Origin of the sequence: Puniceicoccus vermicola, from assembly GCF_014230055.1 — a bacterium.
Lineage (GTDB): Bacteria > Verrucomicrobiota > Verrucomicrobiia > Opitutales > Puniceicoccaceae > Puniceicoccus > Puniceicoccus vermicola.
In genome coordinates this window covers 288358-346028 of record NZ_JACHVA010000101.1, presented here as the reverse complement: position 1 = coordinate 346028, position 57671 = coordinate 288358, and the positions used below count along the sequence as shown (strand labels likewise).

Here is a 57671-nt window from a genome sequence, read left to right as displayed (position 1 = left end):
GATCCACAGTCCGCCGACCCCATTGCCAAGCAGATCGTGCTGGATCATATCGAGAACATTACCACAGCGACCGCAGATTACCTCGACGAGTGGGATGTCCTCAACGAACCCTATCACGATCACTATCTGATGGATGCATTCGGCGATCAAGTCATGGTCGGCTGGTTTAAAGAAGCGCGTCAACACCTCCCGACTCACGCGCTCTACATCAACGATGCCGGTATCCTCTCCGACAACGGCCGCGACATCATTCACCATGAAGACTATATTCAGAAGTTGGACTACCTCTTGGAGAACGGCGCCCCCGTCACAGGCCTCGGCCTACAAGGCCACTTCGGAACGAGCCCGACTTCCATTGAAAAAGTTTACAGAATTCTGGACCAATTTCACAATGCATTCCCAAAACTCAATATCCGTATCACAGAGTTTGATATCCAAACTGACGACGAATCATTACTGGGTGACTATACCCGAGACTTTCTCACGATTGTCTTCAGCCACCCGGCGACAGTCGGCGTCCAATGCTGGGGTTTTTGGGCAGGCGCGCATTGGCGTCCGGAGTCCGCCCTTTACACCAAAGACTGGCGGGAGAAATTGAACGGCCGGGAGTGGAAGCGCCTCACTCGTGAGGTTTGGTGGACGACACTCAGCGGACAGACTCAAAACGATGGCACTTTCTCGGGACGCGGCTTCTACGGAGACTACACCGTCCGAGTCTCCCATCAGGGGCAGACCCAAGAAGTCGAGTTCCAACTCAGCAAAAGCGAAACGAACGAGCCAACTGTCAGATTCTGAGGTGGGTCGTCCGTCGACGACCTTGAATGAGCACTGCTCATATTGGGTTCATACGTCGATTACAAGGAAAGGCATCGATGAACTTTATATTTTAAGCTTCGTAGCGCGGCTCCGCCCAGACCTTGCGCACAAAGTGGGCCACCATCTTGGGCTGTCGTTCCCGCGAAAAAGCACCCTTCTTATTTCCACCCACGCGAGCGAAATTTTGAGCCGTCCGGAAGTCTGCAAAGTTCCAGATGTGCTCGCCGACCACGTAGTCCAAGTCGCGCATCACTTCGATCAATCCAAGCGTCAGCTCAGTCTGATACTCCTAGCTCCACCGCTCCCCTGGCAGTGCATGTCGTCCGGGAATGGTATTCGCTCCAAACTCCGTGATAAAAATCGGCTTCTTGAACTTCGCATACATTTTCTCGAGGGTCTCGCGCAGATCATCCTGGGCCTTGGAAACTTGCCCCGGCAGATGATACCAACCGGGATAGAGATTCACCCTCACCACGTCGAAGAAGTCCATCACAAGGTCGTTCTCCGCCTTGCAGGTGACCATGATCACGGGACGTGTCGAATCCATCGAACGCACAAGCTCGGAAAGCGATTTAAAATACGGAATCGAGTCTTCGCGGTTCGTCGTCGCCTCATTCGCGACCGACCACATAATAACCGACGGATAGTTGCGGTCACGCTCGATCAGCTCCGTCAGCACCTTCTGGTGTGCCTTGAGCGTTTGCTCGGTTACATAGTCGAAGTTAATCGATACTTCGGGTGCTTCGGAAATAATCAGGAAGCCCTGCTCGGAATAGGCGTTCCCGATCACTCGTATTGGAACACACCTCGACCTGCAGTGCCGATAAAGACGCGTCCGTAGTTTTGGCGGTCACCAGTAATTGAGGTCACTCTCGCAATAGTCGGATCTGCCAACTTGGTCCACGTGCTTCCGTAGTCATCCGAACGGTAAACACCGGGCACAGAGTTCACGTATCCATAAACAAAGACGGTATATCCGGATCCTGACTGCGCCTTACCAAAGCTCACCGCTGTCACTCGACCCACACCACTGATCTTTGTCCAAGATCCGGCAGAGTCGGTCGAGCGCCAAAGTCCTCCACCTCCACCATTACCATTGTATGCGGAATCGTCGCAGACCCAGATATCGCCACCGGATGGATATTCAGGGGATGGCGGCGCAGCAATTAGCTGTGGCGTCAGCATATTATAGCTATTGTTATTATCAATAGTCGAAGCCAAAGACCAGGAAACACCATTGTTCGTGCTCTTGTAGATTTGGTGGCTCGATCCACCAAAATTGGCCATGTAGAAATTACCATTCCCCCCATCGGCAGCAAGCGGTTTGGCAGATTCTCTATTAGTGTATCCATTCGTGTAGACACCACTGATTTCCGAGGTAGGTCCTCCGGTGGATTGAGTCCAGGTCACACCACGGTCATTACTGTAATGCGCCTTTTTCGAGTTCAACCCAATTGGCAGCCAGACGAGCACGTCCGGATCCGTCGAAGAGACAGCAATACGTCCACCATCCATATTAGAGCCAGCCCCGGTCCGATAGCGTGGCTCGGCGAAAGGATTACGACTTAAGTTACTGCTGGCATAAGTCCGCGGTCGATTATTCCATGTAAGTCCAGACTCTGTCCAACTGGTGCTAGGGGCAGCAAAGACACCCACCTTGTATTCGATCCCTGAGCTTGCACTTTGGCGGTGTAGTTTGAGTGATGCAGATGTGATTGTCGGCAGACTACTCAAGTCCAGTTTCAAATAGATCTGGCGATCATCCCTCGTATTCGTGGTGTAAGTATGCGCCACACGTAGCACATCAAAACTACCGTAATTTTTATCCTCATAATTCGTATATCCGTTCACATAGGTATCCGCTGAGGGCGCATAAGGGGAACCTGTGTCATTATTAATAATCAACTGTGGCCGCACACTGGAGTCTGACGCCTCGTTCGAGTCGAATTCGATTGGGGTCTTGGTGAAATCTGTCGCCGAATCCGATGCGATCACGAGCGTAACCGTCGTGACGCCTTTCGCCTGTTGAGTAGCTAAATAAGTGCTAAGGTCCCAACTCTCCCACCCCGCTGCACCGCTATTAATCGTTTGTTGATCTATTTGGCCAAAAAGCAACCAGGTCTGCCCCCCATCTGTGGAATAGCCACCACTGCCATTTCCATAAACGCCACTCCAAGCACGGGCCCAGACATTGTAATGCCCTTCACTAAAATCTAAACTGGTTGTATTGTATTTTGATGGATTGGCGAGTTCGTCACCATTACTCCCAGTAGGACGAAGCGTGGTATCCTGATAATAGAAACCAGAGATGTCCCCCAGTCCTGTAACCAAAGCAGGGCCCGTTGGCGCGTTCTTAAGATCCAACACAACCGTTTCATCCTGACCGTGCTGCAACATATACCAAGTCGAGCCAGTTCCACCCAGATTCTGGGCATCGCGGGTGCGTGCCACACCAAAGAAGTCGGACACCCAGAGCTCATTGGAATCGGCTGGATTGATCAGCAAAGAGGATGTATTGCCAAACCAATAGCCATTCAAAGTCGGGGTTCCATCCGGCTCCTGCCTGACCTGACTATTCGATGTTTGCTCTGACCAGTTTGCCCCGCCATCGGTCGAACGCCAGATCTTGGGAGAGTCGCGATCAGCCACGTAAACCGTATTGCCTGTGCTATCGTTCGGGTCGGTCGCCACACCGTTGTAGTCCGGCCCCGATGTTGGGGAAACCTCACTGATCAAACCGCCACGCGGCAGCTTGAAGAGGCCTTCAGTGCCGGCTGCAATATAAAGGGTTCCGTTCGCAGCGAGTTGTGCACGACGTGGCATCACAAAACTGCTGGAGACTTTGGTCCAGTTCGTGCCGTCGGTTGTCTTGTAAATACCGCCTGTCGTTGGGCTTGAGCTGCCATCAAATACACCGGCATAGGTGATCGTGCTGCCACCATTCGGATCACAGACAACAAAGGAAACACCGCCCCGAGTTCCACCGGAAGACGGCTCACCGAATGGCACCGAACTGGCGGGCACGACCGTCCAGTTCCAGGTGCTGCCGGATTTAACACCCTTCTGTAAACCTGCAGCGACAGAACCATACCAGATCGTATCCGGATCATTCGGTTCCACCACCAAGCGCTCGCCGAAGAAGCGATTCGTCGGTAAATTGGGAGTCATCGACAAGCCGGACAAGATCTCCGTCCAAGTGCCGCCGTAGTCTTCGGATACAAGGATCTTATTGCCCGCCCCCACATAGACACGGCTCGGATTATTCGGATCGGTTGCTATCGATTCAACGCCCATCAAATCTTGAGCACCCGAAGTTCCCAGAGGAACCATGTAATCACTAATGGATACCCACGTGCCATTTCCCTGAGGATCGTTCTCGGTTGGCGACCAACGAAAGGCACCACCCACATCTGTCCGACAGTAAATCGCACTACCGTCGGCATTGCTCGCTAAACCAGTAACGTAACCACCACCGCCTAAAGGAACCGAGGTCCAAACAGGGTTCATATCAACTGCATCGAATGAGAGTGTCGGCACGACTGACAACTCATTACCCGAATCAGCACTGTAAACTCGATAGCCACTATAGTCATCCAACCCCGCAACATCCGGATTCAGACGAAAAAAGACATACTGCTCCCCAGCGGTATCAAAGTCGTAAGCCACATTCAAATAGTCGGCCAGAGCTTGATCACTAACAATTATCTGACCGCTGCTACTGGAAGGCACCAGCAAATCATCTTTTATAAGCGTCGCACCCGGATCACTGGAACCGGCATAAAAGTCATTCACCGAAACATCCGACGAACTGAATACGCCGAGCGCATACAAATCGGCATTAAACGAGGGGCTTCCATCAATCCCCTCCAAGTAAAATCGGAGACTGGCACCTGAAAACGTTTCCCCTTCCTCTAGTTCGGGCAATTTAAATACGACGACAAGATTTAGCCCAGTGCTACCAGAGTAGCCGGAATTCATGATCGAGTCATCACCAAGCGTTCCGTCACTACTGACCTCTCGGTCATCTTCAAGCCCATAGAGCGTGTAAGAAGAAAGCTTCTCCATATCCAGATACTGATACCGGAAAAATAAACGCTTAGCGTTCTCCCCCTGAAACACAGCCGTGTTTTCTATAAGACGGCTATCGATCAAGTAGCTATTAATGACCTCCGCCACACCCTCGATCGGATCCCAATTCACTAAATCAGAAGAGACTTGCATCGTCAATGCGCCCTCTGAGTCATCAGCTGCAGTTAAATAAGAAAACTGCACCTCATTCTCCCCATACGAGAACTCAACACTTTGCAAAAATTCATCCGGAGACATAGGCAATGCGCCTTGCAGGGACTGTGCATGGAGCAAAGCGATCACCGAAAACAGCAGGCATGCGATTTTGTATCTGAGAGTGAAAGGCTTAGTAAATAACATTGCGGGGGGGGGAGGAAAGGCAGGTGCAGCCCAATATCGTTCTTGAGCATAATTTAACCATCTGCTGACACCTCGTATTAACGATGACTCTCTGAATTTTGAAAAGACATTAGCTACTTTATCAGTTAGGACAACCTAACTGATAAAGCTTGCTCAATCTTGTGAACGCCCCCCAATCGCCACAAAATGACTCACTTTTAGGTCTTTATTCCCCCAACCCGTATAAAGGCCGTAGATGGTAAAATCCCCCCCCGACATTATGGAGCCTACGCGACGACAGCCCGGTATGAACAACACATCACTGATCTCGAAAGAAGCCGAGTTATTCGACTTCCACACCAACGATGGTGCGCTGCACATTCACACCGCCAATCCACCGGCCAGTTGGAAGAACTACTTGTTCAATCCGGATTACTACATTGAGCTGGACCAATGCGCACAAGGCCGCACTCGCATGCTGCAAGCACCCGCCCGCGACCTTCCATCCATCTATCGCTACTTTTACGTGAAGGACGAATCTACCGACGACTGCTGGAACCTTACCGTTCAACCGCTCAACAAGCAGATGGACCACTACGAAGCGATTCACTCCCCCAGCCACTGCACCTACGCGGGCCGACGCGCGGGGATCGAATCCAACGTCCGGGGATTTGTCCCCGTCTCCGGCAGCCGTGAACTCTGGACTGTCCGCCTCACGAACACTTCATCGGAAGCCCGCAAGCTCGCCCTCTTCACCGTATTTCCCTTCGAGGATGGGGGCCCCATGCGCTCCAATGCTTGGTATAGTCCAGAGGAGAGCACCTGCTATAGTCACTTTTTTCCGCACCACCTGCACTACCGTGATTACGAGCGCCTGAAGGATAAACATACACTGCGTTTTATGTTCAGCACAGAGCAAGCGACTTCCGGTGAGTCCAATGAGCGCATTTTCTTCGGTGGCCCCAGTTTCCACACCATTCCGGCCGCGGTCCGCAATGGACAGTGCTCGGGTAAGCCCTGCTTGTCGGAATTCCCGGTCGGCGCGCTTCACCACGACATCGAACTGGCCCCCAATGAATCGAAAGAAATTGGCTTCTTCGTCGGCATGGAGCGCAGCGAGGCCGATGTCGCCGCGCTTCGAAAAGAATTCTGCAGCGTGGCCGCTTTTGATGCGGCACTCGAACGCGTCCTGAGTGCGGAAGCGAATTACCGTGACCAGCTGAGCATCGAAACACCCGACAGCACACTCAACGCCTTCTTCAACCATTGGCTGCAAAAGCAAATCGTTTTCCAGAGCCGACTCAATCGCCTGGCAGGTGGCTTCCCGATTCGCAATCAGTTACAGGACTGCCTGGGCTTCGCTCTACTTGATCCCACCGCGGCACTCGATTACCTACGCACCCGCATCCCTTTGCAAAATGCTGATGGTTACCTACGCCAGTGGTGGTCCGCTGGAGACGGCAATCAGGGCGATGTCTGCGCCCTGAATTATCTGGACGGTGGTATCTGGCTAGTCATTTGCACCATCATTATCGCCAACCAAAACGGATCCTATGATTTCCTCAATGAATCGCTGGGCTTCCATGACAGCAACGAAAAAGCCACTGTATTGGATAATTTGATACGAGCAGTTGATCGCTTGGCCATCGATCGTGGCAGTCACGGGCTGTGTCTCTTCGGCGATGGCGATTGGACCGACCCGATCAACGGCCCCGGGCGTAAAGGACTCGGAGAATCGACATGGACGACCTGCGCATTGGGGGTAGCCGTGCAAATGCTGACTGAAGTGCTCGGCGAGCTCGGCCATCTCGAGCAAGTGAAGCGTTTTCAGGAGCTCGACCAAACGCTGCGCCAAGTGATCGATCAGCATTGCTGGAACGGATCGTGGTTAATAACTGGATACGATGACGACGGTGTTTCCCTGGGAACGCCGGGAGACACTGAAGGTAAAATCTTTCTCAACAGTCAAACCTGGGCAATCATGGCCGGTTACATTCGCGAAGAGCGTATGCCATCCGTGCTCAAAGCGATCCAGTCCATGGAAACCGAAGCCGGCGCCCTACTGCTGGCCCCTGCATTCACCGATTGGAATGAGCGCTGGGGACGGATCAGTATCAAACAGCCCGGCACCAGTGAGAATGGCTCGATTTACTGTCACGCTGGCATGTTCAAAGCCTACGCGGATTGCTTCCTCGGCGACGGCTCCTCCGCCCTGCGCGAACTGCTCCGCAATCTCCCGCTAAACGCCGATAATCCACCGAGCCGCAATAGTCAGGCTCCGATCTTCGTGCCCAACTATTACTACGGCCTGACTGACACCTGCGAATTTGGGGTTTCCAGCCGACACCACTCGACTGGCACCGCCCCCTGGATGCTCTGGGTGATGGTGGAGAGCATTCTCGGCATACGCGCAACTGCCTCTGGACTTCAGGTCGCGCCCTGCATGCCGGACGAATGGGATCATGCCAAACTGCACCGACAATTCCGCAGTTCAAGCTACGACATCGAACTCAAACGCGGAGCCACCGACCAACCCTTGCAAATCAACGTCAACGGCCAAGTGATCGAAGACACCTGCCTGCCCTTTGGTGAACCGCACTACGACGTAAGCATTACCTTTTAACATACATCAGGTCGGAATAATCGACGCCTGTTACTTTGGATTTTTTTATATGAATCAATCATACGGACACTTTGACGACGCACGACGTGAATACGTGATCACGAAACCGAATACGCCCCGCCCTTGGAGCAACTACATCGGCAACGCAAATTTTGGTGGCGTCATCACCAACAATGCCGGCGGCTACACCTTTTATCGATCGGCCGCCCAGGGTAAACTGACGCGCTACAAGTTCAACGCCATGCCGGGCGAGCTGAATGGCCGCTACCTCTATTTGCGCAATCAGGCCAATGGCGACTTTTGGAGTAACTCATGGGTGCCGGTGGGCAAACCACTGGATCAATTTAAAAGCACCTGCCGACACGGCACCGGCTACACCACCATCGAGTCCACCTACGACTCGATTTCCAGTGAAGTCACCTACTTCACGCCATCCGGCGCGCTTTATGAAGTCTGGAAGGTTTCCGTCACCAACCACAGCTCAGAACCTCGCACGCTTAAGCTATTTCCCTGCCTCGAACCGCAGTGCAACTGGAGCGCAGAGGACGACAACAAAAACCTCCAGTATAACCAGTATATCTGCGCGACTTCAGGCAACACACAGCTCATCGACATCGGTAGTAATATTAACATGCCCGAAGATCCGGAGCACTTTGAAAACAAGGATCAGGCGCGGCACACTTTCTTCGGTTTAACTGGAATTAAGGCCAATGCCTTTGACTCTGATTTGACCAGCTTTCTCGGCACCTATGGTAGCTACAGTGCTCCTGAAGCTGTGGTCAAGGGGCGTTGCTCCAACTCAACCGCAATCGGTGACATGCCCGCAGCCGCCTTTGAAATCGAGCTTCAGCTCGCTCCCGGCGAAAGCAAAACCTTTGCCTGTATCTTTGGTGTCGGAAAAGCCGATATCGAAGGGCTAGCGGCCTGTGATGCCATGGCCACGACAGAATCGATCGACGCGGCATTGCACGCCATCACAACGGAGACGCACCGGAAGTTTGAGTCCTTCTCAGTCGAAACTCCGGATGACGCCTTCAACAGCATGCTCAACACCTGGGCTCCGTATAATTGCCTAATGACCTTCTACTGGTCGCGCACGGCGAGTCTCGTCTACGCGGGTGAGCGCGACGGTCTCGGCTTCCGCGACACCATGCAGGACATGCTTGGCGCGATGGGCATGGAGCTCAACGAAGCCCACCGCCGAATCGAACTACTCCTCACCGGACAACTCTCCAACGGTGGTGCCCTCCCCGTGGTCAAACCTTTTGCCCACACCCCGGGCGCCATGAAAGAGCCGGAGCATTACCGCGCCGATGACTGCTTGTGGTTTTTCAACGCGGTTCCGGAATACGTCAAAGAATCGGGCGCCATTGAATTCTATAAAAAAGTGCTCCCTTATGCCGACAAAGGCGAAGCCACCGTGCTCGGTCACATGCGACGTGCGATGGAGTTCAACTTTGATCGCTGCGGCGCCCATGGGCTTCCCTGCGGCTTGCACGCCGATTGGAATGACTGCCTGCGACTCGGCGAAGCCGGTGAATCCATTTTCGTAGCCTTCCAACTTCGCCTCGCTCTGCGTGAATACATCGACATCTGTCAACGTCTCGGGGAGGAATCGGAGGTTGAATGGGCCACCGCAAAGCTCACCACTTACGACGCGGCGCTGGCGGAGCATGCTTGGGATGGCGAATGGTATCTCCGTGCCTACCGCTATGATGGCTTGAAGTTTGGCTCTAAGGAGAACGAAGAAGGCTCCATCTTTATGAACCCTCAAGCCTGGTCAGTGATCAGTGGTCACGCAGACAGCAGCCGGGCCGAGCGAACCATGAAGGCTTTGAAGGAGCAATTGTCCACCGAGTTTGGTGTCATGCTCTGCGCACCTGCCTATGTAAAGACTGACCCAAGTGTCATGCTCGGCGTGCTATTCAATCCCGGTATGAAGGAAAACGCCGGCATCTTCAATCACACTCAGGGCTGGGCCGTGATGGCCGAAGCCATGCTCGGCAACGGAGACCAAGCCTGGCAATACTTCAAAGCCTCCATGCCCGCGACCTACAACGACCGCGCCGATCTACGCGAAGTGGAGCCCTATGTGGTTTGCCAGAGCACCCATAGCAAATTCAGCCCGCGTTTCGGCACCGGGCGGGTCTCCTGGCTCTCCGGGAGCGCTACTTGGAATTACCACGCGGCAACACAATACATCCTTGGCATCCGCCCGGAATACGACGGCCTGCGCATCGCCCCCTGCCTGCCATCGCATTGGCCGGAGGTCAAAATCAAGCGCACCTTCCGGGGCAAGCGCTTCGAGATCACCATACAAAACGGCTCCGAAACGCCCGGCATTTATCTAAATGGTCAAAAGTTAGAGACAGACCTCATTCCCTTTGAGCGCGCGGAAGCGACCAACCAAGTGCTGGTTCAAGCATAATCCCATACGATCTGGCTAATGAGCGGCTAAGTTAACCGATCATTTCCTGCGGTCGCTGGAGTTGCAGAGGAAGCGGAGCATATCCTACCAACGTCTTATTTATTCTGGTCGCATTGAACAGCGACCCATTAAGTCCACAACTGGCCCACTTATGGTCAGGCGTTGGTAAAAATTGAGTTCACAGATCTACTGGCCTCATTCTTTTAGAAAAGTCGCGACGGCATCCGCCAAAGGCTGCTGGCCTGAAGGCATGAGATCCTGGCCGAGGTGCCAGATGATACACCCGCCCAAGCCCAAATCCTCCAAAAAATGCAAGCGGGCCGTGATCCCCACGGGATCGTTGTAGGAGACAAAAACATCCCGCGCCGAACCCTTCTGATCAATTGAAAGGTAAGGCGTCTGAGTCACAACATCGAAGTGACCGTGTTTTGGCAAATCGTAGCGACTCAAAATTTCAGAATAAGGCACATCATTTTTGAGCATCGGCGCGATATCCCAAGTTTGTTGCGGGGCGGTGACGCCTCCGGTTGAAGTGCCAGTCCCGCCCGTCCAGACATCGCCATGAAAAGCCAGCCCGATCCCCAGTTTTTGCGGCTTCACGCCTGCCTCTAGAAAATTCCGGGCATTGCTTTCGATGGACGGAAGTTCGCGCCCTCCTGTGAAGTGAAGGCCTCCACTATACAGCGGCGAACCGTGCCAGGTCATCCACCCTGGCCATGGCCCGGAGAGCACGTAAGTCATCAAATCAATTTGATCAAAATGCTCCTGTAAGCCCGCAAAGACTTGTCCAAGATGACGATTTTGAATCGGATCCGGCCCTGTAGCCGCCGTCAGAAGTGAATGGGGATTGTCTTGCTTCAAAGCCGAGCGCAAGGGCGCACGAGTTGTTGGAAAGCCGCATTGTACTGCTGCTCCAAAGGCTCCCAATCTAAATCCACACCGTCATAGCCGTATACATTCACTAAAGACACAATGTTGGCGATAAATCGCTCGCGGTTCAGATCGGAGGAGGCCCCCCGAAATCCCTCCGCAGTATAGGCGCCACCGAGAACCAGCAACACTCGCTTTTGTGAACGATGGGCGGCGGCTACCGTCGCTTTGATATGCGATGGCGTCAGCTTGAAATCCTCGAGCGTAATCGAACCATCAGCTTGCACAGTTCCCCCGAAATGAAGTAGGTGCGTGATCGAATCCCAAGGCAAGGCCGCTGGAGCCACCGTTTCCTGTATCCACCCCGGATAGTAACCACTGACCCAAATCTCACGATCCTGAACCGGCAAAGCAGCGAGCCACAAACTGGAACATAGATAGAACACGATGTGATGGAACCTGTGCGTCATCTTTTTCAAATTTGTACAAGAATCTAAGCATCTACGCGATGCTTCGCAGACTCAAAAAAAAGCGCGAGCTTTCGCTCGCGCCTGTTACCCCAAATAACCCTAAAAGTTATTTTCGACGGCGAACCATCACTGCGCTCAAGGCCAAACATCCAGCCAGTAAGGCAAAGGTGCCTGGCTCTGGAACTGCACTGATGGTCAGATTGTCGTAATCGACGTTCAGAGATCCGCCTGTGGCAGTCCGATGACGATAGCCGAAGTAATCCCCCATTGATGCCAAATCAGCTGCGGCCAAGGTTCCCGAAATATACTGAGAGGTAGTGCCGTTATCCAAGGTAAGCGTAAGATCTAGATCTGCTCCATCGTATACGCCTGCCAAGGTGAGTGTATAATCTGGTAAAACACCGATTGAGGATGAAAATGTGGCGCTGTTGATTAATCCCGCTCCACCGATAGAGAAAAGTCGAAACACACCGGTGGATGGGTTCAAGTCAGCGAGTAGATAATCATCTGCCAGAGTGGCGCTGTCGGCCAATGCCGCAAACCCCAGCGTGGTTCCTGATCCCAGAGGGGCTACTCCAAAGTTGAATGTGGAAGTCATGCTGAAATCAACGCCTGCTGCTGCCGCAACTTGAGTCGTGGCGTAGGTAATTACGTTAGCGCCGATGGTGTTATTGTAAACACCGCCGCCCGGAAGTGACCATCCGCTTCCCGTGTTGTCCAAGCCAGTGGATGTAAACTCGTTATCGTAGACTATCGTCTGAGCCGTAACAATCTGTGCAGAGAAGGCTAATACGCTTAATATAAGTAGGTTTTTCATAATTTGATGATTGTGGGGTAAGTTGTAAGCAACTTGAAGTATCAGGAAAGAGTTTCAGCGAAATTATGTAAAATGACAAATTCTTTAAAGCTTTACCAGTTAGGTTAGATTTCACCTATATGATCGACGGCGCATCATAACGAAGCCCAGCATGCAAAAGCCAGCCAGCAAGGCATAGGTGCCTGGCTCGGGAACAGCAGCAATCGATGCCGCAGCAATGAGAACATGACTGGAAGAGCTTTGAGTCCCTGCCGTTGCGATACTGAAGTTAAACACTTCGTTTGGATTATCGGCGATGACGTTAAATGTATACAAATAAGGTTCTCGAGGCGACGCGCTGTCTCCATACGCACCGCCAAATCCAGACCCACCTGTGTTGCCAGACGTATAACTCTCCGCCCCATTCATAGAACCCACAACCGTGGCGAATTGCGTGGCGAAGCCGCCCGTCCAGATATTAATCACATACTCCTGCCCGGCTTCCGCTAGAGTGATGTCCAACTGAACCCCTTCGCCGGCAGTAGCGAGCTCTTCAGAAAACAAACCGGTCACGCCTGCTTCAGTACCACTCTCGACACCACTTCCATTTGAAAATGAAAATTCTGTATTAATCGCAAAACCACTTGTGCCACGTAAATATGAGCCAATACCTGAAACTGAAATTGAACCGATACCGAAACCGCCATCCATTTCATTCGTCGCAGTGCCACTGACACCTGGGCTCGTGGTCACCGCGGAATCCCAATAGGCCCAGTCAGTTGTCCCGATTTCGGTCAGATCAAACGCAGCTGCAGAGGCGAGATCCGTTCGACCGATAAAATTGATACTCGCGGCGGAGGCGAACTGAGTCGTTAACGCAAGAAGACCAAGGGGCAGAAGTAATTTCATGGGGCACGGGGTAGTTCAAGAAATTTCTTAAATGTATTCTGGTAGATTTTTCCGACGAATGCAAGCGCTACACGATGTGGTGAATTCGTATCGGGCGTGATTCACACCGGGGAGAGCTTTCTTCGTAGCAGCGTTCTTTAGACGCCGTCATCAAGTCTGTATTCACTCGATCTGTCGACCGCCCTGACTGGGGCTAAAGCACCCAGCTACGTTTCCCTTAGTTTTAATCACACCCAGTATCCCATCGCCCCAACCTACTGCACATGGACGCGAAGGAAGTCCTGCGGCACCGATCCCGCAAGGCCATCTGCACGGTAACAGCGCTCTTCAAAATCGGCACTCAATTGATGTGCGCTCTCCAGCTCAAAGTACAGATGGCTCGGATCGGTCCACTCGTCGACTCCCAAATTGCTAGAGGCCAGAACCTGAACAGCCCCTTCCGGTGCAGACACACGCCGGATCAGAGTAGCGTCAGCTCTAGTGGCGAGCGCGGAGAGATCGGAAATCTAGTGATCACTAATTTCTAGCCAATCGATGACATTCACTAACCAATCAGTCGCTTCATCAATGCTGCGGGTTTCGATTTGAATTTCAATATGAGCCCCGGCAATTCAATTGAGCGGTTGATATCGGAATGTCGGCGGCCTATTGAGGATCCTCTGAAATTCGATAGCCTAAAGCCGGCACATTCACACCACTATGCTCATAATCCTCCGAGGAGAAATTAACACGCAGGGTCAGGCCATTATCAAAAACGGTTTCTTCCACTTCATCACTCAGAAAGCGGTGCGAAACCATTTCGCTCGTCGCCACCCGCTCCAGCCAATCATCGACATAGAAAGATTCGGAAAAGGCAGTTCGACTTTGCTCCCACTCATCTTTAGATGCAGAATACCAACGCATTTGATGCCCCCAAACCATTTGCGCGAGCCATTGTTTGCGTAAATCTCCGGCCGATGACTCGATCGCATTCGAAACCGTATAGCGAATGATGGTGTCGTGGTAAACGAGGCCCCAAAGTGGGATGGTTTCACCGGCCACACGTTCTTGATCGAAGGGCAACAAGAAATCGATATGCGCGACACTAAAATCGGAAGCGCCTTCACTGCCCAGCACGACTGCCTGCTCTTTATAGAATCTTAATAATTCAAGTTTACCCGCTTCATCCTGCGAGCGTGTTTGCTCATTGCCGGGTTCATAGGATTCGTAAAATTGAACCGCTGTCGTGGTATCGCAATACACGGCACGCACAGGTAACTTTCCAATGTGCTCCCAATTACGTTTTAAGTAATCCAGACTATTCTTTGAGTTTAAAATGTAAGCCTGTCCACCGGCCCAATAACCGCCTGGCATAGGCATGTCATTAGGCATACGAACGACACCTTCTGGCCAACTTGGCGACTGTTTATAAATGTCCTGGTAATTATCATGTAAAGCCACCGTCAGCGGATCAGGCTGCGAGAGCAGTTTCTTTAAGCTGTCGATCGAACCAAGAGCGGGCTCAGGCGGCCAAACATCGGGGTGCGATTCATCGTAACCTCCGTTGATCCAACCACATAATGTAACCAACCCACGGGTCATGCCTGCGTCCTTTACGGCCTCGACCATATCAATGCACGCTTCATGAGTCTGATGCACTTTTAAGTAAGGCGACTGTTCACCTTCCAATGATGGCTGCATGCGATCTTCGCGACATTCTGGATGGATGGTCCGGCATTGCCACAGGAACAAGGCGCGACTGCCAATCATATTGACCAAGGCTGGCGTCGTTTGTGCCTTTTCAACCAGCGAACGGAACAAGCCTTTTGCCTTTGCGTAAGAACGGAAGACTTTGGCCAATTCAACATAGTTACCTTCAACAAATCGAAAGCGCACGGAACGTTGGCCTTGCCAGCGATTCATCGACTTGAACCAACCGGTGGTGGCGGTCATATTGGCGGCCATCACACCGGCGTCTTGGTAACCTTGATCGACCACAGCAATCCAGCCATGCCGTCCACGCAGGCCACCAAACCAGCGCATCGAAAGGTGTGCGGGGAAGACCCAAAAGTGACGCTGGCTTAGCGGCTTCTTAATCCAGCGTCCCACACCTTGCGGCACGACCAGACTTTCCGATTCAATGGGCGTGGGAAAAACCAAACTGGGCAGCGCCTCATCGATGTCGACCACCTGACAATCGAACCACGAACCATCGAGCACAAAGCGGCAGCGAAAATCGCCGAGTGGCTCCCCTTCCCTACCTAGTAAGGTGAAACGACAGGACTCACCCTCGCGCTCACCGCGAAAACGTCCCGGAAACTGCTCACAGATAGAACGCTCGGTTCGCAACCAGACATGCCCTTCGTTGATCGGTCCAGCTTCCTGCAAGGCCGCTGCACCCATGCACCAAGTCTCACCATTGACCTTATCGTAGATGATTACGGAAGCATCCGAATGAACCACGACTGAGAGATATTCATTCTCAGCACTCCACAATTTGTTTTTCATATGCTGTCAGTGTTCGCGGCTACTGCTTAATTTTATAAGGGCCGACATAGCCCGCCCACAGCTCATTGGTCGCGGGATTGAAGCGCAGAACTTGTGGATGGTTGTAAGGAATATCGCCGGCCATAGTCTTCTGTTTTATACACTCCAGCCACATCACCGGCCAAATAGATCACACCCGGCTTGCTGGGATGAAAGGCCGCCGCATAATAATAGCCACCCCCGCCCCAGCCGGTTTGCTCCCACTCACTTTCGATGGACTCATTCGTTGCGAACGCGCTGATACAAATCATAAAAATTGCCGTGAGGGCAAACACAGCTCGCAGAGACAATCGTTGAAAATTGAAACGTGGATTTAGCATTAATAGAATATGATCTCAGACCTTTATGAATACCTTTTGGAGGAGGCATTGGGGAATCAGAGAATATGGGGGTTGAATCCTCCGGGTGTCAGAATGCACCGGAATTTAGCGATTCGACATGAAGCAACAAGCACACACAAACTTTATCAGTTAGAGACGCTACAAACAAGTCTTCGGCTCCTACAAAAAGGCCGAGTCACTTGGCGAGCAACTCGGCCCGGCAGCCAGGAATAAACGAACCCCAATCAAATGAGGTCAGTATTGAAAGACGCCTCGACCGTCCGTTCCGAGAAAAACACTGTTCGCATTTTGACGGTCACCTGCCAGCACTGAGAATCTGGCGATCGTCGGATCTGCCAATTGAGTCCAAGTGGCACCATAATCTTCGGATTGATACACGCCGAGCTCAGAGCCTACTTTGCCATAAATATAAACGGCATAGCCCGTGCCGGAACTCGATTTGCCGAAGCTCACCGCAGATACCTTCGTCACGCCACTCAATTTTGACCAGGTTGCCGCGCCGTCAGTCGAACGCCAAAGCCCGCCTGCATTATGATTGTAGTCGGAATCGTCACATACCCATACATCTCCTCCCGAAGGATTGGATGGTGAGGCGGGTGCAGCCACAATTTGAGGTGTCCGCATATTGTAGGTCCATCCGTTGGTGATGCTTGAGGCCAGAGTCCAGGTCGCACCGTCGTCTGTGCTTTTGTAGATTTTATGCTCGGAGCTCCCGAAATTGGCCATGTAGAAATCGCCATTCACACGGTCGGCTGCGATCGGCTGCCCGGAAATGTCAGTGCTATTTCCATTGGTATAAACACCGGTAATTTCAGAATTGGGCCCACCCGTGGACTGTGTCCAGGTCACGCCTCGATCATGACTGTAGAAAGCGCGATTGCTCGTGCCCACGGGAAGCCAAACGAGCTTATCCGGATCGGTGGATGAAGCCGCCACACGCCCTCCGGCAAGACTCACACCGGTGCCAGTTTTGTAACGAGGCTCGGCAAATGGATTTCGAGACGAATTGCTACTCGCATAGGTCAGCGGACGGTTGTTCCAAGTGATACCGGTTTCTGTCCAAGTCGTATCCGCGCAAGCAAATACCCCGACCCTGTATTCGATCCCCTCGCTGGCACTGAGTCGATGCAGCTTTAATGTCGCAGAGCGGATTGTCGGCATGGCACTCAGATCGAACTTCATGTAAACCTGGTGATCACTTGTGGTATTCGTCGTATAAGTATGTGAAACCTTGAGAAGGTCAGATGTCCCGAAGTTATTGCCCTTGTTGGATGAGGATCCAACGACAAAGGCATCCGCGGTTGCGGCGTATGGACTTCCGGTGGCCCCGTTGATCACTAACTGTGGACGCAAGCTGCTATCTGCCGCCTCATTCGAAGAGAAAGCGACATGGGCACTCGTAAAATTCGTCGCACTATCTGAGGCGATAACCAATGTCACTGTAGAAACGCCCTTGGCCTGCTGTGAGGCGAGGTAGGTGCTGAGATCCCAACTCTCCCAGCCCGCAGCACCGCTGTCGATGTTCTGCTGGGCAATCTGTCCGAAGAGCAACCAGCTTTGCCCGGCATCGCTGGAATAGCCACCGCTCCCGTTCCCGTGGTTCCCGTGCCATGCACGCACCCAAACATCGTGATCTGCTTCACTAAAATCGAGGCTCGTGGTATTGGCTCCGGATGGATTCGTCAATTTGCCGCCATCGGCGCCTGTCGGGCGAACGCTGGTATCATAGTAGTAGAAACCAGTGACATCAGCGAGAGCAGTCACCAATCTCGGCCCTGTCGGTGCATTCAGGATGTCCATGACCACCGTTTCATCCTGCCCATGTTGCAGCATATACCAAGTCGATCCGGATCCACCGAGATTCTGAGCATCACGCGTGCGCGCCACGCCAAAGAAATCCGAGAGCCAGAGCTCATTCGAATCCGCAGGATTGATCAGCAATGACGAAGTATTACCAAACCAATAACCATTCAAGGTCGGTGTGCCGTCCGGCTCTTCACGTGTGCCGTTATAAGAGGACTGCTCAGACCAGTTCGCGCCACCATCCACGGAACGCCACAACTTCTTCGAGGCCTTGTCCGCAACGTAAACAATATTGCCCGTGCTGTCATTCGGATCCACGGCCACACCATTGAAGTAGGGATCGGATACTGAAGGAGTGATTGCGCTGATCGATCCACCACGTGGCAGCTTGAAAACGCCCTCACCGCCACCGGTGATATAAAGCGTTCCATTACTGGAGATCTGTGCCCGGCGCGGCGTGTTGAAACTACCCGAAGACATGGAAACCTTAGTCCAATTGGTGCCATCTGTCGTTCGATACACCCCACCCGTTGTTGGACTGGATCCGGGATCAAAGACTCCGGCGTAAGTAATTGTGCTGCCGCCGTTGGCATCACAAATCACGAAGGTCACCCCGTAATCGACGCCAACGGATGACGGCACCCCAAAGGGCACTGAGCTCGATGGAACCGTGGACCAGCTCCAGGTGCCAGCGGACTTCACGCCCTTTTGCAATCCATCTTTAACCGAGCCATACCAGATCGTATTCGGATCGTTCGGATCAACGGCAAGCCGCTCGCCCAGGAAACGAGTGGATCCGGAGTTTGGCTGCATCGACAGACCCGATAAAATTTCAGTCCAGGTGCTCCCCTGATCATCGGATACAAAGATTTTATTCCCGGCCCCCACATAGACGCGGTCCAGATTACTGGAATCCGTCGCGATTGATTCAACCCCCATCAGCTTGTCGGCATCCGGCGTGCCAAATGGAACCATGTAGTCACTGATTGATATCCAGGTGCCATTGCCTTGCGGATCCCCGGGATCGGGTGACCAGCGGAAGGCTCCTCCCACATCCGTGCGGCAGTAAATCGCACTGCCGTCCCTGTTACTCGCCAAGCCAGTCACATAACCACCACCGCCGAGTGGGACAGTTGTCCATTCTGAAGCTGTGCCAGCGGGGCTCGAGTCACGATCTGACTGAGCATATATTTTGTTTGCCTGAACTATTTGAAAAGCAGTCAGATAGCACAAAGGCGCAAGACATATCCGCAAAAATAGGACATTACATTTGAGGTATTTCATGGGCATTCGAAGGAGGAATTCCTGTATGGACCTGAGCCTGCAACAAAGGAGATCAAGTTAATGCGCCTTAGACAAAACAAGCACTGAAGTCTTTCTGCAACAAACGGCAAACTTTAACAATTAGGCTCATTCAGGCGCCATCTGTGCATCTAAATAGCCCACGATAGAATCCACCGTTTGAACGCCTTCCGGAAAATCAACAAGCTTCCAGTGCACGGTCCATTGCCGACGCTCTCCCTTCTGCAAGTTCCATGAGGGGCTGATCGTTTCAAGTTCGTAAGTCGCCCGCTCGGTATTGAAGTAAGCCTGTAAATTACTATGCTCCAGATAGAGTGCATCGGGCTGGTAGAGAATGCTTTGACAGAATGCCTGACGACCGTGGACCATAGCAATCCAATGGCCATAGCTTCCGATTTTCTGCTCAGAACTTTTCGACCATGATAATTTCAGAATATTTGTGTCAGTAATGTGAGACACATCAGGCTTTTCCGGATAGACCCCCGGCCAGCGTTTGTAGGCTTGACCAATCTTATGCGTCTTCGACGGGTCGACCGATTCCATTAAGATATAATCGCCCGCCCGCACACCGGTCACTGCCCAGACATGAACAGGATACACACTCTCAGCCAGTCGCTCGACGACGTAGCTGTGCCGCACTTCAGCCCCCTCTGGAACCAGTTCAATTTTATGGCTGATACGAAGCCCGAGCTCCGGGCTGAATCCGCTCCGCATTTCCAAACTCGTTGCCGTCTTCGAAATTAATTCCCACGGCTGACCATCAATCACAGGGTCAAAGCCATCGTTCCCGTAGATTTGGAGATTCAGGTGCTGAGCGGTCGGCCAAACACGAGCGCCCCCCCACGGATGCCAGTGCCAGGAAGGAATGGTTTCCTGATCGAAGGCCACAATCCAATCATGCGCTTCATGCCACTTGAAAGAGACTATTCGCCCGATATCCAAGGCAACCCCCAGGGAGACCACACCATTATCAAGCGTCTCGACCGTCCCTAAATGTTGATATGCAGAATAGCAAGTAAACCAAGGAGCCAACAGCAACCATAGTATGCGATAACGCGATCTGACAAAAAGACAGACGACCGATAAGGACATAGTACACTATCAGATATTCCTTCGTGATTGACAACAGTGATACTACTTTATCAGTTAGAACCCCTATACCGCTCCCCCCCCCCCCCACACACACACCCTGCAGCTTTAAGAATCCTAAACATATGGCCTCCCCGAGACGCGTACGCCAAAAAGATATCGCCGCCGAAGTCGGCGTTTCCACAATGCTGGTATCGATCGCCTTGCGCGGGATGCCAGGCGTCTCCGAGGAAACACGAAAGAAAATCCAGGCATGCGCCAAAAAGATGGGCTATCACCCCGACCCAGCGATGTCGGCTCTGGCGGATTATCGACGTCGCACCCGCCCCGCCAACTCGTACGCTCAACTGGCTTACGTCACCAACTATCCGGTCAAAAATGCACCGGAATGGGACTTCGCGAATGAGTTTTTCATCGGAGCGAAAAAACGAGGACTGGAGTATGGCTACGAGGTAATCTCCTATTGGTTGAGAGAGCATGGGTGCACGCTACGCAAAGCCAGTTCAATCTTGTTCAATCGTGGCATCAAAGGGCTGCTAATTGCTCCGCTACCCAAAGAAGAGGGGCACTTGGACCTCACTTGGAAATACTTTTCGGCCGTGGCTATCGGAACTTCGATGGCGAGCCCGAAACTGGATTACGTCGCCTTCGACCACCATAATGCCATGCAGATGGCACTGCGGAAGATGCGCGAACGGGGCTACAAACGCATCGGCCTACTCCTGCGCAATTCCAGCTCACGCCTGCGGCACGCCGCTTACGACGCTTACTTGGGTGACCAATACCGGAACAACAGAGAAAGCATGTTACCGCCCCTGCTCCAGCATAATTTTTCATCCTCAGAATTCTGGACTTGGTATGATACCTGTAAGCCGGATGCCCTGATTACCGATAGCGACTATACCATTATGGGACTCTTGGATGAACGTAAGTTGAAAGCACCTGAAGACCTCGGCGTAGTCTGCTACAGCAAGTTCAGCACCGAAAGCCCCCACATAGCCGCGATCAACCAGAACCTGCGGGACATCGGCGCCACAGCCGTGGACCGCTTGCATACGAACCTGCTGCGCAGCGCCTACGGGATCCCCGAGCATTCCTACGCCATGCTCGTGGAAGGATATTGGACCGAAGGCACCACCATCCTGAGTTATCCTGGAATAGCACGGAGACAGCCATCATAATCATGGAACAGGTGCAGCTTGGCTGCGCCCTTGGTAGAAAAGAACTTTGCCTAATCGAACATCGAAGCGCACAAGTCGATCACCTCACTGTCGAGCGAATAGAGTTTACTCTTGAAGCGAAACTTTTTCTTCGGTGCACCTTCACTGACTTTAGCTTTCGATTCCTATATGGGGAAACAATATAGAACGCATGCCACCCCCAAATGGTAGGTATACCTACTAGACACTATGTATCAGCGCCACTCGCGCCGGAAGCCTTAGCGGGACAAGAGAGCGTTCGCGTGACGGGCAAAGTGCCCACGACAATCCTTTGCGTATTGCCTGAGCAAGACTTCCCCACGCTGACCATGATCTCCGCAATGAAAAAGTAGGCGGGCCAGATGTAACTCACGTAAGGTGTCATCGCGGACTCGATTCTCATTAATATTCTCGCTTAATGCTGATTGTGCATCCGACACATCCAATTGCACATGCCCTTGGTAGCCTTCCCGATCGAGAATAGACGCAACGATAGGCGCCACGTCCCCATTCGGGCAACGCGCATACAGCGACTCAATCGACATCGTGAGTGCTCGAACATGTGAGAACTCGGCTTCCTCCGGCAGGGTCTTCAACTTATGAAGCAGGCAGGGCCAGGCCGCAGCACCACCGCAATTCCCCAAGCAGACCAGCAAAGCATCCAACTCCGACATGTTCATGCCAAACTGGTGCATCCCCCGGAAACGCCATCCGGCATCCCAATCCCCCCCCCTCGATGGCTGCGAAGTAGAAATCACAGTCGACGGAAAGGTTACCACGAAAAAGCGCATGGACGGCTACTGCACGTATCAGCGTCTATCCCGTCTAGGCGTAGGCTACAACCTCTCCGATACGGTTCATGAAGTCTCGATCCGTGTGCTGGACACGCAGCTCGACAAGCGGGAAATCCTCTTCGAACGCAATCGCGATGATTTTGACAAGCACCCTGAAAAGTATACCCCCCACGTCTGGCATGCCGGAGCGATTTTCATCGTCGGCGAGATGATCGATTGAGCCATCTTCTCATCAGATCAATCGTCTCAAACAAGTTTCGACGATTATTAAACCTAGATATCAATTAGCGCCCTCAAAGTCTCAGCAACCGCTTCCGCCTGCAACTGCTGGCCGCTCAGTTCATAATGCGTCCCATCCTCAGCATAGTGCTCCGGCCGTCCCTTCATTAGCTCATAGAGATCGGTCAATGGATGCGCCTCATTGAGGGCCAATTGGCGAATACTTTCATTGCGCTCGATCACTCGTCCATTGCGCTCGTGTAGTTGCCCCAAATTTCCTTTCTCCCGCACCGGCGTGCTCGTCGCCAAGGCCCATTGGGCATCCGGTGTCTGGGCACGCAGCGTATCGAGCACCTGCTCCAGGTATTTCGCATAGATCGGTTCATCGTAGTCCCAACCGTGAAGACCGTTGTTAAAATGAATGATGTCAAATCGAGTATGCCGAAGCACGAGACTGATTTCCTCAAGATAAGCAGGATCAGCAGGAAAACGCGACGTGCCGACATAGGCGATTGAAGCTGACTCCCCCATCACCTCAGCAACCTTCGGACCATAGCCCATGACAATCGAATCCCCGATCAACAAGACGCGGGGTTTGTCTAATTCGATCACATTCGAATCGGGCACCCAAGAGCGGCACCACTCGATGTTTTCACGGAAGATTATTTCAGGATATTGTATTTGTTGAGACATAAACAAAGGGCTTCAGCTTGTAGCCAATTCTATTTTCACATATATACGAATCCGATTATCACCTTCGTTTAATTGATCCCACGTGATGAAATGGCTTTCCACCGCTTGACCATTCAGCACCAACTTTGCTTCGGCTGCGCTTGGAATACGCTCGAAATCGATTCGCTTGCCACGAAGTGTCAGGTTATATAGGCGGAATGGCCGCGAATCGGACAACGGTTTCAGACTGAAACCATCGACATAGACCCGAAGTCCCAAGTTGAGTTCAATGGCATCACACAACCAGCTTTTCGCGGCGAATGCCTGCTTCCCGCCAGGATTATCCGTCGCAGGGTCCACGTTAGCAGTCTCATGCGTCAAACCTTCCGGATAGGTATGTTCCGCCCAGAAGCTCGTTACGATCTGCTCGAATTCGTCGATCGCAGCCGATTCACCACTGCGATTCATGATATTCCAGTAATAGCGGTCGATCGAGGGGTAATAGGCCCCAAGTTGGTTGCCGTCCGCCATGAAACCCCTCATGGATGGCGGATACATGTAAAGTCCGCGCTCAAAGCGATAATGCGTGCGCATGAACTGGCTGATCCGCAAGCAATCATCTGCGCGAGGCTCAGCCCCAAACGGCGATACATAGAGCTGACCGTATAGCGGATAATAACAACGTGGTTTCAGATCCACCTCCGCAACCGAATCAATCCAGTAGCCCAGCTCGTCGTCCCAAAGCACGCGTTCCAGATCCGAACGAACCGCTTCGCTCTCGCTCTGATACTGCCCCCCACAGAGGGCCTGCATTGCGCAAAGGGCTTGAAGATAGAGCGAATTATTGATTAAACTGATGTCGTTTTCTGTCTGTTCCAATAGCTGTGGAAAATCAGGATAAAAGCCCAAGCCAGTGCTTAAGGTATTATGCTTCGAACGGGCTTGGCCGGCCAGCTCAACGATACTTTTGGCAAAGGGCAAATGATGCGCCAAGGTCGCCTCATCTCCAGTTGCGGCGTAGTAGTTATGCAACATGACCACATAGAGGCATTGAGCACTTGGGGCCATCGCATAGTGCAGATTGAAATTGCTGTTCAGGGCGTGAGCGACTCCCTTCTCTGAGTCAGCAGTCTCACGATAAAAATCGAGCATCTCACGCACAATATTCTCATGTCCACTCCACAGATAAGCTTCGGCATGCACCATGCTGTCCCAGCCCCAAATCCAGTAACTTTGAGAAGCCTTGATTGCCCCCGGGCGATCTGTCAGCGTCAGCGAACAGACGGTCGGAACACAGTTTCCCAAGGCAGAGTCGAGCGCAGGATTTCCCGTATCGAAACGCAATCCATCATACATCGATTGCTCGTAAGAATGGATCTGGCGATTCATGCGCAGCGCACACTCGCACGCCTCGGGTTCCTGATTGAAAGCCAGATAGAAAATCATCTCCTCCGAAGCTTCCGTTGTTTCCATGTAGTTTTTGAACCTGCCGTGCCGCGAGTCTGACTGGACTGGCATCGAAGCCCCAATGGAAATTTCATTCAGCACCAATTGCTGCCCATCGGAATCGGTCACCTTCAGATGAAAATGGCCAAAGTGATCATTCGTAATATCACCGACATCCCTTCCCTCGGCATCCACCAAGAGGTGCCCGTGCAACAACAAGCGTGCCCTCACGGAAGAATCCTTGGGATTCGACAAAACCTTGACCCGTTGAAAGAGCGTATTCTGATCGAGAACCAAGTCGTGCTGTAAATGCACACTGTTGAGCCTACACTCCGAACGATACCCGAAGGGATAATGTTCTGTTCGCTCGAATTCCAGGTAATAGGCATCGTCATCAATCAGAACCTGCATCCGGGCCAATTTACCGAAACCTGAAACTTCGGATGCTCTGAAAAACAAACTCTTCTTGTGCGGTTGGCGACCGTGGTAACCCACCGAAGTCAGCCCACCATGACCTGCGACTGCGGCAGCAATCCGACCGGATACATAGTGATTCAAACTAAGGCCGAAGCCCTGGGGACTCAAAGGAATGGAATTCTTGAATTCTGTCAGCATGAGAAAAGTAAGCTGAAGTTTTTATAAGTCTGAAGCCGAAGGCAGCGCGCCAGCATCACACAAGACTTGGTAAACCGCCTCCGCGATTCGAAACGACGCCTCGACATCCGGATGAATGCCATCTTTGAAATGTTCACTCAAATCAGCCGTTACAGTGCGAATATCAATCAAGCCACAACCATTCTCCTCGGCAATCCTACGGATAATTGGCAACTGTGCTTCAAGTGCATCATTCTGAACTTTATTTGGAGCCCAAGCGTGAGGCGGCAGACAAAGAAAGATGCGTGCCTTTGGAATTCCGGACTGTAGCTTTGAAAGCAGAATCCGATAATCCGATTCAAAGCGAGCAGTCTGGCTTTTCCAGTTATCCGGCTTGGCATCATTCGTCCCAAGCATGATTACGACCACATTAGGTTGCTTGTTGATTGCATACTCGACGCGCCCCGTTTCGAGATACGCCTGCCCGTCCAAGGACATAAGCGTACGGCCATAGACACCGAGATTATCAACTCTACATGTCTCACCCAATAGGACCTGCAGTTGCCCGGGATAAGATTGCTCGATACGCTTTTCCAGCGTCGCTCCAGCCGTAATACTATCGCCCAGACAAGCAACAACACATGAAGTCTCAAGTGCCCATACCGGGCATACGGAAATTAAAATCAATAGAATCGGAGCTAGAGACTTGTATCTCATTCTTTAATTTCTAATCTTTTATAAGTTATTTCATTAAATCAAAGAACCTCCAACGCAGAAGTAGGTATAAACCGCAATGGCATTTAGATAAGACAGAATGGATGCTATTTCTGGTAGCATCGGACGTGAGGCCGATGACCCGTTAAGGGCCTTAGCTACTTGTCTCACCTGTCATCCGCCTCACGGCGGGATGCTACGAGTTTAGATGCTTAGTTCCCCTATCCAAGTTCCATTGAAGTATAAACCGAAAAATCAGGGAAGTTCCATCCCGGGACCGAAATCAACGAGCCCTTCGTAAAGGTTTTCATGAACCTCTGGAAACTGCCCTTCTGTAAACCATTCCGCACGCAGTAGCCGGACTTGCGGATCAAGTTTCGGATTTTCAAGACACTCTGCCAGCAGTTCACAAATCAGTGGGCCAACTTGGCTGGCATCGTATTCGAATCGAGCGACCGGATACGGACATAGCAAGCCCGAGCCTTTATTCCAGTGAGTTACAATTTGCAGCTCGCGCGGCACACGGATACCAGCCGCCAACATGGCAGATGAAGCACTCGCGAAAATCAAATCGTCCATACAGATAAGCGCATCCGGTTTCTCATCGGGACGTGAAATCCAAAGATCGCGAAAGGCCAGCCAACCGGCACTGGCAATATTCGGGTTGACCAGATTGTTGACCCATTCCTCATGAAAAGAAAGTCCACATTTGGTCAGTTCATCACGAAAAGCGGAAAGAGAAGGATCGGCATGCCCCTCATTTCTCCGTTGGGGTTGCCACCATCCGAGATAGGCTATTTTTTTGCGCCCGAAATTCGCCAGATAGCGAACCGCATAACGGATATAGTCTTCAATCCGAAATGTGAAACGGTGACGGTTGGTGGGATCTCCACTGAGAGCAACCACTGGCGCGTCTCTCAAGCGCAACTGGTCAATCCAGCCGTTATTATTACCGATGCCGACACAGACAAGACCCCGAATTTCATTGCGCTCAATACTGGTAGTCAGTCCGGACTGGTCGACTTGGTCTTGATGTGGCCATTCAACACCAACCAAATCCTTCCCCGATATCGGAATCATATAAAGCTTGTAGGCCTGATCGATCCGATTGAGCTCACTCATGATCGACATTGTCGCACGGTTGTGAAATGGCATGCGTTGCGAGCGCAAGATCTCCTGGCTTACGACAATCGCCACATGCTGGCGCTGAGAGATGTCCGCGACATAGGTGCCCGAACGATCCCGGCGGATGACCAATCCATCCCTGACGAGTTCCATCATTGCCGCACGGATCGTGACATTACTCACACCGAAACGCGTCGCCAGTTCACGGTCATTGTTTAAACGGTCACCTGCTTTCCGTCCATGAACCATTTCGGCCAGCAACCGGACCAACTCGGCATGACTATATTTGTTTTTGGGCTTCATTCTACATCAGTCTACACATCCAATGCGTATACTCTTAATAGGTAATGCGGATTCGCTTGGCCAGTTCCACTCTTTTCCGCGCCAATTCACTGGTATTGTGTAAAGATGCCAGAGTTCGATAACGTTCTCCTGTCCCGGTTCAAGCAATTCAGTGACATTGAGCTCAAGCCGTGTGCTAAAGGGACTGAAAGCATAGTTCTTTGATTTCGCCTTCCCGTTGACAACAACTGCACTACACCAAGGAGACGGCGTCACGAGTTGCACAAACACCTCCCGCCCCTCCCAATCCGCGGGGACCGAAAAAGTCCTCCGAAGAAAGCGTCCTGAAGGTGCCCCGGGGATGGAAATTTCCTTTGTGGTCTGCTGATCGGCCATAATGCACTCCCAAGTACCATTGAGATCGATAAATGGATCGAGTGTTTTCTCAGTGCCCAGCCATGCGGTCCCGCAGAGTCCGGAGAGTATCCCCTTCCCGCCTGTCACTTCGACGGCGATCACATTGGGACCGTCCAACACCAACCAATCGGTGATGTCGTAGCCGGCTTCAGACATGAGTTCAACATTGTGCCCCTGTGCAGAGTAAACGGCAACCCGGTGACCATTCACATAAAACACCGCACGTGTCGCTGCGACACCTGACATAAAATTGAGCGTCACCCGAGAACCAGTCCAGTGCTCGGGAACTTCAAAGGAGAAGCGGTAAAGCCCCAGACCTTCATAGTCCTCAAGCTCGCGATCCAGAAGTTTCCATGATCCAGCTGGCAATGTCCCCCAATCCGAATCGTCAAAAACAGGCAGCTTCCAACTGCGGTCTTTCACAATCGTTTTTTCAGGATCTGCACGGAATTTCAAAGAATCCAGAGGTATTGTGTCGGAATCAAAAGGCTTTGGTAAAGGAAGCACTTCACTGGGCGAGGCATGCCAGTAAGTCGTCTTCTCACGCCACCATGTCTGGAGTAGATCCGGCACAGACGCTGGACGTGAAGCGGCAAAAATACGAGTCTGGTATTTATCAAACTTTACGCCAGGCATCACGACACGCCCACCCGACTCGACTCGAAACGGAACACTCTCGCCTGTAGTCACCTCGACGATGTCTGCTGGCCTATAATCGAGAGTGATTTCCAAATCGGCATCAACTGCAAAAGGCGCGCGCTCTGCAATATTGGCCGCAATCAGCCAATCCTCCAATCCGTTTTTCGTTACAGCTTTCCGCACCCAGATTTTGGGAGAGGACGCATCCACCTCACGTGAAATGCCAAGCTCATTTATCAGCGTTTCGAGATAGTCCTGCGAACCGATCGGCAACCACTTACCTGTAATATCCTTCGCTTGCCGCCAGAATGTCGCTCCTAAAGTGATCACGCGGCCTTTACCAATTCGGCGCAGGCCAACGGCGGGTGTCCCGTCATCCCAACGCGCAAGCACTTCAGTATCCGGCCCGATCGATGTCAGCCCAACTGCGGCAGTTCCCTCATTGCCCAATCCCTGCCAGTCCTGCACAGCGCCTACACCATTCATCGTTTGACCGGCCCAAGTCGAAAACATCGGCAAATCCCGATTCCAAGTAATTTTCCTGGCACGGGTCGGTTCGACTTTGAAGCCAGTGAGCTTTGCTATCGGCTGTGCTCCGTATTGCAAAGGTGTATGGCGACCTGACGATGGAATAGAAACAAAAGTGCCCCCACGCTCGACATAATCGTAGAGCGAATCAACCGTTTCGTCAGTCATGATCGAGCTGCCCGTATCGAACAACACTGGGTAATCGTCTGCGAAGCCTTTCTTCAACTCAGATTCAGATAGATAGGTCGAAGGCACATGGATTGACTCGAGTTCACCCCGACCGAGATTCCAGGTCCAAAAAGACGACGCTCCTAAGATCTGGGAAATCTTCGAGGTAAACAGGGCAAGTTCAGGCTTTGCATTCAGGGATTTCCCGATCTGACGGATCAACGGAGCTCGTTCGGTCAGATAGCCCGTTTCCCGATCAAACTTCACGTATTGCTCGACGTTATGAAACAAATCGAGTGAAGAATCTCCACGATAGAGCAACATGCCAAGCATACGGTCAAAACGCTCGGGGTCGAGCACAGCTCCACTCGGCTCGGCGGAAAAATAGCTGCCGTAAATACGAGCAATCTCTGCATACCAATCGCAATAAAATCCCTCAACCGCAGTGTATTGTAGGCCGACACCATATGGCCCCGCCACCGAAGCAAGCGTTGCCATCGTAGGCCACCAACCACCCGAAATCACAAGTGGTCGTTCCGAATCAAATTGGCGTCCCCAACGAATCGCTTCGATAATACGACGGCAGGCCGCATCCACCTTAAACAACATGGCATCGGTATAAATAGCATTGAGGTGCGGGTCTGCGTAGGGATAAGCCTGAGCTGGCAGCGGAGAGATCGAAATCGGACCGTGAATGCGTCCGTCGCTACGCCCCTTCTCCGGAGTCTGGAATATAATTTCGTTGGGGCCATTGGCATGAAAGACATCTGCCGGAATGCGGATTGCTACCTGGGCCACACCAGAGTCACGACACACAGGCGATTCGAACTTCTGCCCATTCACCCAAGCGATCATCCGCTGGCCGACATAGGCATATCCGACAAATTTTAGATACAGGTCGTCTCCGGAATGTTTTGAAAAATAATCAGCATCTTCAAATTCCAGACGGAAAAACGACGAGCCACTATCCAAAAACATCGCTCGCTGCGATGGAGCCCAGTCAAAGGTAAGCCAATCAACATCCGAGCTGTCTATTGGATAGAGTCCATCCTGATCGCCGGAACCTTTCTTCCATTGCCAGGATCGATCACTCAACAGCAGACGTCCTGATTCGTATTTGCCTCCAACGACATCCATGAGTTGATCCGGAACGACCGTCTCCCAATTTTGGTAAAAAGCAGAATCTCCATGCCAACGCTCACCGAGCTCAGCGAGCGTATAACGCGCCTGAAGCCATTCACGCATTGCATCTTCAGCCACCTGGGAACCATCCCAAAGAGTCCCATCCATCAGCGTGCCAATCATATCCCCCACAGGCTGACCGCGATTCAAATGCCAGCCGCCTAGATTCGGATTATCGCGGTAGCGCTCAACGATTTGGCGATGCATCGCCAGAATCGGAGAATTCTCCGGTTCCCATGCTTTGCCATCCGACTCAACTGTGGCGGCAAAAGTGCCATGAGACCAACCCCCAAAGAGACTCGCATCTTGAAGCGCTGCAGTATGACCGGGAGCATCGTTATACATCCACAAGGGCAACGAACCGCCAACAGTCGGTCCCAGCACAATAAATCCGTCTTGGCGGCTTGCTTCTGCGAGTTCGTAGTCAACAGCGGCATACGGCAAGATACCGGGAGCCGGACTCTTGGTGATGCTTGGGTCCTGAACAGAAAGTCCACCGAGTCCGAGTCGCTTGACCAGTTGCCAGTGGCTCGCCATTCCCTCCCCTTTATCCTCCATCGCCCGCGTGTAAAAACGCATCGAATTGTTGTCGTAGTAATCGAGAAATTTCGGATGGGCTTCCGCATCTGGAAAAAGAACTTCCTCCAGATTCAGACTTTGCTTTGCAAACCCGGCCAGCGCATCCTCCCGCTCAAAACCAAACACGTAGCATATATTATCTTTAGAGAGGACAAGCGCAGTCATTCCGTTAGCTAACTGAAAGTATGGGATCTCTTCATCTGACACCTTCAAAGATCGGCGAAGAGCAGGACGCGCACCGAAGGAGCTTAAGTCCTTTGCTAGCTTGGATGCTAAAATCTGTGAATGCTCAGGATCTTCACAGAGGAAGGCCGCAAAATCATGGCTAAAAAAGGGCGTCACCTGACCGAACCCGCGCAGATTCACGGTTTCCTCATCATCAAGTGAAACCTGAGGTAATACTTGGAGGGCCTCTGTCCGTGAACAGGAGACCGTAGCCAGAGTTAGAAGGATAGAACAACCGATACGCTCGGCAGCATGATACAAGTCACTAAACATAGATGAAGGGTCTTTGCTGTTAGCACGCAATCAGCGTGCGAACCAGTGTTTGCCATTGGAGTAGGAGTTTCCAGCACTTCCATCGTCAGGCCACGAACTCCCGGTGTAAGCACCGTAGCCGGGCAGATAGTCTCCGTCTTCAGGCTTTGCGACAGACTCAACATGCCCATCAGCAAAAAGAATATTCATTTTACCGCTATGAGAATAGCGGACCAGAGTATACTTACCGCTGCCAACTTGACTGCGATAGTAAGTGCCTTCGAACACTGCATAGGTCATTGCAGGATGCTCAAAATTCGCCAAACGGTTTGAAGTGTAACGGTTCTCCTTGTCATAGGTATCCGGGTGTGATCCAGGGTGTTGAAAACCATTAATTGTATAGCTACAGGCATACTCGCCCTGCATATCCGCAAGATAGTAGAATTCCTGCTCGGAGTTCGCGGGACAACGGAAGACACTGTCATTTGATGAAGGCATATTCCCACGCGTTCCCTCGCTAATCAAGACGGACCAGTTCAAGCCGTGGTCATAGGTTGGCACCGTAACACCGCCATGCCCCACCGCATAGACATTCAGGAGGTTACCTATTTCCCTTAGATTCGCGCTACATTTCCCCTCATGAGCCTTGGATAGAACCTTACTAACTGTAGGTATCAAAATCGCAGCCAATAGCCCAGCCACCCCCATCACTACGAGCAATTCGATCAAAGTGAAACCACGGCACAATGCGCGTCTGGGGTAAACAGAGATCATAAAGGGGCAAGCTCCTCAAAATCAACTCGGTGAAACACGATTAAATTACAGCCACCCTGAGAGGAATCGCGAGACGAATCAGCACGTAGACTCAACGCGCACCACGGCGAAGAGCCAGAGCGGAGAGAGCGACCGCGCCGAAAACACCAGCAGTGACAGAAGGCTCCGGAATGTTCGTCACGACACTAATATTGTCCCAATGAGATTGGGCGCTACTGTCATTACCTGCGGTGATTCGAAGCGTATTGAATGTATCATAGAGACTGCTACTGTCGAGAATCGTGCCGGTAATCGAGCCATCGACACTATAAGTCAGCTCAGTGCCACCTTCGACTTTAGTGATGGTGAAAACCAAGGTGTGAGCTGAAGTCGGATCCCCCAGAACAACAGAGCCATTCCCCCAGCCTAAACTAGTGCCATCATTAATTCCAGTCTCCCCCGCCGCAACGGAACGGAAATTTGCATTAGTCGCGGTGGTTCTCGGCTGCTGATTAATCAAGTAACCAGTGGCATCGGTAATGGGATTTCCAGCGGTGCCGTAACCTGTGATGCTATTCGACGACAGGGTGACATCAGTGCCAAACAGCGCGATAGTGAATATAGTGTAATTCGGAGTCGTTGTAAAATGGAGATCCATGTTGACCGAAACATAGTCACCAACTTCAGTGAGCGTCACACTATCGAATTGCTTGAGCGCCCAAGTGTTCGAGCCCGAACTACCTGGATTCCAAATACTATCACCACTTAAGGTTCCGGTATTATCCGCACCAACGAGTAGACGGGTTCCATTCTCAGCCGGATTCGCCAACCACCAGTCCACGGAGTTCAGACCAGCCACGCTATTCGAAACACCATCGAAGTTATCACTAAACAATGTCGTCTCAGCATGGACGGCAGAACCAAGTGCCAGAGCAAAAGTCGCAGCCAAACCACCGGCTAAACGGCTCGCAGATGCAGGGTATAGTAGAGATTGTATCAGTTTCATGGGTTTTTATTGGGTTAAACTAATTGACTTACTCAGTTTTTATTCCCAAACAATCTGGTTTAGTCAACAAGATTTATTCTCCAATTCGAAATAATACGAACCGTCCTTGATTCCATGAATAGCACAACAGCCTCGCCCACCATTCCCTACAACGCCCTAAGCCTACGGCAGAGCGCCCATGAGGAGCGTCGAGCCGAAGTCATCCAACTTGTCTCCCACTATTGCCGAAAATGGTTCACACCCCACGGAGAATGGATCCATCCAATCAGGATCGACTCGGATGGTGCTTGGATTAACGGCCCAAAAAATCTACCTCACACTTACACGCGCATGGCTTTCTGGCTAACGATGGGCTTGATGGACGGCAAGGCAGAGGACGTGAGCCAAGCCAATGCGATCCTCGAAAGAGCCCCCTTTTCACTGGGGACGAACCGGAACGGACTCTCCGAAGGCGAAGCATCCTTCGACATTTTCTTAACCAACCACGCAATGCAGATGCTTAGAATGCATGAAAGCAAACTCCTCCCCTCCGTCCGCACCAAACTCGAGCACTGGGCACGCGCAGCTCTTCGCGACTATCAAGGCGATCGACAAGCCGACCTCCAATTCCACGGCTTCAACGACAACATGCCGGCCAAAGCCACCCTCGGTCTGGTGCTTGGTGGCGAATATTTCAATGACGATGACGCCCTTGAGCATGGCATCTGGAACCTCCATCAACTCGCCGATATTCTGACCCGCCGCGGCCTTATCAGTGAATACAATAGTCCGACCTACACGCCCTTCACTCTGGTCAATCTGACTGTCATTTCAGAATACGCAAAATCCCGAGAAGCTCGCGAATTGGCCTCCAAATGCTGCGAGCGCGTCTGGGCCGACATCCTCGCCCACTTCCATCGCCACACCGGAATCATGGGCGGCCCTTTCTCCAGAGCATACCATTTTGACTCTACTGCGCACCTTTCCACCCAGAGTTTCCTACTCTGGTTGGCTTTGGATGATAGGGTTCTCCCCAACCCGATTGAGGAATTTGAAAAAGATCCGGTCGAACTCCTCCATGCCCATGGATTTGCTCCCGAATCGCTAAGCAGACTCTCATGGGTCGCCTCCAGTAAATTGGTACCACCTCCCTACCTTCTGAAGTGGGCACAGTCGCGAGAATACCCATTCGAATTGCATGCCACAGCCGAACGCGGTGGCGGCAATGAAAAATACTGCAGCGAGGTCAACATCACCCAATATCAGGAAGAAGATTTTTCACTCGGCACAGCAGAAGCTGAGTGCTGGTCACAGCATCAATCCGAAGTCTTTTACCTTACCTACCGCAAACATTCCGAAGTCAAAAGTCGAAAGGATGTGGGTGTCGCCTACACCCGCTATCTAATCAACGATGAAGTCCCCGTCGATCCGAACGAAAGCTTAGCGAGCTATGGAAGCCTGCACACTCTTCAAGACAAGCGCACGGCGCTGATATTGGCACGTCCGACTCTTGAGCTTCAACACAAAGAGATTACAAAGCTTCGCCTATGCCTCATCATTCCGGAACACTTCGGCTTGATCGAGCGAGTCGAACAATACGACGGGCATGTCTTCATTGAAGACGGTTCAGTCCGATACTCCATCCGCGCGCTCAACCCTTCGGACTGGGGCGGTTCCGCCGAAATCAAGGTCGAGCGCATCGACGACTACCTACTTATCGTTCTGGAAAATTACAGTGGCGACGCCCGCAAGTTCACCGCTGCGGAACTCGAACGCACCCTGAACGGCTTCGTCTTCAGCATTACCACCAGCGAAGAGGAATCACAGGCCGAATTCCAACAACGAATACTCGCCGCACAATGCCTCGACTACTGGCACTTCGGAACCCGTACCCTTCACTACCAGAACGAGCAAACTCGATTGAAAATCAATTACGCACCCGGCTCCGACCACGTCCGCTACGCAAGCATTGGTGGCAATGCTCTGCCCAAACCCATCTGGAAAGCCGAAGGACTCCCCGCCGAGGAACTCCCCTTTCTCGGAACTTCACCCGAACGGGGTCCTCTTAAATTCCCCTATAAGCATCTACAGGTCAGCTACGACCCAGAGGCCTCCTGGTGTATCAACTCCCACCCAAGCGGCCAGCCCGCACATCATGGCCCGGGCTGGCGCAAAGGAAAATAGGCCGTGCCTGGACCGCGGAAAAGCGCGGTCTACAGACGCCCTTCGATGATTCCCAACGGCAAGGGTGCCGGCTGTGGAGGACGGGATTGGATCTCGACAGCGGCAGCACTCTTGGAAGCCGCTTCGAAGGAGTGCATCACCTCAAGAGCGTGATAGGCCAAGGCTCCACTCGCCCGGTGGGCATGCTTACCGTCGCTCAGAATCGCATAGGCCAAGTCGGCCGCACCAATGCTCCGGGAGGGCATCCGGTAGGGATGACTGTAGGCCTGCGTTTGCCACTCCTTGGTGGAGCGCGTCCACATCGAGACCGGTCCATCAAAGGTATTCGGATCCGGAACTTTTAGCGAACCTTCCGTCCCGTAGATTTCGATAGGACTGTGCCCGTGGGCACATACATCAAAGGAAACCACCATGTTGATCACCGCCCCACTATGGAACTCGAGAACTCCCGAGTAATGGGTCGGCACCTCGACCGGAAGCAACTTCCCAAACTCCTGCTTACAGGTAGCGATACGCTCTTCGAACGCTTTCGTAGCCACCGCACTCACGCGTTTGACAGGCCCGAGCAGGTGAATGAGAGCGGTAATGTAATACGGCCCCATGTCGAACATCGGTCCGGCTCCCATTTGATAGAAAAAGGACGGATTCGGGTGCCAGCTCTCCGGCCCACGCGACATAAGGAACGCCGAACCACTAGTCACGCGACCGAGCCAGCCGTCATCGACCAGTTTGCGGCAAGTTTGTAGACCGCCCCCCATGAAGGTGTCGGGAGCACATCCCACCAAGAGCCCTTTCGCTTCGGCGGTTTCCAGAACCTCCCCGGCCTCCTCCAAGCTGACCGACAATGGCTTCTCGCTGTGCACGTGCTTGCCGGCATTGAGGGCCGACAGGCTAACCTGAGCGTGAACCGAAGGAACCGTCAGGTTGATGACCAACTGAACCTCAGGGTTGGCGAGCAACTCCTCCACCGTCTCGGCCTTGCAGTTGTTTTCCTCTGCCTTGGCAGTCGCAACCTCCCGATTGAGGTCTGCACAGGAGACCACCTTGAGAACTTCGAAAAGCTTCGCGCCGTTGAAATAGGCCTGCGAGATGTTCCCGCAACCAATGATACCGATACCAATTTGTTTCGTCATGGAAGAATCCTCTTACTTGTTGCCTTGGGCGATACCCTTGCTCGTGAGGTAGTCGTAGCTGGTCTTCACCGCTTGCATCATGTCTCCCTCGAAACTGTCCAACTCGACAGCGATGTATTCGGCATGCTCGACCGCCTTCGAAGCTTCAATCAGGTCGACCTGCCCGGTTCCGGCGGCCCGGAAGGGGATGGCATCACTCACCATGATCCGACCACTTTCCGTTTCGGCTTCCTTGAAATCGGCCCCGTCGCTGACGATCCCATCCTTAAAGTGCAGCGCCTTCCCACGAGCACCGATTTCCCGGATAAACTCCGCCGGGTTCAAGCCCGCACGAGCCACCCAAAAGATGTCCGCTTCGTAGAGAACCGATTCCGGAGTGTTGGCGAGAAAAACCTGATAGCCCCGTTCTCCCTCAACCATGGCGAGGTCCCAATCGTGGTTGTGATAACCAATTTGCAAACCGTGCGGAGCCAGCTTTTCCGAGACTTGGCAGTACTTTTCCGCCATCGCTTTCACACGATCCAGCGAAGTGTAGTTTTCCTTAAACCCCGGAGGACACCCCGTAATCACATACTGGTGGCCCATCATCTGAGCTTGCTCGACGAACTGATTGATTTCCTCCGCTTCCGGAAGAGAAATATGAGCCGTCGGCGCCTTCAGCCCGAGATCGGCAAAAAGCTTTGCCGCTTTTTCGGCGGTATAGCCGGGATAGCCCGCTGGCTCAACGCAGCCGAATCCCATGTCGGCAATGGCGCGCAGAGTGCCTTCATAGTCGGCTTCGGCTTGTTCTCGGACACTGTAGAGTTGAACAGTAATTTGAGGGGTCATTGATTTTCGTTGTTTTTAGTAGATTGACTGAATCTTTTGAAGATCGGCGAAAAAACGACTATACCACGGAACAATTCCACTGTATATTGACTAAAACTATTATCCACAGGTCGAAACTACGAAATGAAACTGGGTCACATCGGAGCGTACCTAAGCCCCCGCGGAGGAGCGCAGAGCCCCAACCGCATCCCCGAACGCCATTGCTTTTTCGAAATCATCCGGGAGGGAGCGGTATTCGGTTTCGAGGACCATCCGGTGCTACACACGGAGGGAGCCGTGTTCTGCCATTACGACGGCCAGATGACGGTTTTCAACTCCCCTTCCGACAGTTACTACAGTTGCTACGTCGTTCAATACGAGCTCGAGAAAAAAGACGACAGGAACGAGATTCCCCGGTGCTTTCATTGGGAAGACCGGAACGCGATGCAGCGATTCATGGACGAAATGCTACACGCCTATCACTTCGCCGCTATGGATCGTCGAGCCATCGGAGATCTGGTCATGGCTCGACTTCGGTTTGAGCTCGAACGATTCCGAAAATCATCGAGCCATCAGAGAACCCCTCCCCCACTGAGAGTCGCCACCGACTTCATCAACGCCTATTATGCGAATCCCATCAGCCTCGAGAACGTGAGCCAGGCGGCCGGAATCAGCGTCTCTCATTTGCACATGCTCTTCCGAGAACACTTGGGAGAAAGCCCACATCAATATCTCATCCAGAAACGCATGCGCGTCGCCAGCCACATCCTCGCCTCGAGCGATCAACCGATCAAAGTGGTCTCCGCCGACGTCGGCTACCCCAACACCGAGAACTTCTGCCGTGCCTTCCGCAGATTTTTCGGCCGCTCCGCAACGGAGTATCGGCAAGCGTATCAGCAGCAGCGGTAGAGCTTTTCCAGTAAAGGCGGATGAAGAAACCTCTCGGAAGGTCATCCGTATCATCTGGCGAAAATCGATACGGGCTCGCCCCCATTCACGCCGTCAAGCGTAGTCTCTTTCCTCTTCCTTTCGCCAGACGCAAGATCAGTGACAATCAAGGTGGCTCGTCGAAGGCACAACTTGAGCGCAGCGCAAGAATTCGCAGGCGAAAACACCGCGCTCTGGTTGGGGACGCCGGTATTCAGTCCAATTTTCCCGGATCTTCCCAGTCTTCCCACTTGAGCCGGTCGATCCGTGAGAACTCATCGCCATTGTGCGTCACGAGACAGCGGCCCACACTGATGGCATGCCCGGCAATCAGCATGTCATAGGGGCCAATCACCTCACCCTTTCTTTCCAATGCCGATTTGATCCTGGCAAATTCGGCGGCGGCGCGTTCGTCAAACGAAAGAATTTGGATCGGTGCCAGCACTTTGCGCAAGGCCGTTCTCCGACGGGGGGTGGCGTTCTTGAGAAGGCCTACCATTAGCTCTCCATAGGTCACCGAAGAAATCGCCAGGTCGTTTCCTTTCCCTCTGGCCACGAGCGTCCCGACCATCTTTTGATTTCGGCGCAGACACTCGATCAAGACATTCGTGTCGAGGAGGTAACTTACCATTCGGGCCTCTTCGAATCCTTCTCCTGAACGCGGTCGGGCCACTCGCCACCTAGCTCAGCCAAACCCTCTCGAAAAAGATCCCAAGGGTCACGGGGCTGCTGCAACTCCTTCAGCAATACGCCATCCTTGCCAAGATCAACGATCTCCACCTCCGGACCGGAGAGTCGGATTGATGCCGGAATTCGCACCGCCTTCGAATTTCCGCTTTTGAAAATTCTCGTCCTCATAGATACATTATGTATATACGCATCCGAAAAATTGTCAACGGGTAAGCATCTCATAGAAGAGAGTCACCCTGCCTTTATCTTGTAGACTGGATATTCGAGCTGCAGAACAGTCATAGTCGTCCTTACCGAATCGCCAATTCCGCCCGGGCAACGGTGCCTACGGAAACCATTTCGACCCTGCGCACTGTGGAACGCAACGGATATTCCCCAAGATCAACCCCGTCCACATCGCACCGGATCCGATCATTCGAAAGAAATCGTAGAACCAATTCATGTTTTCCCAGAAACCGGGGATTGGGCGAGTTGGTAAGAGTCGTCAGCTCCCAGGACTTTCCGGGACGGGTGCGAACGCCACCAATCATAACGGTATGCTCCTCGGCGGAAGCGGAAATCCGGAGATCAAGGATTTTGTCGCCTTGCTGATCGTCCAGATTGATTTGAAAGGTGCTCATCCATCGTTCGTGGCGCGGAGCTTTGCGGACATCCACTGTACAACGTATCTCTTCGACGGGACGATTCACATTCAAAGGCATCTTTTGAATGCGACCCGGACGGGGGTCCAAAAGTAGCTCTATATTTAGCGTTTCGGTAAAATTGATCGCCTTATCGGTAACGGGAAAAAGAACCAGAGGGGTTACGGAAATCGCTTCAAGATAATCACACCAGGTTCCCTCTTCATGGGTGTAACCTTGCACATTGAATTGGGGGTAATATTGGAACGCATCCGGACTGTGGAGTTGCATAATCAGCCGATTTCCATTTCGCAAAATCAACTTCGGCGTAAATTCATATTTCCGCCCAACCACTGAAACAGTTTCCACATTCACAATCCATTCATAGCCATCCTTCCCATTTCTGGATTCGAGTGCCAGAACCACATCGGCCCCGATCCCTTTGACGGATAAACCTGTATCCGGATCCTTGTCGAGATCGAGATAAAGGCCGATCCAGGAACGATGCCGGGTAGGCTTGTCCGGGATGGGGTCTCGGGTCTCGACGTTGAAGAGCAGGGTTTGGTCTCCCTTTCCATACACCTGCAGACCGGTAAAATCCATGAATCCATTTGATTCATCCACCCCTTTCGCATCACCGCCCGGGTCAGCAAAGACCTCGCCCCGGCTGGTTTCCACGGGATCCGCCATGAGTACCCGTGCAAGAATCAAGCAGGCAACAAGTCCTATTCCGTACTTATGGTTTGGCATATTTTTTTCGTAGTTCATTAAACTTTTTCGGATCCGCATCGCTGGATTCTACAAAGCGTTCGTACAGATCAAAGATGGAAGAACGTCCCCCCGTCTGCTCAATTAGGGCGATAAAGTGAGGCTCGATACCTTTGAGTATCGGCGCACGGTAGCGTGCGTATATGGCCAGCCAACGAAGCTCCTTGTTCTCCGGATTCCGCAGCAGGCCTGCTTCCGCGACTTCAATTGCCGGCCGAATCCAGTACAATTCCCAAAACAGTAAATTAGAAAGATCGACATAGTTTTGTACCTCATCCGGATTCCCGCGGATATTCGCTTTCAATCTGTCCATCCGCTCGAATAAATCCACATCATCTTCCAAGAGTTCCGGAAATCGGATACGCTGTGGTTGATCCGATGAATCCGGAAAAGCGAAATCCCACGGATGATCCCGAACATAGGAAGTAATGGAATACGTCGAAAAATCAAACGATACACTAGCCAATCCCCAGCTCTTGGACAAATCATAGCGCCACTTCCCGTCGGAACCTCGGCGGAACAGCATAAGCTCCGCCGCATTTCGATTGAATTGAATCACGGCGAGATCGTCTTTTTGTACGATTTCATAGGGCAAGGCGTTGGCATAATCCGCCGCTTTTTCCCGAAGGAAAGTTGGTGATTCGGGATATTCATATCGCTTGTACTGACTCCCCGCTGTGAGTACATCCAGATGCGGATAAGTGACCCCGTCTTCCAGGGATTGGACGAGGTTCCAGAACGATTCGTGAATGGAAACGGAGGCGGGATAGCGGGCTACGACCCCCGGATCGACGGACAACACTTCTTCCAATTTCTCAATTTTGTTTCGGAAATAATCGTTTTCACTGATTCCGCCGCCGCCGGATAAGTAGCTTTTTGAAAACGAAGTCGAGTCACGGGGGGCGGTTTGCCCCAGGTACGATTCATTTTCCGGATTCAGGTAGCGCAGTACCATGTTGTTGATGGAATTGGCGAGTACGTCACCGAAATGTTCACTGGCGAAGTAGGTTTGAATGGTTTCTTGATAGGATTGACAGAATGCATCGGGAAAAACTGCTTCCAGCTCATAGGAAACTTCGATTTTCAAAACGCCTTCGTCTTCAACGAACAAGAATAGCACACCCTTTCCTCCGTGATTTCGCCCGATTCGCCAATGATCGAAAAGCTCAACGGCAAAAGTCTCCAATGTGTAGTCCGCAGGCACCGACTCGACAAAAACCATGGCGAATTCGATTTCCGTCAGGGATTCGGCCCGTTTCATGACTTGCGAAGCAAGCAAAGGAATGTCTGGAATCGATGAATTGTTGTAATACGGCGACTTATTGCCGGGCCGATCCGGAATAGTAGAAGTGTCGGCCGAAATGTCCGCCCCCGCCGAACCGTCGGCCACCTCCTGTTCTTCCTCCGACGAAGGACCACAAGCATTGATCCCCATGAGACAGAAAAGCAGGAAAACCAATATCTTGGGATGCATGGCTGGGGAGGTTAACTTTTCGCGCATGATCAAAAATCGACTTCGGGCGCGTTCCGTGATTCGGGCACGGCTTCGAAATAGTCGACACGCGGCTCGTAGTCGAAAAGGGCCGCCACGACATTTCCCGGAAACTTTTCTATGAGAATGTTATATTCCCGAATCGCCAGGTTCATCCGCCGTCGCTCGACGGCAATACGGTTCTCCGTTCCCTCCAGCTGAACCTGCAACATTCTGAAATTTCGGTTGGCCTTGAGATTTGGATACTGTTCCGCGACCACCAGGATTTCGTTGAGTTTCGGATCCAATTCCACGGATATGCGTTGTCTTTCCTCCGGGGAATCGCTTTGCGACCATTGTCCGCGCAATCGGGCGACTTCGCGAAAGACTTCGGATTCATGATCGGCGTAGCCTTTCACCGTTTCCACCAGATTCGGGATCAAATCAAAACGTCGTTGAAGCACCACCTCCACCTGCGAAACGGTTTGGTCGATGTTTTTCTCAGCCTCCACAACCCGATTCCGGTAGGAAACCATGGTAGTGAAACCGATGATCACCAGAGCGAGAAAAAGAATCACACCGCCCGCCAAGAGGCCGCAAATCAGCATCCATGGGCGAATCCGCCTTTTTCGCGCCCCTTGGCCGGTCTTTTCCGACGACTCCGAAAAAGCCTCCACGTAACTCTCGGGAGGATCCAGACTACAGACAATCGCGTCGACATCCAGTTTCTCGGCCCCCGAAGATCCCAATTGGCTGACCACATGGGCGAGGATTTCTCCTTCAATATCCTTATAATCCGCTTCGGAGGCACCCGCTGTATCCAAGCCGTCTCTAACCGCCTGCAGGTAGTCTCGCAGAGATTCCATTTCCGGAATGCCTAAATCAATGGAGTTGTTCATGTTTCAATCGTCATTATTTTCAATCGCCCCCTTACCTTGCGACGGTGCTAGGCAGGCTTGAAGTTCCACAATGAACTGCTTCATGTGCAGGAGTCGCACTCTACCGAGTGCGGTTACGGCATAGAGGGACCGTGTTGGCCCCAGACTGGATTTTTCTTTTGTGGAAGACAACAACCCCTCTTTCGCCAAACGGCCCAAAATCAAGTAGACGGAGCTTTCCGTGACCTCCATGGCCGGAAATTTGCGAATCCGTCGAAGAATGTCGTAGCCATATCCTCCACCACGCGAGAGTTCACGCAAGACGAGATATTCCAATATACCTTTTCTCACTTGGGCCTTCCACGAAGGCAATGGGGAAACCACAGACACACCGGTACTATTCTATATTAAGCACCGGGGAGTCAAGGGTCTCTTACGCTCCAGGCCACGGTATTTTAAAACCAATCAAAGCCAACCCTGTGCTTCCACTGCTCTGCAATAGAATGGAGCAAGCTCAAGCCGATCTCGTGTTAATAGCACGAAAGAATCGTTCTCCGATTCAAATCCGACAATAACTCACCCCAAGCAACCGATGAGATCCGCAAGCATTCCTCGGCATGTGCCTGAAGAAATTCCACCACGGAACCGGGTGTCTGGCCATTCGTCAAAATCAACGACATCGAAAAAAATGCCACGCCCGTCACCTTCCCAATGTGGACGGGACCCGAACTGCGTTAACCGCCGGAGACCATTTCACTTCGTTAAGCTTATTCGAAACTGATCGGGAACTAAACCAGCCCCACCGTTCGCATCCAGGTCTCCGCGATCAGTGCGTCGCCCACCGGACTCGGGTGAACCCCGTCCACCGTCCAGTCAATCTCCGGCTTGGCCGCCATCGCGTCGACAAAAGCCGCGTGCAGGGGCACGGCGGGGAATTCGGAATACCGCGCTGCCATCTCCCCGACGACCGCTATGTAGTCCTTTAACATTGCGGCACTCTCCTGTACCCGCGGGGGAAAGATCCCACAGGGTTCACAGACCACAATCCGGCACTCGGGCAATTTCTCTTTCACCCCAGAAAGGCATCGATCATAGCTGGATCGAAATTCGTCGAGGCCCACGGCATCGTCGGTTCGCTCTGGATTGAAGTGACACCCCACATCATTGACACCAATCTTCACCGACAAAAGATTCGGCGTTAATTCGAGAACGTCCTCCTCCCAGCGCGCAGCCATACGACGCATGGTCTCGCCACTAATCCCCCGGTTGAGCACCTCGGGAGCGCTGCCCCGGCCCGCCAGCCACTGGCGAATCATGCGGACATAGCCATATCCCCATCCTTGCGGGTCATCCCGCCGTTGATAATCCGTGATGCTGTCTCCAATAAACAGCCAGCGTTGTTGGGTCATTGCGTCCATTTGAAAAGAAGGATGATGAACCGGCCCTCATTTCAAAGCAAGGCTTCGCGCTTCTTCTCAATGCTCTCTCGATACAAGTTCGCGTGCGGGGCAAAGATCTGTTCACTCATCTTTGCGAAGACGTCTACGTAAGTAAATCAGGCCCGTTGGACAAGACGGCTGAACCCAAGGAAAAAACTCCTCCCCTCAAAAATACTGAATATAGAGATCCTTCTCCACGTCCTCCAGAAACTTCTTTCGAGAGGTTTTCCAGTTGCCAAGACAAAAGCAAACCCACGATCAAACGAATCTGTTTTGCCGACCTCCCTTCTTCCGAAGAAAGCCTACTGAAATCCTTTCCAAACAAATCCCTAATAACCTTTCAAAGGCGTTAATATTTACAAGGTTAACCTTACTGATCAACTTCCCGATAGGAAACAGTGACTTCGGTGTTTTCGGAACACCACGAAAGCTCCTCCTCTGCTTCATTGAAATCGGGCATAAATCCGGAAGCTTCGACGGTAGGACCAATCTCAGAGAGCGCCAAAGCGAACTTGTGGCCTTTACTTCCCGCCGCGACTTTAACAAATACCTCGTTTTCGCCTGGGTCCAAGAATACCAGCACGTAGACATATCCGTTCGGATTCCCGTGCATCCCATCGATGCCAGCAACCAACTCCCCGTTGACCCACATCTTGGCATAGTAGTCCACCTGAATCCCGAGGAGAACCGAACCTCCACTCTCGCTCTGTAGAGAACCCTGCAAATAGACAACGGAAGGCTCCTCTTCCCCCGTCAGCTCCGCCAGATTGAGCTTTTCATTCTCCGTTTCCCCCATGAGCGTCCATTCCACTCCGTTCGGGTCGCGTTCAGGCAGAAATAATACGTCGAGAAACGGAAGCGCATCGGAAGCCTCGGTCTCCAAACGATAGGGACCGCTCCAAGACCACCCATTCAAAGGCACCTGTTCAAAGGACAACCCGGCCATAACATCGGAAGAGATCGGCCCCATCGCCGCCTTTTCCCGAGTCGCGCCTCTCTCCCCGGCCAGCAATAAATACCCCAACTTCACCGGACCGTTCATTCGTGTCTCCGGGTCTGATTCCTGGGGGAGAACGATCGTGAGCTCATGGTCCTGAGGCTCCAAATCTTTTGCGAAGATCCGGTACAGGTAGCCACCACGCGTATTCGTAAAAACGTGATCCGGCACCCCTCCGTCGACCGAGGCGTAGAAACTACCATAGGACTTGTCCATGGCCGCGTAAATCCCGACTCGGGTACCGCGAAAGGGAATCTTCAAGACCGTTCCCGGCTCTTCGGCACTGAGAACGCCATTGAAAAACTTATCCCACCAGAACGGAAGCGAGCTCTCACCGCTCCATCCCTCCTCATTAGACAATCCAGTGAGAGGCACAATGCGACCATCGAGAATCAAGGGCTTCACGCTCAAAGGCTTCGGCAAGGATCGGGAAATCCCCTCCGGAACCGAATTCAGGTAGGGAGTCAGCGCCTCCACCATTACCTCCCGATAAAATTGGTTCCCCTCCCGATTCGGATGGACGGCATCGCCAAAAAACCGGGACCATTCGCTCTCCGATTCTTCCAGTTCCTCGTCGACCGCTTTTTGGAAGTCGATCTCCAGAAGGCCGTAGTGCTCGGCCACCTTCCGGTGCCGACTCAAGTTCACTCCTCCCTCAGCAGCCGCCTCAAGAATGAGAATCGCGGGCGGATAGGGCAAAGACTTCAGACGCACAATCAGACTCTCCATATTGCGAACCGCATCCTCGTCACTCAGGCCGCCGTCGTTGACGCAATATTCGATCGCCACCAGATCCGGCTGATAATTGATCACATCCCGCCCCACGCGAAACACCCCCAAGGCACTGCCCGTGGCACTCATTCCCGAGTTGAAGACGGTCACATGACTCTCCGGAAACTCCTCCTTCAACCAGTCCCCAATCCAACCTTTTCCGGACTGGGTAATCGAGCCTCCCAGAGCCACATAGCACAACGGTGCGCCTTTCTTGGCCCGTTGGAACACTGCGGCCACATCACGGCCGACCTCGGCCGCCGCATGGAGCGCAGCTCCCAGAAAAAAAACAGCCAAGAAAAGGTCTCGGAGTAAAGAAATCATCGTTCACGAACATGGGGATTCCATGCGATGAAGATAGGTCGAACAGAATCCACAGTACAAGCTCTCAAGCTAAAAAATGTCCTCAAGAGAATGTGCGTTTTGGGGAATCCGCACGGTTTGATTACTCAAAGATAAATTAACCGAATCGTCAGTGACATTCACACAGCCTCCCGGCAACGATCCAGCCATGTCGCTTGTATCGAATTGAAGAGAAAAACCAATCACGCTCTTACCCATTGTAGGCATATTAAATGACCTCTTCCTCCCTTCATACAAAACAAACTCTAACCATTCAGCCTCATCTTCGCCGCCCAGTTGCCAATAGCCAGACTGTCCCGCCCACAGCGCAACAGGCATTTCAGATTCGATATGGACGTGTTCGTCAGAAAACCTCCAACGATTACCGTCGAAATTGAGCAACTCTGATAAGGCAGTCTTCAATCCACCAAACTGAAAACGCAGGCATAAGCTTTCTGCCCGAACGATACCATCTTCAAGCATGTCCAGAGAGACATGCGTATCTCCTCCATCGTAGGCGAAGGTTATGCCCGAAGCGACCCTACCCTCATCTTGCAGACTGGATATCTGAGCCGCCGAAAAGTCGTAGCCGTCATGCATAAATCGAACACGCATGTATTTGGGAGAAACTGCATTCCCCCAATAAGCGATGAGAGCACGCCGCTGATTCCACATATCCCCGTGGTTTACAGATCCCAACGTAAAGGCGGGATGCAGGTATGTCGTTCCAACAATATCAGGTTTCCCTCGACGGAAAACCTGACGAACCGTACGAGCCTCCTGAAGCGAGAGAAACGACTCAACAAGATAAGGCGGGCAATTATGATCGTGTCGATGCTCATCCAGCGTGGGTTCCTCCTGCGGGAGATCTGATTGAAACCTTCCCGGCATAGAACGCTCTAAAAAGCGGGCCGTCTGAGGTCGCAGAAATTCACTATAGCTACGACAGTGCGGCCCTGCCCACTGCTGCGTAGGGGCATGAAAGTGCGAGGCGACAAGCTCCCAACCATGACGATAAAGCTCGCGGGCTCGCCGCAACGTTTCCTCATGTCGGATATGGCGAAGGATCCGTTCAATCTCGTTCAACGCAATATACGTATAGGTCGGACTGTTATACTCATTAAAAGCTCCATGGTATTCCGTGTTCTCATAGAACGTCCGAAAGCGCCCGACAGCATAGCCCATTAAGTCTTCGATCTGTAAGCGTTCCGCTGCCGCCAAGGTCACAAAACTCCCCATAATCGCAATATTGGTATACTCAGGGCCAACATTACGGCGTTGGATCGATCTTGCCGCATGCAGGATAGCCTCGTCCATTTTGGGGATAAGAAACTCTGGTAAACGGGACTCATGGTTCAAGAGTGCCTCAAGAATTTGCGTGCCACAAAAGTCCGCGAAATTCCAGTCCGGAGGAGCCATTGCTTCCAACGGCTCCTCCAAATACCAAGACCAAATCCCATAGGTGTCACTCTCCGGATCCTGATCCTGCAACCCGAGAATGCGCTGTAATATGTCAACGGCACGAATACGGTGCGAGGCGTCTCTGGAGTCGAGTAGAGCAACCCCATAGACCAATGATCGAAATACGGGATGCGCTTTTACGTTTCGCAGGCGCGTGTGATAGCTCGTATTTGCAGGAACGGGCAACAGAAGCATCTTCTCCTTGGAGTCATAGCATTTCTCATACTTTTCCAAGCTTCCAAGCAAGAAATCCATTTCTTTCTGAGATAGCGCAAAAGAATCAATCATTTTGAGCTTCCCCTAAAACCAAATTCCCGAACCCAGTAACATCCGAGTTATTTATCGCTGTGCCGTATAACATAAGCTGCGTCTTCCGAGTTCCTGGCAGCTGTCCCGGGCCATCAACGCCTATATCAAAACCAAAGCTCCTCCCGAAAATCGCGTCCCCCCCCGCACTGGACCATGGGATACTCAGACCGACCCAATATCGGTCATCCGTGTCCCGCCCGCCAATGGCCTGAATGTCATCTAGCACGCCATACTTCTCAGAGGCATTCCAAATCTCGACCGACTCCGTGTCCTTCAGAGCCGGTTTGAGTATGATTTGGTAGACTCCGGACTCATAAGCTCCCCCCAAGACTCGCTCGTCATTGGACCTGAAATCAAAGAACAATTCAACACAAGAGCCGAAAACACTTGGCCATGGAACTGGCTGACGTGCATTAACGTCATGGACTTCGACTTTGACCAAGAGGTGCGTCGACGTGTAAGCAACCCACGCCAGCGCCGACAATTCATCCGGTCCATTCCAGTATCTCTCTTCCTGAAGGGACGCCATCTTCGGGGACCTGCCGATCACTGCCTGGTCCGCGCTATTGATTCTAAATGGTTCTAACGGAACCGTTACTCCCAGCGCAGCGGGGTCAGTTCCCTCCGGCACCATAGGGATTGTGCTGGAATGCTTCAAAGAAAGAGTGATAGGGAAGGCAAAGGACTTTCCATCCGGAAGTTCGATTTGCGATGATATCGTATAAGACCCCGGCTCGATCCCGGTCGGAAATGTAGACCTGAACCTGAGATTTTCGCGTGAACGAGCCTTTATATCAAATCGACGGGCCGAATCTTTGATCTTCCATCCCCCGGGAAGCTGGAAATCAATTTGACTACTCCACGGCTCCTGACTGCGATTTAGAAGGGAAATTTCAAATTCGATAGTCTCATCCTTTTGGTAGAGTTGCCGCGTTCCCAAAATGGGAGAAGGAATGAGGCTCAGTCCTTTCTCGGATGAATGCAGATAGACCGGCTCCTCCCCCAATTCCAGCACATGCAGATAATCGGTGGTCGTGCCCAAAGCCGTGTCGATTTGAGTTTGCCCAAGCATGGAAACGATCTCCAGCCCAGGAACAGGTGACGAGACCAAGACCGTTCGCCTCCCCATTTCAGACCACAGGACAGCCACTTCACCTCCGTTCTCCTTGGGAAATATTGCACCCGAGATTCCGCTTTGCTCGACCAATTGGCTACCGGAGAGCTCCCCCGTAAGAATACCCTCAAGCTGAGCACTTAAAACCGCCAATGCCAACGTATACTGGCTAGGCGTCCGCTCGCCTTGCATATCCGCAGATATAATCGAAAAACCCGGCAGCCCTGAAATACCCGTATACTTGTTAGGCTTCCACCAACCCGGTTTAGGCCACGAGGTATTCCAGCCGAAGAAGGTGAATATTCGGCTTCCTGCCGCAAAGTTATAAACGGCATTCCGCACCATCGATATGCCAGAATCGGTCTCTGTCGCCGCATAGGGCGGCCACCCATTTGTTACAGTAAAGCCCGTAGCCCGTTGATCGATTAGCTGTTGTAGACGTTGTTTGGAAACTGCCTTTTCCGCCGTCTCCCTTAATGCAGTGTAAGATCCTGTTTCCGAATTCACCAAGGACAAACCTTTCCCACTCTCTTCGATACGTTCGCGAATAATCTCCAAACGCTCGGGCAAATCGGCCTGTTCGGGAGTTCTCGGAGTCGTGTATGTGTGTAGCGAGATAGCATCTGACCAATTAGCAACGCCATTCTCGAAAACCGATTCCGTCCATTCATCATGCGACGTCCCGACACCTACACTAGCAACAATCGTTGCATCGGGATCTTCTCCCTTAATCGATTCGGAAACCGTTCTTACGATCTCAACATAATCATCGGGAGGCTTACCACAGTGGTGCAAATAGTAAGGTTCGTTATCTACCTCATACCAACGAATGTTTTCCCCGTATTTGGCGGTCAATATCCCGGCGAAGTCGGCGAGCTTATCCAGGTCTGGAAATCCACCCATTTCTCCCCAATTATACTCCTTCATGCTTCCCGGCTCTTCGTAGCGTCTACTCCGCATCCAAGGCTGCCTCGGCGTAGACTCCACACTCACGTACAGCTCCAGCCCTTGTGCAGCCCCCCGTTCGAGTAGATGGGGCCAGTTCCATTCCTCGGAAGGCGTTTCCGGATCAAGACCATATTCGCCGTCATTGTCTTTGAGCCAGACCGGACCCACGATCTCACCCCAACGAGCATAGAGATGACTGATGCGAATGGGCAAAGCATCCGGCCAAGCACCAAAATCATTGCGATTGGAGTCATGAATAGCAAAATGCGAACCGCTGGCCGGCTCCTCTCGTAGATTCGTGTGAATGAAATGTTTTGTTCTTTTCCAAGGCTTCGTAAGGCCCTGTGTGAAAACAGTAAGGTGGTATACATCACTGCCCAAAGGCTCTGGGAACTCAATCGGTAACCAAGTCGATTGATGCGGAGCTAAATCGACACTTTGAGTCCAAGAAAGACGTTCACCGGAGACTTCCGCTGACATCTGAAACTGAAACTCAGCTGACACAGCCTTTTGGGAACCATTTAAAATTTCAATCATCGGTGTGTCCCGCCGACCTTGCTTGGAAGACACAACAAAAGCGTCAAAACCGAACAATCTCGCCGAAACGTAATTACAGGAGTCTCTTGGCGTGACCACGGCAGCATAACCCTCTTCCCAATTCAGTAAAAATCTCCCTTCCCCTCGGAGGCTTAGCTCATCAACCATGTTGGCTTCGACAACGAGAGATGTCGGTGAGAATCCGACAGGAAAGGACAGCACCGTTTCCGCTGCTTCCCCAAAACGACATTCGACTTTCCCTGAACTCCACTCCAGTTCAATCTCCCGCCAATCGGTACCAATCGCTTCTCTACTCAAAACTTTTCGCGTGAGTTTGTCTCCAATCGCAGAGACCAACACCAAACTCCGGTTTTCGGATGCTGCCTCAATATGAATCGCCAAGCTCTTGTCGCCATCTTTTAAGACTAACACCTTTTTGGCAGGTCGCCGCTGTATATCACGAATGGCTAGAAAGAGCCCGCCCCCGTCTGGAAAGGTTAAAAAAGGAGTCAGCGGATACTCGAAATCGACTTTGACAGAAAAAGCCTTCCCCGAAGCCCCTTCATCATCGGGCTCGATAACAGGAATGCGTGGATTTAAGCTTGTCTCGGCATCGGGATAGACAAGTAAATCCCCTCTACATTCTATCGCCAAGGACAGGGCTAGGACCAAGTAACATCGAAGTTTAAGTCTCATGAACCCAATATCCTATTTTTCAGTCAATACGACATCACCAAAGCGAATGCGAAGTACCTCTCCTCCAGGGTTATCCAAGCCGAGACGCACCCCAGCAATCGCAGCGTTATCCGGCGGGGTAAATGTCATAGAAAATCTCTTCCAATCCCCCGTGACATAAAAGTTTGGGATGGGTTGGTACCCCAACCATTTTCCATCAGCAGTTGTAAAAAAGACCCCAGCTTCGCCACGAGGCATACGATCTCCCGAAGCACTAGCCTCCAAACTCAGCTGATAACTCAATCCACCGAGCACTTTCACTTTCTGCAACCACCAAACATGAGCATCAGAAGGCTCCGGCATCTGGATTTCCAAAAAGCGTTTCTCTCCTTCTTCAGCGCGTGCCCATGTCACCTTACCTTCGGCAATGGCAACTTTAGACTCCTCCGATATTCCACTGGATGTTGAGAAGATCCAACCTGGTATCTTCTCTGGACTTCCTTCGGTCAGAGAACCATTCTCCAGCAAATTCTCTGCCCCATAGCACGCAGCCAAACCGAACCAAAAGACACAAACAACTAGTACCGTTTTTTTCATATTCATAGGATTTTCAATATTTAAGATCAGACGAATTCCCACCTCACCAATCATAACCCCGCCAAAATACGTCGTGAGGATTATCCGAAAGTTCGATCATCTCCGTTTCCGTCTTCTGGCCAACATGTCCATCGAGATAGAGAATGTTCGCTTTGTCGCCGTGAGGATATTTCACGAACTTACCCTCTCCCGGAGAGAGATAGATAACACCCATATTCCCGTAGCCGCAGATGAATAGCATCGTGCGAGAGGGGGCCACCATTTGGGACATATAACATTTTCGAAATGTCCCCGTATTCGAAAATCCGGAATTCGGACTCTCTGTCCGGGCGGTAATATGCAGGTTTATCAAATAACTGGCGTAGTAGCTTTTACCGCTACTGATCGGGAATGTCGTATAGCCGATACCTTCATCGTCTTCCCCGATCGCCGGGCAAATATAAGGGTTTTGATCTTCCGTAAATCCTCTCCATGGATCTTCGGCTCCCAGATAGGGAGCCAATTGCCCGACCCAGTAATGTGCACCCCCTCCCGGTTTGATTCGGGACGGAACAATAACTCCATTGTTATCCGAAGCGTAAGCCAGCGCAGCGACTCCCATTTGCCTGAGGTTACTGGCACAAGCAGCGGAGCGCGCTTTACCGATAGCTCCCCTCGTAACGGGAATCAAAATGCCAACCAGCATCGCTAGTATGGCCAGACCAACAAGCAACTCAACAAGGGAAAAAGCACTACTCTTTCTTATGGAATACATGGGGTATGTATGCTGGGTATACGGGCGGCGGTAGAAATCTATACGTCTCAAGCGACTTGCTATCTCCGCAATCTGATAGCCGCAAAACCAAGTAGAAAAACCGTAAGAAACATTGCGGTGGAGGGTTCAGGGATAGTTTGCAACACCATATTATCCAATGTGTAGTCCGAAGATCCGGAATAAGGCGAATAGAGACGAATACTGGCACTCTGAGTATCATTGTCCCACGTAGCTCCGCTGCCTGTAATCGTCTTCGTCGCAACGTTTCCGCCCGCTTCATCCACAGTAATCCAACGGGTCCCGTCAATTGAATTGTAATTTAAGCTTATACCGAGCTGGCTCGTCCCATTATTGCTAGCGTTCTCTCCATCGTAAGCACCGAAATTAAACCCATCAACCCACTCGTTTGTAGAGGCATTGTACCCTATAATATCGTCCACAGTCGCCACATTGTTCGTCCATGAGGCGATATAGAGGGCATTCGTTGCAATACCATCGACGGTTACCTCACCAAACCCCAAAAACAACCGACCAGTCGATCCTCCCGTATAAAGGCCAATCTGAATAGCGTTTTGCCCCGTACCTTCACCAGAAAATCCATTCACTTTATAATCGAAGCTCAAGCTCACAGTACCCTGTCCGGCAAGACTCGTATCAAAATCCGACATAGCCGACATTTCTGCAATGGCGATACGCGACTCTCCATTCAATTCAGGAGTCGTTACATGCAGTTGATCGCCCGCAGTCTGAATCGTGCCAGAAGACCATGTAGTCGGGAATAGACTCCAGACATCGCCTTTTCCGGCATAATCATACGGTCGAAAATCCTCCCGATCAAAATCGTCTTCGAAAACGAGAGTGGATGCGCTACCAACGCCAGAAATCGCGCAAAATGTTCCAAAAACAAAGAAGGCCTGGCGGAGAAGCGGAGTATTAAGAAAGCCGCAATTGTTATATGATTTTTTCATCATAGCTATAATCTGGGATTTGAATAGTTTGAGGTTACATAGATATCGGATCGAGATTCCGATGTTCCTCGCAATAATACGACCGAAGTCGGTTGGAGCGTTAGGACGAAACAGGATTCAAGCTAGCACGATTACGACATTTGTTTGATCCCCGCTGCCCCACTCTCCTAATTTGACAATTCGATGAGTAAAACAGCAGATATGATCGATGCTTCAAACCTGGAGCACCTCCGTTTACGCCCCGCTACTCGCACGTTCAATCCACCAGTCTCCGTCTTTCACTTCCCGAACCGCACGACCGACGAGCTCCAGCACGACCACGACTTCGTCGAAATCCAGATCTGCGCCGGAGGCGAGGGTTGGCAGCGCTGCAAGAAGGGCGACATCTCCTTCCGCAGAGGCAAAGTTTTGATCATTCTCCCGGGCGCGTGGCACTATCACCATGACAATAAAAGTGTCGACGCCTACGTCTGCTGCTTCGGGGCCGAGATCCTCAAACGAGAGCTTCTCTGGACTCTCGATGATCCCGCACTGAATTCTCTTTTATGGAAGGGAGGAAATGAAGCGAATCATGGCGTCGTCGAACTCGACCTGAATGAAAATACGCTTAGCCAATGTATTGGCTTTCTCGATGCATTAGAAGGAATAAAATCCAGAAACTCCTCCCCATCACCCTCCTCTCTGCTCGGATACTTGACCTTAGTTCTCTCCTCTCTTTCCGAATCCCACGTCGAGGCGAAACCCGCATCCGAAATTTCAAGCCATCCTCCGGTTCACTCGGCCGTGAAACGATGTGTCGCTCTCATTGAGGAAAACGTGGCGGAAGAATGGAGCACGAAGGACTTCGCGAAAAAGCTCAACATCGACCCTTCCTACTTGGGTAGACTCTTTCAAATCGCCATGGGGCTCTCTCCCCTGGCCTACCTCAATCAGGTCCGCGCCCAGCAAGCGGCCCGCATGCTCTTGCGAACCCATAAGTCGATCGCCGAAATCGGGATTGCGGTCGGCTGGCCCGACCCCAACTACTTTGCCCGAAAATTCAAAGCAAACTTCGGCATTTCGGCCACCCAATACCGAAACCGTTATATTCAGCACCAAATGAACACCGGTGAACAAATCGGGCTCACCGTTTTCGAGTAGATCGATGCCATCTCCTCATCCGATCTTACCGGCTGCTCGCTGGATCTGGCCGCGTAGCCTCTTTCACGACCTCCACAATAGCTACGCCCTCTTCCGTCATCAGGTTGAGCTATCCGACGTCCCCGAGACCGCTCCGACGCTGATTACGGCAGACCAATCCTATCGTCTGTATGTCAACGGCAAGTATGTTTGCCGAGGTCCGGCCCGGGGATATCAACGGTCGTGGCCCTGCGATGAAATCGATCTGGCACCGTGGCTCCGTCCCGGAATCAATCATATCGCCATCCAGGCCTACAATCCCGGGTTCAGCACCTTTCAGTATGTCTCGGAAGGATTTGCTGGACTTCTCTTTATGGGAGATTGGGGCGGGGTAAAGGTGATATCGGATTCCCACTGGAAATGTCGCCTTCAAGCCGGAATGAAACGGGACACCGTTCCCTCGAGCCTCCAACTGTTTCCCCAGGAGCATATCGACGCCCAATGCGAGCCCGACAACTGGACGATCCCAGAGTTCGACGCTTCGGGAGAGAACTGGGCCGCTCCTGCAACGAGTAGCGCGTGGAACTCCGAGCCCTGGCCCCACCTCGAAACGCGAGGGATCCCATTGCTCAGAGAACAAAATCTCGAGCCCAAAAAGCTTTTGAGCATTCAGCAATCCCCCGCAGCCTCTGGCGCGCAGGATCCAGGCCTTCGCAATGTCGTCGAATTGGCACGGAGGGAGAATCTCTGGCACCGATCGAACGCCCACACTGAAAATGACTGTCGCTCCCCGGAGACAGTGACCAGTTATTTCTACGACTGGAACCATACGGTTGTCGGGTGCCTTCGGCTTGAAATTGAGAACGCTTCCGGAGGAGAAATCGTCGACGCACTGTTCGCAGAAACAATCGAGGAAAAAGATGACATGATCGCCCCCCGACTCGATCAGCCGGAAGTATCCCTCGGCTCCCGATTGATCTGCCGTAAAGGAACTTTCGAGCATCTATTCTACCACCCGTACGGCTTTCGCTATTTGGTTCTGAGAGTTCGCAACGCCCACTCCGTCATTCGCATCATCCCTTCGATCCAGACCATCGGATACCCGCTACAGATTCAGGGGGATCTCCGTTCCTCGGACGCTCGAATTAACCGAATCTGGAAGGCCTGTCGGCATACCCAAGAGATTTGCTCGCTGGATGCCTACGTCGATACGCCATGGCGCGAGCAAGCCCAATGGTGGGGAGACGCCCGTGTCCAAGCCTGGAATACATTTCATCTCGACAACGATCCTCGCCTTCTTCAACGCGGCATCCGAAGTATCGCCGGCCAGACCACTTCGAACGGACTGACCTACGGACATGCGCCCACAAAGGCCCACCATTGCATTCTGCCAGACTTTACCGTGATCTGGATGCTAACTCTTTGGGACGATTATTGGCAAACTGCAAGCCTGGAGACTTTTCGAGATCCCCTCGTCCAGAAGACGCTCCAAAACGCTCTCAAATACTTCGACCGCCACACGGACGAAAAATCCGGACTGGTCAAAGATGATCCCCGGCACTGGCTTTTCCTCGATTGGGCTCCCCTGCAGCGACCGGCTACGCCAACCATCCTCAACCTGTGGTTACTCCTCGGCTTGAAGAAGCTATCCATCCTTTTTGACTTAAATCACGACTCGGAACAAAGAGATCGATGCCTTGAGTGGTCCGAAAAACTGAGCCTCGCCTTACTTGCCCTCAAAGACCCGACTGACGGACTCTATTTCGACGGCCTGGACGCAATGGAGGAACCCGTCTCGCTCAAATCCGTTCATGCTCAGACTCTGGCCATCCTAGCCCAGCTCGATACAGTGGAGTTTACGAAGAACGCCATGGACAGGGCTCTCCTGCCCTTCATTCGCGGAGAATCGACAGAATTGGTCGGACCCTCCGTTTACTGGTGTACCTACGCATTCTCCGCACTTCATGAAGCGGGCTACGGCGCGGACGTTCTCGACTACATTCTTCGTCACTGGACAAAGATGGCCGACCACGGAACGACTTGGTCGCAGAACATGCCCTACGGTAGTGAACAGAGTCACTCTCATGCCTGGTCCGCCCACCCTCTCTATCATCTCATGCAGATTCTTGGCGGAATTCGACAAATCGAATCAGCCTGGGACTCGATCCTCTTTCGGCCTCTTTTCTGGGGAGAATTCAGCAGCATCCGAATCCCAACGCCCCACGGACTCCTCAAATCCTTGTGGCAACAGACAAGCGAGGACTGCATCGAGGTAAGCCTCACCGTTCCAGAAGGCGTTCGGGCACGAATCGAACTTCCTTCCATGAAGCCATTCTCCGTTTGCCAGGGGACTTGGGAGTGGACTGCAAAGGGATCTCCGAAGTCCAAGGAGTGCGCCCATCTCGCCCGATAAAACAAGGACAGACGACACTGGTTCTACAACCAAGCAATCTACAACAGAAATCCTTCATCCTTTTAAGAATGGCCCCCGACACCCTCTTCTCGCGTCTCCCCCATCCATTTGTTTCCAGCACCAGCGCGGAGCGACCGGGTATTCTCCAGAATCTGGAGAACCCCATCTGGCATCAGTTCGTGGAAGAATCTGAGAAACACTTTCGGACAGTCGGAGGACTTCGCCCGCCTCATATCGGTCACTATTTCTGCCACAATGGAGATCTCGACGAAGTCATGGCAACCGCCATGCTGGCCTACATCCGCGACGATAGACAGCTCTGGTTTGAGGTTGGGGACTGGTTGCGAGCTCTTCTCCAGCACTACAAATCCCTCAAGGAAGTCTGGGCGGAACGGTTCGCCCAGATCTCTCTTGGCAAATGGCCCGAAGATTTAAAGCGAGGAAACCAACATCCTGGAGTTCCAACATCACAATCGGAGCGCGGTGCTTCAGCCCGCGTTGAATGGGTTCCGTATAAGACAATATACGAGGATTGTTGACACATTAATGCCTGAGTCGTCACCCCTCCACCGCACGAGGCGGGGTCCCCCTCCCCT

The 57671-nt window shown here is 52.2% G+C and carries 43 protein-coding genes and 2 pseudogenes (1 of these 45 running past the window's edge); 10 read left to right on the top strand and 35 right to left on the bottom strand.

From position 1 onward, the window contains the following. Nucleotides 1-795: the end of an endo-1,4-beta-xylanase gene (locus H5P30_RS13505; protein WP_185693459.1), read on the top strand. 1053 nt of this gene lie to the left of the window's left edge; the window shows 795 of its 1848 coding nt (coding positions 1054-1848); its start codon lies beyond the left edge, outside the window; the stop codon is at nucleotides 793-795. Nucleotides 796-886: 91 nt separating this feature from the next. Here the strand turns inward: H5P30_RS13505 and H5P30_RS22095 are convergent. After that, nucleotides 887-1606: pseudogene (locus H5P30_RS22095) on the bottom strand (glycoside hydrolase family 2 TIM barrel-domain containing protein). Further along, on the bottom strand, nucleotides 1603-5244 hold the full coding sequence (locus tag H5P30_RS13490; protein ID WP_185693456.1) for a DNRLRE domain-containing protein: 3642 nt from the start codon (nucleotides 5242-5244) through the stop codon (nucleotides 1603-1605). The pseudogene H5P30_RS22095 and the gene H5P30_RS13490 overlap by 4 nt, the downstream one beginning before the upstream one ends. Nucleotides 5245-5479: 235 nt before the next feature. Between H5P30_RS13490 and H5P30_RS13485 the strand changes: the two genes are divergently transcribed. Continuing rightward, complete coding sequence (locus tag H5P30_RS13485) at nucleotides 5480-7846, top strand: GH36-type glycosyl hydrolase domain-containing protein (protein ID WP_185693455.1); 2367 nt, start codon at nucleotides 5480-5482, stop codon at nucleotides 7844-7846. 49 nt (nucleotides 7847-7895) lie between these two features. Then, nucleotides 7896-10274: a glycoside hydrolase family 94 protein gene (locus H5P30_RS13480; protein ID WP_185693454.1), complete on the top strand. Its 2379-nt coding sequence runs from the start codon at nucleotides 7896-7898 to the stop codon at nucleotides 10272-10274. A 195-nt stretch (nucleotides 10275-10469) separates the two neighbouring features. Here H5P30_RS13480 and H5P30_RS13475 read toward each other — a convergent pair whose 3' ends face one another. From H5P30_RS13475 to H5P30_RS13435, 9 genes are all read right to left on the bottom strand, one after another. Beyond that, nucleotides 10470-11201 (bottom strand): glycosyl hydrolase family 18 protein, encoded by a 732-nt coding sequence (locus H5P30_RS13475; protein ID WP_185693453.1) that lies wholly within the window; start codon nucleotides 11199-11201, stop codon nucleotides 10470-10472. Further along, nucleotides 11132-11614 (bottom strand): glycosyl hydrolase family 18 protein, encoded by a 483-nt coding sequence (locus tag H5P30_RS13470; RefSeq protein ID WP_185693452.1) that lies wholly within the window; start codon nucleotides 11612-11614, stop codon nucleotides 11132-11134. The genes H5P30_RS13475 and H5P30_RS13470 overlap by 70 nt, the downstream gene beginning before the upstream one ends. Before the next feature lie 106 nt (nucleotides 11615-11720). Further along, on the bottom strand, nucleotides 11721-12431 hold the full coding sequence (locus H5P30_RS13465; RefSeq protein ID WP_185693451.1) for a PEP-CTERM sorting domain-containing protein: 711 nt from the start codon (nucleotides 12429-12431) through the stop codon (nucleotides 11721-11723). A gap of 111 nt (nucleotides 12432-12542) precedes the next feature. Then, complete coding sequence (locus tag H5P30_RS13460; protein ID WP_185693450.1) at nucleotides 12543-13319, bottom strand: PEP-CTERM sorting domain-containing protein; 777 nt, start codon at nucleotides 13317-13319, stop codon at nucleotides 12543-12545. Between the two features lie 254 nt (nucleotides 13320-13573). Then, nucleotides 13574-13771, bottom strand: coding sequence for a hypothetical protein (locus H5P30_RS13455; RefSeq protein WP_185693449.1), 198 nt, complete (start codon nucleotides 13769-13771; stop codon nucleotides 13574-13576). A gap of 193 nt (nucleotides 13772-13964) precedes the next feature. Beyond that, nucleotides 13965-15806, bottom strand: coding sequence for a DUF5696 domain-containing protein (locus tag H5P30_RS13450; RefSeq protein WP_185693448.1), 1842 nt, complete (start codon nucleotides 15804-15806; stop codon nucleotides 13965-13967). A 62-nt stretch (nucleotides 15807-15868) separates the two neighbouring features. Continuing rightward, nucleotides 15869-16165 carry a hypothetical protein gene (locus tag H5P30_RS13445; protein WP_185693447.1) on the bottom strand — a complete coding sequence of 99 codons (297 nt, stop codon included), beginning with the start codon at nucleotides 16163-16165 and terminating at the stop codon, nucleotides 15869-15871. Nucleotides 16166-16420: 255 nt separating this feature from the next. Then, nucleotides 16421-19087, bottom strand: coding sequence for a CBM96 family carbohydrate-binding protein (locus H5P30_RS13440; RefSeq protein WP_185693446.1), 2667 nt, complete (start codon nucleotides 19085-19087; stop codon nucleotides 16421-16423). A gap of 312 nt (nucleotides 19088-19399) precedes the next feature. Next, on the bottom strand, nucleotides 19400-20383 hold the full coding sequence (locus H5P30_RS13435; RefSeq protein WP_185693445.1) for a hypothetical protein: 984 nt from the start codon (nucleotides 20381-20383) through the stop codon (nucleotides 19400-19402). Between the two features lie 122 nt (nucleotides 20384-20505). Between H5P30_RS13435 and H5P30_RS13430 the strand changes: the two genes are divergently transcribed. Further along, the gene (locus H5P30_RS13430) at nucleotides 20506-21561 is read left to right on the top strand and encodes a LacI family DNA-binding transcriptional regulator (RefSeq protein WP_185693444.1); all 1056 of its coding nucleotides are present in this window, start codon (nucleotides 20506-20508) and stop codon (nucleotides 21559-21561) included. 257 nt (nucleotides 21562-21818) lie between these two features. Here H5P30_RS13430 and H5P30_RS13425 read toward each other — a convergent pair whose 3' ends face one another. Beyond that, the gene (locus tag H5P30_RS13425) at nucleotides 21819-22259 is read right to left on the bottom strand and encodes a hypothetical protein (RefSeq protein WP_185693443.1); all 441 of its coding nucleotides are present in this window, start codon (nucleotides 22257-22259) and stop codon (nucleotides 21819-21821) included. On the opposite strand from H5P30_RS13425, the gene H5P30_RS13420 reads away from it, so the two are divergent. Further along, nucleotides 22252-22593, top strand: coding sequence for a hypothetical protein (locus H5P30_RS13420; RefSeq protein WP_185693442.1), 342 nt, complete (start codon nucleotides 22252-22254; stop codon nucleotides 22591-22593). The genes H5P30_RS13425 and H5P30_RS13420 overlap by 8 nt on opposite strands. Nucleotides 22594-22646: 53 nt before the next feature. Here the strand turns inward: H5P30_RS13420 and H5P30_RS13415 are convergent, their stop codons facing one another. The 8 genes and pseudogenes from H5P30_RS13415 to H5P30_RS13385 all read right to left on the bottom strand — a co-directional run bounded on the left by H5P30_RS13415 (nucleotide 22647) and on the right by H5P30_RS13385 (nucleotide 33174). After that, nucleotides 22647-23285: an SGNH/GDSL hydrolase family protein gene (locus tag H5P30_RS13415; protein WP_185693441.1), complete on the bottom strand. Its 639-nt coding sequence runs from the start codon at nucleotides 23283-23285 to the stop codon at nucleotides 22647-22649. A gap of 12 nt (nucleotides 23286-23297) precedes the next feature. Continuing rightward, nucleotides 23298-25325: a glucosidase family protein gene (locus tag H5P30_RS13410; RefSeq protein ID WP_185693440.1), complete on the bottom strand. Its 2028-nt coding sequence runs from the start codon at nucleotides 25323-25325 to the stop codon at nucleotides 23298-23300. Nucleotides 25326-25346: 21 nt separating this feature from the next. Continuing rightward, entirely contained in the window at nucleotides 25347-26021 is a 675-nt protein-coding gene (locus H5P30_RS13405; protein WP_185693439.1) for a GDSL-type esterase/lipase family protein, read from the bottom strand. A gap of 252 nt (nucleotides 26022-26273) precedes the next feature. Then, nucleotides 26274-27446 carry a substrate-binding domain-containing protein gene (locus H5P30_RS13400; protein ID WP_185693438.1) on the bottom strand — a complete coding sequence of 391 codons (1173 nt, stop codon included), beginning with the start codon at nucleotides 27444-27446 and terminating at the stop codon, nucleotides 26274-26276. A gap of 6 nt (nucleotides 27447-27452) precedes the next feature. Then, nucleotides 27453-31466, bottom strand: coding sequence for a beta galactosidase jelly roll domain-containing protein (locus H5P30_RS13395; protein ID WP_185693437.1), 4014 nt, complete (start codon nucleotides 31464-31466; stop codon nucleotides 27453-27455). Further along, entirely contained in the window at nucleotides 31467-31913 is a 447-nt protein-coding gene (locus H5P30_RS22090) for an H-X9-DG-CTERM domain-containing protein (RefSeq protein ID WP_246459719.1), read from the bottom strand. 183 nt (nucleotides 31914-32096) lie between these two features. Continuing rightward, nucleotides 32097-32189, bottom strand: a pseudogene (locus H5P30_RS22525) (prepilin-type N-terminal cleavage/methylation domain-containing protein); the annotation flags it as partial. Between the two features lie 91 nt (nucleotides 32190-32280). Beyond that, nucleotides 32281-33174, bottom strand: a complete 894-nt coding sequence (locus H5P30_RS13385) for a hypothetical protein (protein ID WP_185693435.1) — start codon at nucleotides 33172-33174, stop codon at nucleotides 32281-32283. Nucleotides 33175-33288: 114 nt separating this feature from the next. On the opposite strand from H5P30_RS13385, the gene H5P30_RS13380 reads away from it, so the two are divergent. Continuing rightward, nucleotides 33289-35337 (top strand): hypothetical protein, encoded by a 2049-nt coding sequence (locus tag H5P30_RS13380; RefSeq protein WP_185693434.1) that lies wholly within the window; start codon nucleotides 33289-33291, stop codon nucleotides 35335-35337. A gap of 29 nt (nucleotides 35338-35366) precedes the next feature. On the opposite strand, the gene H5P30_RS13375 is transcribed toward H5P30_RS13380, so the two are convergent. Together H5P30_RS13375 and H5P30_RS13370 are read right to left on the bottom strand one after the other, a co-directional pair. Further along, nucleotides 35367-36470 carry a Gfo/Idh/MocA family protein gene (locus tag H5P30_RS13375; protein WP_185693433.1) on the bottom strand — a complete coding sequence of 368 codons (1104 nt, stop codon included), beginning with the start codon at nucleotides 36468-36470 and terminating at the stop codon, nucleotides 35367-35369. A 12-nt stretch (nucleotides 36471-36482) separates the two neighbouring features. Then, complete coding sequence (locus H5P30_RS13370; protein ID WP_185693432.1) at nucleotides 36483-37298, bottom strand: sugar phosphate isomerase/epimerase family protein; 816 nt, start codon at nucleotides 37296-37298, stop codon at nucleotides 36483-36485. Between the two features lie 123 nt (nucleotides 37299-37421). On the opposite strand from H5P30_RS13370, the gene H5P30_RS13365 reads away from it, so the two are divergent. Next, nucleotides 37422-38186, top strand: coding sequence for a helix-turn-helix domain-containing protein (locus H5P30_RS13365; protein ID WP_185693431.1), 765 nt, complete (start codon nucleotides 37422-37424; stop codon nucleotides 38184-38186). A gap of 232 nt (nucleotides 38187-38418) precedes the next feature. Here H5P30_RS13365 and H5P30_RS13360 read toward each other — a convergent pair whose 3' ends face one another. The 13 genes from H5P30_RS13360 to H5P30_RS13300 form a co-directional block, all read right to left on the bottom strand. After that, nucleotides 38419-38835 carry a PIN domain-containing protein gene (locus tag H5P30_RS13360; protein WP_185693430.1) on the bottom strand — a complete coding sequence of 139 codons (417 nt, stop codon included), beginning with the start codon at nucleotides 38833-38835 and terminating at the stop codon, nucleotides 38419-38421. Then, a complete protein-coding gene (locus tag H5P30_RS13355) occupies nucleotides 38829-39062 on the bottom strand; it encodes an antitoxin (protein ID WP_185693429.1) in 234 nt (77 codons plus the stop codon). The genes H5P30_RS13360 and H5P30_RS13355 overlap by 7 nt, the downstream gene beginning before the upstream one ends. 122 nt (nucleotides 39063-39184) lie before the next feature. Then, complete coding sequence (locus H5P30_RS13350) at nucleotides 39185-40264, bottom strand: hypothetical protein (RefSeq protein WP_185693428.1); 1080 nt, start codon at nucleotides 40262-40264, stop codon at nucleotides 39185-39187. Then, the gene (locus H5P30_RS13345; RefSeq protein ID WP_185693427.1) at nucleotides 40251-41783 is read right to left on the bottom strand and encodes a TPM domain-containing protein; all 1533 of its coding nucleotides are present in this window, start codon (nucleotides 41781-41783) and stop codon (nucleotides 40251-40253) included. Before H5P30_RS13345 ends, H5P30_RS13350 begins: the two co-directional genes overlap by 14 nt. 2 nt (nucleotides 41784-41785) lie before the next feature. Beyond that, complete coding sequence (locus tag H5P30_RS13340; RefSeq protein WP_221774363.1) at nucleotides 41786-42652, bottom strand: LemA family protein; 867 nt, start codon at nucleotides 42650-42652, stop codon at nucleotides 41786-41788. 3 nt (nucleotides 42653-42655) lie between these two features. Next, the gene (locus H5P30_RS13335; RefSeq protein ID WP_185693426.1) at nucleotides 42656-42982 is read right to left on the bottom strand and encodes a helix-turn-helix transcriptional regulator; all 327 of its coding nucleotides are present in this window, start codon (nucleotides 42980-42982) and stop codon (nucleotides 42656-42658) included. 437 nt (nucleotides 42983-43419) lie between these two features. After that, nucleotides 43420-44040: an SGNH/GDSL hydrolase family protein gene (locus H5P30_RS13330; protein ID WP_185693425.1), complete on the bottom strand. Its 621-nt coding sequence runs from the start codon at nucleotides 44038-44040 to the stop codon at nucleotides 43420-43422. Between the two features lie 400 nt (nucleotides 44041-44440). Continuing rightward, entirely contained in the window at nucleotides 44441-46162 is a 1722-nt protein-coding gene (locus tag H5P30_RS13325) for an SGNH/GDSL hydrolase family protein (RefSeq protein ID WP_185693424.1), read from the bottom strand. A gap of 69 nt (nucleotides 46163-46231) precedes the next feature. Then, nucleotides 46232-47929, bottom strand: a complete 1698-nt coding sequence (locus H5P30_RS13320; protein WP_185693423.1) for a hypothetical protein — start codon at nucleotides 47927-47929, stop codon at nucleotides 46232-46234. Beyond that, nucleotides 47922-51245, bottom strand: a complete 3324-nt coding sequence (locus H5P30_RS13315; protein WP_185693422.1) for a DOMON domain-containing protein — start codon at nucleotides 51243-51245, stop codon at nucleotides 47922-47924. The genes H5P30_RS13320 and H5P30_RS13315 overlap by 8 nt, the downstream gene beginning before the upstream one ends. A gap of 12 nt (nucleotides 51246-51257) precedes the next feature. Beyond that, nucleotides 51258-51827 carry a carbohydrate binding domain-containing protein gene (locus tag H5P30_RS13310; protein ID WP_185693421.1) on the bottom strand — a complete coding sequence of 190 codons (570 nt, stop codon included), beginning with the start codon at nucleotides 51825-51827 and terminating at the stop codon, nucleotides 51258-51260. Nucleotides 51828-51864: 37 nt separating this feature from the next. Then, nucleotides 51865-52575: a prepilin-type N-terminal cleavage/methylation domain-containing protein gene (locus tag H5P30_RS13305; protein ID WP_185693420.1), complete on the bottom strand. Its 711-nt coding sequence runs from the start codon at nucleotides 52573-52575 to the stop codon at nucleotides 51865-51867. Between the two features lie 59 nt (nucleotides 52576-52634). Beyond that, nucleotides 52635-53543 carry a hypothetical protein gene (locus tag H5P30_RS13300; protein WP_185693419.1) on the bottom strand — a complete coding sequence of 303 codons (909 nt, stop codon included), beginning with the start codon at nucleotides 53541-53543 and terminating at the stop codon, nucleotides 52635-52637. A gap of 183 nt (nucleotides 53544-53726) precedes the next feature. On the opposite strand from H5P30_RS13300, the gene H5P30_RS13295 reads away from it, so the two are divergent. The 3 genes from H5P30_RS13295 to H5P30_RS13285 all read left to right on the top strand — a co-directional run bounded on the left by H5P30_RS13295 (nucleotide 53727) and on the right by H5P30_RS13285 (nucleotide 57614). Beyond that, nucleotides 53727-54683, top strand: a complete 957-nt coding sequence (locus H5P30_RS13295) for a helix-turn-helix domain-containing protein (RefSeq protein ID WP_185693418.1) — start codon at nucleotides 53727-53729, stop codon at nucleotides 54681-54683. A 4-nt stretch (nucleotides 54684-54687) separates the two neighbouring features. After that, nucleotides 54688-57075 carry an alpha-L-rhamnosidase-related protein gene (locus H5P30_RS13290; RefSeq protein WP_185693417.1) on the top strand — a complete coding sequence of 796 codons (2388 nt, stop codon included), beginning with the start codon at nucleotides 54688-54690 and terminating at the stop codon, nucleotides 57073-57075. Between the two features lie 68 nt (nucleotides 57076-57143). Next, nucleotides 57144-57614 carry a hypothetical protein gene (locus tag H5P30_RS13285; protein ID WP_185693416.1) on the top strand — a complete coding sequence of 157 codons (471 nt, stop codon included), beginning with the start codon at nucleotides 57144-57146 and terminating at the stop codon, nucleotides 57612-57614. Nucleotides 57615-57671 lie beyond the last annotated feature (57 nt).

Excerpts from the sequence above, each read along its gene's own strand:
- H5P30_RS13450 (WP_185693448.1), bottom strand. The coding sequence starts at position 15,806 with ATGAAAAACAAATTGTGGAGTGCTGAGAATGAATATCTCTCAGTCGTG.
- H5P30_RS13385 (WP_185693435.1), bottom strand. The coding sequence starts at position 33,174 with ATGAAACTGATACAATCTCTACTATACCCTGCATCTGCGAGCCGTTTA.
- H5P30_RS13435 (WP_185693445.1), bottom strand. The coding sequence starts at position 20,383 with ATGTCCTTATCGGTCGTCTGTCTTTTTGTCAGATCGCGTTATCGCATA.
- H5P30_RS13320 (WP_185693423.1), bottom strand. The coding sequence starts at position 47,929 with ATGATTGATTCTTTTGCGCTATCTCAGAAAGAAATGGATTTCTTGCTT.
- H5P30_RS13290 (WP_185693417.1), top strand. The coding sequence starts at position 54,688 with ATGCCATCTCCTCATCCGATCTTACCGGCTGCTCGCTGGATCTGGCCG.
- H5P30_RS13425 (WP_185693443.1), bottom strand. The coding sequence starts at position 22,259 with ATGAACATGTCGGAGTTGGATGCTTTGCTGGTCTGCTTGGGGAATTGC.
- H5P30_RS13470 (WP_185693452.1), bottom strand. The coding sequence starts at position 11,614 with ATGACGCACAGGTTCCATCACATCGTGTTCTATCTATGTTCCAGTTTG.
- H5P30_RS13460 (WP_185693450.1), bottom strand. The coding sequence starts at position 13,319 with ATGAAATTACTTCTGCCCCTTGGTCTTCTTGCGTTAACGACTCAGTTC.
- H5P30_RS13480 (WP_185693454.1), top strand. The coding sequence starts at position 7,896 with ATGAATCAATCATACGGACACTTTGACGACGCACGACGTGAATACGTG.
- H5P30_RS13285 (WP_185693416.1), top strand. The coding sequence starts at position 57,144 with ATGGCCCCCGACACCCTCTTCTCGCGTCTCCCCCATCCATTTGTTTCC.
- H5P30_RS13400 (WP_185693438.1), bottom strand. The coding sequence starts at position 27,446 with ATGAAGCCCAAAAACAAATATAGTCATGCCGAGTTGGTCCGGTTGCTG.
- H5P30_RS13330 (WP_185693425.1), bottom strand. The coding sequence starts at position 44,040 with ATGACCCAACAACGCTGGCTGTTTATTGGAGACAGCATCACGGATTAT.
- H5P30_RS13375 (WP_185693433.1), bottom strand. The coding sequence starts at position 36,470 with ATGACGAAACAAATTGGTATCGGTATCATTGGTTGCGGGAACATCTCG.
- H5P30_RS13315 (WP_185693422.1), bottom strand. The coding sequence starts at position 51,245 with ATGAGACTTAAACTTCGATGTTACTTGGTCCTAGCCCTGTCCTTGGCG.
- H5P30_RS13350 (WP_185693428.1), bottom strand. The coding sequence starts at position 40,264 with ATGCCAAACCATAAGTACGGAATAGGACTTGTTGCCTGCTTGATTCTT.
- H5P30_RS13370 (WP_185693432.1), bottom strand. The coding sequence starts at position 37,298 with ATGACCCCTCAAATTACTGTTCAACTCTACAGTGTCCGAGAACAAGCC.
- H5P30_RS13300 (WP_185693419.1), bottom strand. The coding sequence starts at position 53,543 with ATGAAAAAATCATATAACAATTGCGGCTTTCTTAATACTCCGCTTCTC.
- H5P30_RS13380 (WP_185693434.1), top strand. The coding sequence starts at position 33,289 with ATGAATAGCACAACAGCCTCGCCCACCATTCCCTACAACGCCCTAAGC.
- H5P30_RS13465 (WP_185693451.1), bottom strand. The coding sequence starts at position 12,431 with ATGAAAAACCTACTTATATTAAGCGTATTAGCCTTCTCTGCACAGATT.
- H5P30_RS13325 (WP_185693424.1), bottom strand. The coding sequence starts at position 46,162 with ATGATTTCTTTACTCCGAGACCTTTTCTTGGCTGTTTTTTTTCTGGGA.
- H5P30_RS13360 (WP_185693430.1), bottom strand. The coding sequence starts at position 38,835 with ATGGTAAGTTACCTCCTCGACACGAATGTCTTGATCGAGTGTCTGCGC.
- H5P30_RS13305 (WP_185693420.1), bottom strand. The coding sequence starts at position 52,575 with ATGTATTCCATAAGAAAGAGTAGTGCTTTTTCCCTTGTTGAGTTGCTT.
- H5P30_RS13295 (WP_185693418.1), top strand. The coding sequence starts at position 53,727 with ATGAGTAAAACAGCAGATATGATCGATGCTTCAAACCTGGAGCACCTC.
- H5P30_RS13310 (WP_185693421.1), bottom strand. The coding sequence starts at position 51,827 with ATGAATATGAAAAAAACGGTACTAGTTGTTTGTGTCTTTTGGTTCGGT.
- H5P30_RS13485 (WP_185693455.1), top strand. The coding sequence starts at position 5,480 with ATGGTAAAATCCCCCCCCGACATTATGGAGCCTACGCGACGACAGCCC.
- H5P30_RS13490 (WP_185693456.1), bottom strand. The coding sequence starts at position 5,244 with ATGTTATTTACTAAGCCTTTCACTCTCAGATACAAAATCGCATGCCTG.
- H5P30_RS13420 (WP_185693442.1), top strand. The coding sequence starts at position 22,252 with ATGTTCATGCCAAACTGGTGCATCCCCCGGAAACGCCATCCGGCATCC.
- H5P30_RS13410 (WP_185693440.1), bottom strand. The coding sequence starts at position 25,325 with ATGCTGACAGAATTCAAGAATTCCATTCCTTTGAGTCCCCAGGGCTTC.
- H5P30_RS13415 (WP_185693441.1), bottom strand. The coding sequence starts at position 23,285 with ATGTCTCAACAAATACAATATCCTGAAATAATCTTCCGTGAAAACATC.
- H5P30_RS13340 (WP_221774363.1), bottom strand. The coding sequence starts at position 42,652 with ATGAACAACTCCATTGATTTAGGCATTCCGGAAATGGAATCTCTGCGA.
- H5P30_RS13365 (WP_185693431.1), top strand. The coding sequence starts at position 37,422 with ATGAAACTGGGTCACATCGGAGCGTACCTAAGCCCCCGCGGAGGAGCG.
- H5P30_RS13445 (WP_185693447.1), bottom strand. The coding sequence starts at position 16,165 with ATGCTAAATCCACGTTTCAATTTTCAACGATTGTCTCTGCGAGCTGTG.
- H5P30_RS13405 (WP_185693439.1), bottom strand. The coding sequence starts at position 26,021 with ATGAGATACAAGTCTCTAGCTCCGATTCTATTGATTTTAATTTCCGTA.
- H5P30_RS13430 (WP_185693444.1), top strand. The coding sequence starts at position 20,506 with ATGGCCTCCCCGAGACGCGTACGCCAAAAAGATATCGCCGCCGAAGTC.
- H5P30_RS13345 (WP_185693427.1), bottom strand. The coding sequence starts at position 41,783 with ATGCGCGAAAAGTTAACCTCCCCAGCCATGCATCCCAAGATATTGGTT.
- H5P30_RS22090 (WP_246459719.1), bottom strand. The coding sequence starts at position 31,913 with ATGCCTTCATCAAATGACAGTGTCTTCCGTTGTCCCGCGAACTCCGAG.
- H5P30_RS13355 (WP_185693429.1), bottom strand. The coding sequence starts at position 39,062 with ATGAGGACGAGAATTTTCAAAAGCGGAAATTCGAAGGCGGTGCGAATT.